Origin of the sequence: Micromonospora sp. WMMD730, from assembly GCF_049178955.1 — a bacterium.
Classification (GTDB): domain Bacteria; phylum Actinomycetota; class Actinomycetes; order Mycobacteriales; family Micromonosporaceae; genus Micromonospora; species Micromonospora wenchangensis.
The window spans coordinates 857,068-914,738 of record NZ_JBMHML010000002.1; the positions used below are offsets into that span (position 1 = coordinate 857,068).

The following is a 57,671-nucleotide window of genomic DNA, read 5'->3' on the forward strand; positions in this document are numbered from 1 at the left end:
GCGTCAGGGGTGCCCGCCCGGCGCGGGGGACCGGGTCGGGCACGGCGGCGCAGACCTGCATGAGGATCCGGGCGCAGCGGTCCGGGTCGAGTCGGTTCGCCAGCTCGGGGGCGGTGACCCAGGGCACCCCGGCCCAGTCGACGCCGGGGGCGTGGCCGGTGGCGGCGACCAGCAGGTCGAGCCCTTCGGCCGGGCGGCCGGCGGCGGCGAGCAGGTGGGCGCGGGCGACCACGGCCCCGACGTGTGCCCGCTGGCCGAGCGGGAAGAGGTCGAGGTCACCGCCCGAGGCGGCGGCGATCCGGGTGAGCGTCTCGTGCGTGTCGGGCAGGGTCGGTGCCAGCACCAGGGCGGCGGCGAGGTGGTCGGCGGCGTGGGCCAGGTCGCCCTCGTCGAGCGCGAGCCGGGCGAGGGCGAGTTCCTCGGCCGCGGTCAGCGCGGGTGGCTCCTCCGACACGTCGGCCTCTCACTAGCAGGGGGTTGCCAGGGCTGGGCAAGCGTAGGGGATGCCGGCAACCGATGCCGATCTTCTGCTCATTAGTGCGCGCTGGATTGTCCCCAGCGACAGAATCGTGCAAGACTGAACATGAAACGCGCGGCGATCGCGCAGCGAGGGGAGTTTCCGTGACGCAGCCAGGGGCCGGGATGGCCGCCGACATCGCCGAGCAGCCGGCCGGTTACGCGCGGCTGCTCTCCACCGAGCACGCCGCGGCGATCGCCCGGGTCGCGGCGGCCGTCGCCCAACGCCGCCCCCGGCACGTGGTCTTCACCGCCCGGGGCACCTCCGACCACGCCGCCCTCTACGGGGCGTACCTGACCGAGATCCGGCTCGGACTGCCCGCCGGGCTCGCCTCGCCGAGCGCGGTCACCGTCTACGGGGCCCGCCCCGACCTCTCCGACGCGCTCGTCGTCGGGGTCAGCCAGAGCGGCGGCTCACCCGACCTGACCGAGGTGCTGCGCACCGCCCGCGAGGCCGGCGCGCTCACCCTGGCGGTCACCAACGATCCCGGCTCACCGCTGGCCCGGACCGCCGAGCTGGGCGTCGACATCGCCGCCGGGCACGAGCGGGCCGTCGCCGCCACCAAGACGTACACCGCCGAACTGCTCGCCCTGCTGCTGCTGGTGGAGGGCGTCCGGGCCGGGGACGGCGTGCTGCCGGCCGACCAGCGGGCCGCCCTGGAACGCCTCCCCGAACTGGCCGAGCGCACCCTCGCCGACCCCACCCCCACCCAGCTCGCCCCGCGCTACCGGTTCGCCGGCCAGCTCGTCACCACCGGCCGGGGGTACGCGTACCCGACCGCCCGGGAGGCGGCGCTGAAGCTGATGGAGACGTCCTACCTGCCGGCGCTGGCATTCTCCGGCGCCGACCTGCTGCACGGCCCGCTGGCGATGACCGACCCGGACGTCCCGGTGCTGGCCGTGGTCGGCTCCGGCCCCGGTGGCCGGTCCATGGGCGAGGTGCTGCCCCGCCTCGGCGAGCGGCGGGCCGACGTCGTGGTGGTCGGCTCGGCCGAGGTCGAGGGGGCCACCCGGATGGCGGTGCCCGAGGTCGACGAGCGGTACGCCCCGCTGCTGGACATCCTGCCGTTGCAGCGCCTGGCCCTCGCCCTGGCGCTGGCCCGGGGTGAGGACCCGGACGCCCCGCGCGGGCTGAAGAAGGTCACCGCGACGATGTGACCCGGGCCGGCCAGCGGGACGGCGTCCGGGTGGGCGTGGCACGCTGTGTCTCGTGTCCACGCTGCGCGACCTCGCCGAGGAGCACACCCAGCTCCGCCCGGCCGACATCGACCACCTGCACCGGATCGCCGGCGACTGGCAGCTGCTGTCCGACCTGTCCTTCGCCGACCTGCTGCTCTGGGTGCCGGTGGACGCCGACGGCACTTTCCTCTGCGTCGCCCAGGTCCGCCCGACGACCGCCCCGACCGCCTACCTGGACGACCAGGTGGGACGGATCGTGGGCGGGCCGGAGGTGGCGCACCTGGAGGTCGCCTACCGGCAGGGTCGGATCTGGCGGGAGGGCGACCCGGTCTGGTACGGCGACGTGCCGGCCCGGCACGAGGCGATCCCGGTGCGGCTGCGGACCGCCGACGGGGAGGCCGGGGAGGTGATCGCGGTGGTCGGCCGGGACACCAACCTGTCCACCGCCCGCACCCCCAGCCAGCTGGAGCTGAACTACCTCACCACCGCCGACGACCTGGCCCAGATGATCGCCGACGGCACCTTCCCGCCGCCCCGGCACCCGGGCGAGACCACCTCCGCGCCCCGGGTCGGCGACGGGCTGGTCCGGCTCGACGCGGGCGGCAAGGTCACCTACGCCAGCCCGAACGCGCAGTCGGCGTACCGCCGGTTGGGGTACGCCTCCCATCTGGTGGGCGAGGACCTGGCGAAGCTGCACCGCCGGCTGGCCAGCGACCCGCTCGACGGCACCGAGGCGGCCAACGGCATCCTCGCCGCGCTGCGCGGCGAGGGCCCGCCGCGCCGGGAGATCGACGCCCGGGGGGCGACGATGCTCACCCGGGCCCTGCCGCTGATGCCCGCCGGGGTGCCGATCGGCGCGCTGGTCCTGGTCCGTGACATCACCGAGGTACGCCGCCGCGACCGGGCCCTGATCACCAAGGACGCCACCATCCGGGAGATCCACCACCGGGTGAAGAACAACCTGCAGACCGTCGCCGCGCTGCTGCGCCTGCAGGCCCGCCGGGTGTCGATGCCGGAGGCCCGGGTCGCCCTGGAGGAGTCGGTACGCCGGGTCGCCTCCATCGCCCTGGTGCACGAGACGCTCTCCATGTCCAGCGACGAGGCGGTCGAGTTCGACGGGATCGTCGACCGGGTGGCGAGCGCGGCGACGGAGGTGGCCGCGACCGAGGTGAGCGTCGGGATGCGCCGTACCGGCAGCTTCGGGGTGCTGCCCGCCGAGATCGCCACCTCGCTGGTGATGGTGCTCAACGAGTTGCTGCTCAACGCCGTCGAGCACGGCTTTCCGCCGGCCGAGGAGGGCGACGAGGTGGTGGAGCCGGCGACCCGGCCCGAGGTGGTCGTCGCGGCGCACCGGCAGCGCAAGCAGTTGCACGTCTCGGTGACCGACAACGGGCGCGGGCTGCCGGCCGAGTTCGACGCCGACCGGGGCGGGCGGCTGGGGTTGCAGATCGTCCGGGCCCTGGTGACCGGGGAGTTGCGGGGCAGCATCGAGCTGCGTCCCGGCCCGACCGGTGGCACCGAGGCGGTGCTGGTGCTCCCGTTGGCCAAGGGCTGACGACGGTCGGGGCCGGGACGGGTGTCGGGCCGGTGACGCCCGGATGAATGTGAGTAGGGTGACGCGCGATCTGCGGGCTGGTGGGGCTTTCGATCGATTCGCGGGCATTGACACCTTGCGGCCGACTGAATAGTTTTCTAGCTTCACCACCAAGCAGCCACGGCCAGTTCACCGTGCCCGGCTTTCCTGGACGCGTCCGGCGACATCCCGCTCGCACTGTCGGGGAGGGCGTGCGGACCGGCGAGCGGGGGAGACGAAAGCGATGACCTCACCGCCTGCGGTCGACCCGGCCGCGGTGCTGTCGCCGACCGCCGAGTTCCGGGTGCCGCGGCAGGTGTCGAAGTGGACCCCGCGCCGGACCGACGACGCGGCGCACCGGCCCGCGTACGCCCCGGTGCCGTTGCCGCCGACGGACGCCGAGATGGTCTCCTACCGCAAGCGGCGACTGGCCGCCCTGATGGTGCCGTCGCTGGTCAGCTTCGGTTGCCTGATCACCAGCCAACTGCTCTTCGTCCGGCTCGCCCCGTGGCTGTGGCTGCTCGCCCCGCTGCTGTTCTTCACCGTCGTCTACTACCTGATCTCGCTCGCGGTCAACCTGTTCACCCCGGGCTTCGACCTGGCCCGGCACCAGGAACTGGTGCGCACCTGGCGGCCGGCCCGGTACCCGAGCGTCGACGTCTTCCTGCCGGTCTGCGGCGAGCCCGCGCACGTGCTGCGCAACACCTGGGAGCACGTGCGGGCGATGGGCCGCCACTACCGGGGCGAGGTCACCGTCTACGTGCTCGACGACTCGCCCAACGAGGCGATGGAACGGATGGCACTCGCCTTCGGCTTCGTCTACCAGCGGCGACCCAACCGGGGCTGGTTCAAGAAGGCCGGCAACATGCGGTACGCCTTCGAACGCACCATGAGCGACTTCATCCTGGTCCTGGACGCCGACTTCGTCCCGCGTAAGGACATGCTCGACCAGATGCTGCCCTGGTTCGACGCCGAGCCGAAGGCGGGCATCGTGCAGTCGCCGCAGTACTTCCGGGTGCACCTGGGGCAGACCTGGGTGGAGCGCGGGGCCGGGGCGGTGCAGGAGCTGTTCTACCGGTCGGTGCAGGTGTCCCGGCAGGCCCACGACTCGGCGATCTGCGTGGGCAGTTGCGCCGTCTACCGGCGTGACGCGCTGTTCTCCATCGGCGGGTCCACCCTGATCGAGCACTCCGAGGACGTGCACACCGGCTTCGACCTGCGGATGAAGGGGTGGAGCCTGCGCTACATCCCGGTCGTGCTGGCGGCGGGGCTCTGCCCGTCGGACGTGGACTCGTTCTTCACCCAGCAGTACCGCTGGTGCGCCGGCTCGATGAGCCTGCTCGGGTCGAGGAAGTTCTGGTCGACGAAACTGCGGCTGCGGGCCCGGCTCAGCTACATCTCCGGCTTCTGTTACTACCTGCACACCGGGCTGTTCACCTTCGTCGCGCCGGTCATCCCGGTGCTGATGCTGACCGTGTTCGCGCACCAGATCGCGATCGCGAACTACCTGCTGATCCTGCCCAGCGTGGTCTACAACCTGATCATCTTCCCGTTCTGGCACCGCAACCGGTACGGCCTGGAGAGCTGGACGGTCAAGATGATCTACGGCTGGGCGCACGCCTTCGCCATCATCGACATCGTCCGGGGCCGGCGGATGGGCTGGCAGCCCACCGGCGGCACCGCCAAGAAGAGCAAGACCCGGCGGCTGTGGACCGGCATGAGGGTCTGGACCGCCGGTACCGGCCTGGTCTGGGTCGGCGTCGCCGGCTGGCGGATGCTCGTCGAACCCGAACCGTGGATCTTCGTGCCGGCCCTGCTCAGTGCGGTCTTCTACCTGGCCGTCGTCGGGCAGGCGCTGCTTGTCGATCCGGAGCGCGACGTCGAGGTCGTCCGGTGAGGACGAAATACCTGATCACCTTCCTGCTGGTGGTCGCGCTGGCGTTCACCGAGTTCGCCGTGCTGCGCCGGGTCGACATCAAGGTCGCCGGGTCCGCCGGCGGGCCGGGCGGGGTCGCCGCTGCCGAGGAACAGGTTCCGGCGTACGACGTCACCGCGCTGAAGTCACCCAAGGGCAGGTACCTCGGCGTCACCGTTACCGGCGGCGCCGAGATGGAGCGGGTCCGCAAGTTCGCCGGGGAGACCGGCAAGACGCCCAACCTGGTGGCGATCTTCGAGAGCTTCGACGACAAATTCGCCGCCAGCGAGGTCCGCGAGCTGCACAACTACGGTGCGCTCGCGGTGATCCGCTGGGAGCCGTACGACGTGCCGCTGCGGGACATCGCCGCCGGCAGGCACGACGCGTACGTCAAGGAGTTCGCCGCGGCCGTGCGCACCCTGAACCTGCCGATCGCCCTCACCTTCGCCCACGAGATGAACGGGCACTGGTACTCCTGGGGGACGAAGCAGACCAGGGCCACCGAGTACGTCGCCGCCTGGCGGCACCTGCACGACATCTTCACCCAGCAGGGCGCCACCAACGTGATCTGGACGTGGACCCCGAACGTCGTCAACTACCTGCGCAAGGTCAGCATCAGGGCGCTGTACCCCGGGGACGCCTACGTCGACTGGGTCGGCATGGACGGCTACTACACCAACCGGGGGCCCAAGACGTTCCAGGACCTCTTCGTCCCCACCATCACCGAGATCCGCACCTTCACCAGGCGTCCGCTGCTGATCGTGGAGACCGGGGCGGAACCGAGCAGCCGGCGACCGGCCCAGATCACCGACCTGCTCACCAACGTGGCCAAGCGCAGGGACCTCCTCGGGGTGGCGTACTTCAACATCAACGGCTCCGGGAAGTGGAACATCGACCGGGACGACGCCGCGCTGCGCGCGTTCCGCCGGGCCGCCGCGAAGGACACCTTCGGCTTCGACATCAGGACCGTGAAGTGACCGCGCCGACGGTGCAGTGGACCGGGCAGGCCGACCCGGCGGAGGTCACCGGTCACGCCGTACCCCGGCGGGCGGCGGGCCGGGGCGGCGGCTGGTGGGCGCTGCTGCCGACCGTCGTCGCGCTCGGCCTCGGCTGGTGGCGGCTGGACGCCCGCGACCTGTGGAACGACGAGCTGGTCACCTGGCACGTCACGTCGCTGTCGGTCGAGCAGTTCCGGATGCTGGTCGGCAACATCGACCTGGTGCACGCCGGCTACTACGTGATCATGTCGGTGCTGACCACGCTGACCGGGGACTCGACGACCGCCCTGCGGCTGCCGTCGGTGCTCGCGATCGGGCTCACCGCCGGGCTGGTCGCCCTGATCGGGCGGCGACTCTTCGACACCCCGGTCGGGGTGCTGGCCGGCCTGGTCTTCGCCCTGCTGCCCACCGTCTCCCGGTACGCCCAGGAGGCCCGGTCGTACGCCCTGGTCACCCTGGCGGCGGTGGCGGCCACCTGGCTCTTCCTGCGTGCGGTGGACCGGCCGACCCGGGGCCGCTGGTGGGCGTACGGCGTGCTGCTGGTGCTGGTCGGCTGGCTGCACTTCGTCGCGCTGCTGGTGGTGCCCGCGCACCTGTTCCACCTGTGGCGGTCGGTACCCGGCGAGGAACCGAGATGGCGGTGGGCGGCGACCACCGGCATCGCCGGGCTGTTCGTCCTCCCGGTGCTGATCCTCGGCAGCCGGCAGTCCGGGCAGATCTCCTGGGTCGAGAACGACGGCGACGCCGTGCTCCGTTTCGTCGCGAACCTGACCGGCACGACGGCCGCGTTGGCGCTGGTCGCGGCGCTCTCCGTCCTCGCGGTGGCGGTGGCCGGCCCACGCTGGTGGGCCACGGTGCTGATGCTGCTGATCTGGGCCGTGCTGCCCCCGGTCGCCGGTTACCTGACGTTCAGCGTGGTGCACCTGTTCCTGGCCCGGTACTTCCTGTTCACCGTCCCGGCGTGGGCGCTGCTCGCCGCGTTCGCGGTCTGCCGCACCGCGCGGCTGGCCACCCGGGAGCGGTTGCCGGCGGCCTGGCTGGCCGGGGCGCTGGTGCTCCTGCCGGTGCTGGCCTGGCAGACCCTGCCGGCGCAGGAGCGGGTGCGCTCCAACGAGGCCGACGGGCAGCCCCGCTACCTCGACGCGGTCCGTTACCTGGGCAAGCAGGTCAAGCCGGGCGACGGGGTCGCGTACAACGACGGGTTCGGTGGCTCCAGCGACGTGGCCCGCAAGGCCACCGACTACGGCCTGCGCGACCAGCTGCACCCCCGGGACGTCTTCGTGGCCGTCCCGGCCCGGCAGACCGGCTGGCTGACCGCCCGCGAGTGCCGGGAGCCGCTGCCCTGCCTCGGGGACACCAGGCGGATCTGGCTGGTGGAGACCGGCCACCTCAACGACCCGCTGGCCGGGTTGCCGCCGGCCCGGGAGGCGCTGCTGCGGCAGCGCTTCCTGATCCGGCACGTCGAACGGTTCGACCGGGTCCGGGTGGTCCTGCTGGAACGCAAGCCGGCCTGACCGGGCGACGGCACCGGCCCGGCGGCGGACCGTCGGCGGCACCGGCCCGGCCGGGCACCGGTGGGGGAAGGTCGCGGGTCAGCGCCGGCGCGCGAGCAGCGCCACCGTCACCCCTGGCCGGGGGTGGACCTGCTCGACGGTGAACCCGGCCCGCAGCGCGTCGCCCTTGCCGCCCGGGACCGTGGCGAGCGGGTCGTCGTGCCGCCCGGCGACCACCAGCCAGACCCGGTCCACGCCGGCCAGGCAGCCGGCGGGCCGGTCGCACTCGCGGACCCACAGGTCGGCCCGGTCCCGCCGCCCCTGGGCGACCAGCACGTCGCGGGGCCGGGGCCCGTCGGCAGCCCGGTCACCGGCGATCCGGGGCAGGTGGTAGTCGATGCCGAGGTCGAGGAAGAGCCATCCGTCACGGGGCGCGTAGAGCACCGCGTCGCCGGGCCGCTGGCCGGCGGCGATCACCGCCGCCGCCCCCCGGTAGTCGACGGTCGCGCTGCGCGGCCAGCCGTGGCTGTGCCGTACCGCCGCCTGGTCGGGCAGCCCGAGCAGCGCGGCGAGCGCCACCACCGCCAACCCCGCCCCCACCGGGCGGATAAACGTGCGCGCCGGTCGGGGCCACGCCCGTCGGGTCAGCTCCCGGGCCGCCGGCGGTGCGGGGCCGGCCAGGGCGGCACCGGCGAGCAGGCAGGCGAAGGGGACCGTGAAGAACAGGTAGCGCGGCACCCAGAGGGGCACGGCCAGCGCGGCGACGAAGACCAGGAGCACCGGCAGCAGCGCGCAGAGACCGGGCAGCAGGGCCCGCCGCCCCGAGCGGGCCGCCCCGAGCGCGGCGAGCCCGACGAGCACGCCACCCACCACGCCACTGTGCGCCAGCGCGCCCGGCAGGGCCGCCAGATCCGCCAGCCGGGCCGGAGCCACCCAGTCGAGCTGGTGGGACCGCTGCCGCTGTGCCGTCACCAGCAGCGGCACCAGCACCACCACGGCCACCGACACGGCCGGCACCCACCCCCGCAGCCGGCGTCCCCACCATCTCCCGTCGCCCGGTTCGCCGGCCCCCGGTGGGCGGTCGGCCGCTGCCGGGCGGGTGACGCCGGTGGTGGGTGGGCAGGTGACGCCGGTGGTGGACGGGCCCCAGGCGGCGAACGTCAGCACCGCCACGGCATGCCCGGCGAGCAGGCTCAGGGCGAGCAGGTGGGCCAGGCCGAGCCCGGCGACGGCCGCGGCGTAGCCGGCCCAGCGCAGCCGGCCGGGACGGTCCAGGGCCCCGACCAGCAGCACGGTGGCCAGCACGGCGAGCAGGGTCACCAGCGCGTACGGCCGGGCCTCCTGCGCGTACCGGGAGGTGCCGGGCAGGACCGCGAAGAGCAGGCCGGCGAGCAGGCCGGCAGGTGCCCCGAACAATCGCCGCCCGAGGACGGCCGTGAGGCCGGCCGCCCCCGCCATCGCCAGCACCGAGGGCAACCGCAGCGCCGCCACCGAGTCGCCGAACACGCCGGTCCAGCCGTGCACCACCAGGTAGTACGCCCCGGTCGTCGCGTCGACGGTGCCGGTGAGCCGGAACAGGTCCCCGACCGGTCGGGTGGCCGCGCTCCAGGTGGCCAGCTCGTCCCGCCAGGGTTGGGCCCGGCTGATCCCCCAGCCACCGGCGACCAGGGTGACCAGCAGCGGAACCGCCCAGACCAGCGACCCCGCCGGTGATGGTGCCCGGGAACGCGGGTGCGCATCCGAACGCCCACCCGAATGCCCTTTTCCGGACATCGCACCCACGAGTCGAGGGTCCCACACCGGCGTCGTCGATACGGCCGGAGCCGGAGGTGACCATGATCGACGCATGTGGGCCGATGGCGCGGTGTCCGTCCGGCCGGATGCCCCTCTTCGCACCCATTGGCGGCCGGCTATCCCTCGGTCGCCCCGCCGCACCACCCCGGTGACGGTGGAGATGCGGCCCGTGATGTGGGATGCCGCACGCGGTTCTTGGCCGGTTTCCGCAGGGTGTGGGAGCATGGCTGCATGACCGCCGCTGTCGTCCGCCGCTTCGTGGCACGCCGCCACGTCGACTACGGCCGCGTGCGCAGCGCGATCTGTCCGGCCCACTGACGACGCCCGACCCATCCGTCTCGGGCGCGTATTCTGCGCCGGCCGTTCCGACACCGTTGTCCTCGGCCCTTCCAGGGCCGGCCGCCGCCGCGTCCGCGCTCCCCCCGAGGCACCGCAGAGACAACGGAGGACGCCGCGATGGCGGTCAGCAGCACCCCGGCCCGTCCCGGGACCCCGACGGCCACCGCCGTTCCCGCCACCCGCGCCCCCCGCCGTCCCCGTGGCGAGGGACAGTGGGCCCTCGGCCACCGCGAGCCGCTCAACCCCAACGAGCGGATCAAGAAGGACGACGACCCGCTGAACGTCCGGGCCCGGATCGAGAACATCTACGCCCACGGCGGGTTCGCCTCGATCGACCCGCAGGACCTGCGCGGACGGTTCCGCTGGTGGGGCCTCTACACCCAGCGTAAGGCCGGCATCGACGGCGGGCGCACCGCCGTGCTGGAGCCGCACGAGCTGGAGGACGAGTTCTTCATGCTCCGGGTCCGTGTCGACGGCGGCCAGCTCTCCCTGGCCCAGCTCCGGGTGATCGCCGACATCTCCCGGGAGTTCGCCCGGGACACCGCCGACATCACCGACCGGCAGAACATCCAGTACCACTGGATCCGGGTCGAGGACATGCCGGAGATCTGGCGTCGGCTGGAGTCGGTCGGCCTGCAGACCACCGAGGCGTGCGGCGACTGCCCCCGGATCGTGCTGGGCAGCCCGGTCGCCGGGGTGGCCGAGGACGAGGTGCTCGACCCGACCCCCGCGCTCGACGAGATCGTCAGCCGCTACGTCGGCGACAAGGCGTACTCGAACCTGCCCCGCAAGTTCAAGACCACCATCTCGTGGCTGGTCGACACCCCGTACGAGGCGAACGACATCGCGTTCCTCGGGGTCGAGCACCCGGAGCACGGGCCCGGCTTCGACGTCTGGGTCGGCGGTGGCCTGTCCACCAACCCGATGCTGGCCAAGCGGCTCGGCGTCTGGGTGCCGCTGGCGGAGGTGCCGGACGTCTGGGCGGGCGTGGTCGGCATCTTCCGCGACTACGGCTACCGCCGGCTGCGTAACCGGGCCCGGCTGAAGTTCCTGGTGGCCGACTGGGGCGTGGAGAAGTTCCGCGAGGTGCTGGAGAAGGAGTACCTGGGCCGCACCCTGCTCGACGGCCCGGCCCCGCAGCTGCCCGACAAGCCCGTCGACCACATCGGCGTGCACCGGCAGCGCGACGGGCGCAACTACGTCGGGGCCGCCCCGGTGGTCGGGCGGGTCTCCGGCGGGCAGTTGGCCAAGCTCGCCGACGTGGTCGAGGCGCACGGCAGCGACCGGGTGCGGCTCACGCCGTACCAGAAGCTGCTGGTGCTGGACGTGCCGCCGGCGCGGACCGAGTCCCTGGTCGACGAGCTGCGCGGGATCGGGCTGGAGGCCCGGCCGTCGGCCTGGCGGCGCGGCACGATGGCCTGCACCGGCATCGAGTTCTGCAAGCTGGCCATCGTCGAGACCAAGGCGCGCGGCGAGGAACTGGTGGCCCGGCTGGAGGAGCGGCTGCGCGACTTCGACGCGGACATCTCCATCCACCTCAACGGCTGCCCGAACGCCTGCGCCCGCACCCAGGTCGCCGACATCGGCCTCAAGGGGCAGCTGGTGGTCGGCCCCGACGGCCGGCAGGTGGAGGGCTTCCAGGTGCACCTCGGCGGCGGGCTGGGCATGGCCCAGGGTCAGACCGCCGGGTTCGGCCGCAAGCTGCGCGGCCTGAAGACCACCGCCGACGAGCTTCCCGAGTACGTGGAACGACTGGCCCGCCGCTACCTGGCCGGCCGGACCGAGGGCGAGACGTTCGCCAACTGGGTGATCAGGGTCGACGAGGAGGAACTCCGATGAGCGAAACCCGATCCGCGCCGCTGCACTGCCCGTACTGCGGCGAAGAGGACCTGCGGCCGAACGAGGCCGGACACGGCGCCTGGGAGTGCCACGCCTGCGCCCGGGTCTTCACCGTCAAGTTCAACGGCCTGCTGAGCCGGGCGGTGACCCGGTGACCGGGCTGCTCTCCGCCACCGGCCTGGGCCTGGTCGGCCCCGGTGGCCCGAGGACGGCCGACCCGGCCCGTCGTGACCCGGCCGAGCTGCGGGCGCTGGCCGAGCGGGCCGGCCGCGAGCTGGAGGGCGCCCCGGCGCTGGAGATCGCCCGGTGGGCGGCCGACACCTTCGGCGACCGGTTCTGCGTGACCAGCTCGATGGCCGACGCCGTGCTGGCCCACCTGGTGTCCCGGGTCGCCCCCGGGGTGGACGTGATCTTCCTGGACACCGGGCTGCACTTCCCGGAGACGCTGCGGGTCCGTGACGAGGTGGCCCGCCGCCTGCCGGTGAACGTGCGCTCGATCCGGCCCCGGCAGACCGTCGGCCAGCAGGACGGCGAGTACGGCCCCCGGCTGTTCAACCGCTCCCCGGACGACTGCTGCCAGCTACGCAAGGTCGAGCCGTTGGAGCGGGCCCTGTCCGGGTACGACGCCTGGGCCGCCGGGCTGCGCCGGGACGAGTCGCCGACCCGGGCGAACACGCCTGTGGTGACGTTCGACCCCCGACGCGGCAAGGTGAAGGTGAACCCGATCGCCGCCTGGTCCCAGGCCGACGTGGACTCCTACATCTCCCGCTACGACATCCCGGTCAACGAGCTGCTCAACCGGGGCTACGGCTCGGTCGGCTGCTGGCCGTGCACCCGCCGGACCAGGGCGGGGGAGGACCCCCGGGCCGGCCGCTGGGCCATGTTCGAGAAGACCGAGTGCGGTCTGCACGTCTGACCGGGCCGGCGCACGCCCCGACTCCGGGCACGGCGCGGCCGGGACGGGCCGGCGCGGGTGTGCCGGTGGTGCTGGTGGCGCACGGCAGCCGGGACCCCCGGGCGGCGGCGGCGACCCGGGCGCTTGCCCGTGCCGTCGAGACCGCCCGTCCCGGTACGCCGGTGCTGCCCAGTTGGCTCGACCACACCGAGCCGGGGCCGACGGAGGTGCTGCGTGCCCTGGCGGCCGACGGGCACCGGACGGCGGTCGTGGTGCCCCTGCTGCTGACCGCCGCGTACCACCGGCGGGTGGACGTCCCGGCGGCGGTGGCGGCGGCCCGGGAGGCCGCTCCCGGTCTGACGGTACGGGTCACCGACGTGCTCGGGCCGGCCGACGGGACGGTGGACGCGGGCTTGCTGGCCGGGTTGGGCCACCGGCTGGCGCAGGCGTGGCCGGGGCCGGTGGACGCGTTGGTGCTGGCGGCGGCGGGCACCCGGGACGCGCGGGCCCGGGGGTCGGTGGGGCGGGTCGCCGCCGCCCTCGCCACCGGGTACGGGGTGCCCTGCACGGTGGCGTACGCCTCGGCGGCCCCGCCGACCGCCGATGTGACGGTGGCCCGGCTACGGGCGACCGGTGCGCGCCGGGTGGCGGTGGTGGCGTACTTCCTCGCGCCGGGGCTGTTCCACGATGCGGTGGTGGCGGCGGCGGAGCGGGCCGGGGCGGTGGCCGTCAGCGCCCCGCTGAACGACTCCCCGGAACTGGTGGATCTGGTGCTGCGTCGGGTCGACACGGCGGGTGACGGGTGACCGGAGTCACTCACGCGCTCATTACCGTCGGTAATTGTCTCGCGACAATGCATTGACGAATTTTGATCACGGGGAGTGCGGGCAGCAGAACGCCCCGGCGGGCGGACCCGGCCGGGGCGGACAGCGTGTGTGATCGGTTTTTTTCAGGCGGAGTGAGCGCGCAGCACCCGGAGACCGCCACGGCGCTTGACCGCGCGGCGCTCCTCTTCGCTCATCCCGCCCCAGACGCCGGCGTCCTGACCGGACTCCAGTGCCCACTGGAGGCACTGATCGGTCACGGAGCAGCGCCGGCAGACGGCCTTGGCCTGCTCGACCTGCAGGACAGCAGGGCCGGACGTCCCGATCGGGAAGAACAGCTCCGGGTCCTCGTCGCGGCAGACGGCATTGTGACGCCAGTCCATGGCGGCAACACTCCTCATTCTGGATGGATGGCAGTAACGCTGGTGCTTTTCTTATATCCGTCCGCAGTGCCGGTCGTCACGGTTCGCATACGACTATTCGGCAATGCGTGAGCAGACTCGTTTTCAGCGCCTGGGCCTGCTGGAACTGCTCAACCGGCCGAGCATATCCAGGCAATGTCCCGGTAACTCAAGTTCGCTTGTGAATACTTTCACGAACGAACGCGATGTCAAGGGGTGACACTCGGAAAAACTCCGCTCGGTGAGCAAGCTCACGACCCTTTTGTCCGGTTTCCGGGCTTCCCCGTCACCCGGCGTACCACAGTCGAGGATCAATATAGTACAGTCCGCGTGACATTGCTGACATTTCCGACACTCCTCCTCGGTGTGGCGGCCACCGCGCCGCGCGGCGTTCCAACCGCTCGACCTAGGGCGTTACCCGAGACCTAGCAGATTACTCTCAGTGCGCCGGAAACGGAGGTGAATCTGACTTTGTGTCGCTCGCCGAGGTAGTCCCCGTCCAGCTGGAAGGCCTGCGGGCGGGCCGAGACCAGCGTGAACTCCTCCAGATCGTGCAATCGGAGCACCTGCTTGCCGCGCGGATCGGGGTGTCGGGAGAGGAACTGCGTCACCGTACGTGTCGTGCTGGCGACGCGGAGCTGACGCAGCGCCATCACGTCCAGCCCGAGATCGAACGACGCCGCCGGGTTCGGGTTGACCTCCCGGTCGCCGAGGTACGTCCACGGCGCGGTGTTCTGGATGATCACGGTCGCCAGCTCGGCCTCGGCCGGCTCGCCCGGCCGCTCCAGGCTGATCGCCGGATGCCGCCGGTCCGAGCCGAGGAAGTAGTGACTCAGGGTGGAACGGAAGTAGAGCGCGGGGGAGGAGACCCGCCCCCGCCGCCGGGCCTGCTCCACCCGGTGGATCACGGCCGCGTCCAGGCCGAAGCCGGCGCAGAAGGTGAAGTAGCGGTCGTCCGCCCGGCCCAGCCCGATCGTGCGGGACCGGCCCAGCCGCAACCCCTCCAGGATCATGCTGGTGCCGTCCGCCCACTCCCGGGGCAGCCCGAGGGCGCGGGCGAAGACGTTGGTCGAGCCGCCCGGCACGGTGGCCAGCGCCGGCAGCCGCTCCGCCGGGGAGCCGCCGGTGCGGATCGTCGGGGGATCGGCGGTCATCAGGCCGTTGACCACCTCGTTGACCGTGCCGTCCCCACCCAGGGTGACCACCAGGTCGACCCCCTCCTGGGCGGCCTCCCGGGCCAGGTCGGTGGCGTGGCCCCGGCGTCGGGTGTACCGCACCGACAGGTCTACTTGGCTGCGCAGCGCCCGGACCAGCACGTCCCGGCTGCGTTCGCTGGTGGTGGTGGCCTTCGGATTGACCACCAGGACGGCCCGCATGGCCGGCACTTTACGTGATGGGGCAGGGGTATCGTGGCCCGCGTGACGATCGACTCCGCGCCGGTTCCCGACACCCTGCGCTGGGCGGTACGCCTGCTGCGGGCCGAGGCCGTCGCCCTGGCGCTGCTCGCCGGCTGGCTCGTCTGGGCCGACCTCACCGCCACCAAGACCGATCTGGTCTCGGCACTCTTCGTGACCGGGTTCGCCATCGCCGGTGCGGTCGCGCTCTGGGCGTTGGCCGGGGCGCTGGCCCGCCGCCGGGCCGGTGCCCGCGCCCCGGCGATGGTGCTGGAGCTGATGCTGGTGCCGGTCGGCTGGTTCATGATCTCCGGCGGGCTGGGCTGGCTCGGCGCACCGCTGATCGTGCTCGGGGTGGGCGTCTGCGCGCTGCTGGTCAGCCCACCGACCACCCGGGCCCTGGGCTTCGGCTGACCCGCGCCGCCGGACGCGGCGCGACGTCGCCGGCCGGCCCGGTCAGTAGCCGGCGGAGCGGCGGGTCAGCAGCGAGATGGTGGCCCGGCCCTGGGTGGACTCCGCCGCCGCCGCAGTGGTCAGCGCGGTGAGCACCTTCCAGGCGAACGAGGACTCCCCCGGCAGGGTTGCCCCGCGCACGGTCGGCACCGTCACCTCGACGGTCAGCGCGTCCTCGGTGACCGAGAACCGGCACTCCAACTCGGCGTCGCGGGTGGCGATCGCGAGCAGCATCGCGCACGCCTCGTCGACCGCGATCCGCAGATCCTCGATCTCGTCGAGCGCGAACTGGAGGCGGGCCGCGAGCCCCGCCGTGGCGGTGCGCAGCACGCCCAGGTAGCCGCCGTCGGCGGGCACGGTGAGGTGCACGACGTCGTCGTCGGTCGCTGGCTGGCCGGTCAGTTGAGTCACGCCTCATCCCCCCGGTCCGGGACTCTACCCGGCCGGGCGGACAGCCGCGTGGCCGACGTCACCCCTTCGGCGGCGAGGCCGTGCAGGGCCCGCCCGTCGAGCCGGTAGGGCACCCACTCGGTCATCGGCTCGGCCCCGATCGAGGCGTAGAACCGGGCGGCCGGGTTCCAGTCGAGCATCCACCACTCCAGCCGCCGGTAGCCGCGCTCCACGCAGATCCCGGCGAGGGTGGCCAGCAGCGCCCGGCCGGCCCCGGTGCCCCGCCACGCCGGGCGGACGTACAGGTCCTCCAGGTAGATGCCGTGCACGCCGGCCCAGGTGGAGAAGTTGAGGAACCACAGCGCGAAGCCGACCGGCTGGTCGGCGTCGTCCACCGCGACGTGCCCGAACAGCGCCGGGGCCGGCCCGAACAGGGCGGTGTCGAGCTGTGCCGGGGTCAGCCCGCAGCGGTCGGCGGCCTGCTCGTAGTCGGCCAACTCGTGCACCATCGCGACGATGGCCGGCACGTCCCCAGGACGCGCCGGCCGGATCGTCGGTGCCGTGGTGGGCAGGCTCACGCCTGCTTGGTCTCCCAGAAGATCTTGGAGATTTCGTCGATCTTCTGGAGCAGCTCGTCGGCCTTGGCCGGGTCGGTCGCACCCTTGGCGCCGGCCGCGCCCGCCGCCTTGGTGGCCTCGTTGAACAGCTGGTGCAGGTGCGGGTACTTCTCGAAGTGCGGCGGCTTGAAGTAGTCGGTCCAGAGCACCCACAGGTGGTGCTTGACCAGGTCGGCGCGCTGCTCCTTGATCAGGATCGCCCGGGTGCGGAACTCGGGGTCCGTGTTCGCCTGGTACTTCTCGCAGATCATTTTGACCGACTCGGCCTCGATCCGGGCCTGCGCCGGGTCGTAGACGCCGCAGGGCAGGTCACAGTGTGCGCTGGCGGTCACACGGGGCGAAAGGATGCGGGGAAGTCGCATCAGGTTCCTCCATGGGATGTTTGCGATGATCCGAGCCGACATTACTCCTGACGACGTCCCCGGCAGGGGCGGAGGGGAAACCTCGTGACGGTCGGCGGCTCCGGTCCCACCCTTCGGTCGCGCGCCCCGTTCACCGCCGTCGGCGTGACCGGGCCGTCCATGTCACCCACCCTGCGCCACGGCGACGCGCTGCTGGTCCGCCGGGGTGGCCGGCCCGTCCGCCCCGGCGACGTGGTGGTGGCCGTGTTCCGCAGCCGCCCGGACCTGCTGGTGGTCAAGCGCGCCGTACGCCCGCAGGACGGCGGATGGTGGCTGCACGGTGACAACGCGCTGGTCACCGACGACTCCCGGGCGTACGGGGTGGCCGACGTGCTGGGTCGGGTGGTGTTCCGCTACTGGCCCCACCCCGGTCGGCCGGCCACCGCACCGATATGACCCTCCTCACAACCCGGTGCCGGTGGCCTGACTATGCTCGGGAGGTGCCCGGGTGACCCCCGTACCGCGTGTCGCCGCTCCGCCTCACCTCGCGCCCTCGCGCCGGCCGCTCCGTCTGCTCGACAGATCCTGGAGTCACCATGTCTGCGTCCACCGTGGATCCCGCTGATCCCGTCTTCCGACTGCACCTCGGCGGCAAGCTCGCCGTCGCCTCGACCGTCCCGCTGACCAGCCGCGAGGACCTCTCGCTTGCGTACACCCCGGGGGTGGCCCGGGTGTGCGAGGCGATCGCCGCCGACCCCGCGCTGGTCGACGACTACACCTGGGTGTCGCACACCGTCGCCGTCGTCACCGACGGCTCCGCCGTGCTCGGCCTCGGCAACATCGGCCCCCGCGCGGCGCTGCCGGTGATGGAGGGCAAGGCGGTGCTGTTCAAGCAGTTCGCCGGCGTCGACGCGGTGCCGGTCTGTCTGGACACCCAGGACGTCGACGAGATCGTGGCGACGGTCCGTGCCCTCGCCCCCTCGTTCGGCGGGATCAACCTGGAGGACATCAGCGCCCCGCGCTGCTTCGAGGTGGAACGGCGACTCGACGAGGCGCTGCCCATCCCGGTCTTCCACGACGACCAGCACGGCACCGCGATCGTGGTGCTGGCCGCGCTGCGCAACGCGGCGTCCCTGCTGAACCGCAAGCTCGGCGACCTGCGGGTGACGGTCAGCGGGGCCGGCGCGGCCGGCGTCGCGGTCACCCACATGCTCGTCGCCGGGGGAGTGGACCCCGAACAGGTGGTGGTCTGCGACTCCCGGGGGGTGATCGGCCGGCACCGCGACGACCTGACCGAGACCAAGGCGTACCTCGCCGAGACCACCAACGCGCAGGGGCGGCGCGGTGACGTCACCGAGGCGCTGCGCGGCGCGGACGTGCTGATCGGTGTCTCCGGCGGGCGGATCCCCGAGGCGGCGGTCGCCGGGATGGCCCCGGGCGGCATCGTCTTCGCGCTGGCCAACCCCACCCCCGAAGTGGACCCGGAGGTCGCCGCCCGGCACGTGGCGGTGGTCGCCACCGGACGCAGCGACTACCCCAACCAGATCAACAACGTGCTCGCCTTCCCCGGGGTGTTCCGGGGCGCGCTGGACGCCCGGGCCACCCGGATCACCGACGGGATGAAGGTGGCCGCCGCCGACGCGATCGCCGCGGTGGTCGACGGGTCGCTCAGCGCGGACGCCATCGTGCCGTCCCCGCTCGACCCCCGGGTCGCCCCGGCGGTGGCGGCGGCGGTGGCCCAGGCGGCCCGCCACGACGGCGTCGCCCGCGCCTGAGCGACAGGCGCCGGGCGCACGACGCGCCCGGCGAGCAGGTGCGAAGGGTCCGGGTCGGCCGGCCCGGACCCTTCGTGAACGATCGTCGCGCTGTTACGGTGCGGATCATGCGTGCCGCCTATGCCTCCCGGTTCGACGCCGACAACCCGCTCGCCGCCCTCACCGTCGGCGACCGTCCCGAGCCCGCCCGCCTCGACGACGACTGGGTGACGGTGCAGGTGCGGGCCAGCTCGCTCAACCACCACGACCTGTGGTCGCTGCGCGGGGTCGGGCTCGCCGACGGTCAACTGCCGATGATCCTGGGCTGTGACGCGGTCGGCACCGACCCGGACGGCAACGAGGTGGTGATCTACCCGGTGCTGCCCACCCCCGGCGACCCACGGGGTGTCTCCATCCTCTCCGAGCACTACCAGGGCACCCTGGCCGAGCGGGTGGCCGTACCCCGGATGAACCTGCTGCCGCTGCCGACCGGCCTGTCGGCGACCGACGCAGCCTGCCTGCCGACGGCCTGGCTCACCGCGTGGCGGATGCTCACCACCCGGGGCCGGATCGCCGACGGCGAGGCGGTGCTGGTGCAGGGGGCCGGCGGCGGGGTCGCCACCGCCGCCGTCGCGCTCGGCCTGGCGCTGGGCAAGCGGGTGTACGCCACCAGCGGCGACGCCGCCAAGCGGGACCGCGTCGCCGCGCTGGGGGCGACCGCGCTGGAACCCGGCGCCCGGCTGCCGGAGCGGGTCGACGTGGTGATCGAGACGGTCGGCGCGGCCACCTTCGACCACTCGTTGAAGTCGGCCGCCCCGATGGCCCGGATCGTGGTCGCCGGGGCGACCTCGGGTCACCTGCCGCCGGTGAACCTGCGCCGGGTCTTCGCCATGCAGCTGGAGATCCTCGGCACCTCGATGGGCACCCCCGACGAGCTGACCGAACTGCTCGCCTTCTGCGCCGAGCACGAGGTACGCCCGGTGGTCGACAGCGTGGTCCCGTTCAGCCGGGTGGCCGACGCCTTCGCCCGGCTGCACTCCGGTGAGGTCTTCGGCAAGGTCGTGGTCGACCACACCGCCTGACCCGTGGCTCAGAGGCGGTCGTCGAGGGTGGCGATGTCGCCCCGGGTGGCCGAGGCGGGCAGCCGGTCCCGGGCGGCCGCGTCGCCGTAGAGCGTCCAGCGGAGGAACTCGACGATGGTGTCGGAGACCACCCGCAGGGCCGTGTCGTCACCGAGCAGGACCCGGCCGTGGTCGCCCCGGGTCAGGCTGAGCATCGCCTTGGGCCACGGCACCGCGTCGTAGACGGCCTTGCCGGCGGCGTAGTCGACCACCTCGTCGGCCCGGCCGTGCACGAAGAGCTGCGGGGCGGCGGCCCCGGCGAAGGCGGTGCCCACGCCCAGCCCGGTCCCGGCGAGGACCACCCCGGCGCGCAGCCGCTCGTCCCGGCCGGTGGTGAACAGGCCGATGGTGGTCACCCCGCCGGCCGAGTGCCCGGCGGCGGCCACCCGGTCGGTGGCCAGCCGGCCGCGCAGCGGGTCACCGGCCTTCGCGTCCAGCGCCAGCACCTTGTCCAGCACGTACGACACGTCGGCGGGCTGGTTGAGCACGTCCAGGACGCTGCCGTCGGTGCCCTTGCCGGTGTGCGGGAACATCGGCGCGGCCACCACGAAACCGGCCGCCGTCCAGCGGGTCGTCAACGCCCGGTAGTCGGTCGGCCGCCCGTCGAGGCCGTGACTGAACGCCACCACCGGGAACCGTCCGGCCGCCACCGGGGCGTCGCGCTGTGCCGCCCCACCGGCGGTGCCCCGGGCCGGATACCAGAGGGTCACCGGCAGCGGGCGGTCGCCGCCCCGGTTCAGCCTCAGCTCCCGTACGCCGACCGCGAACGCCCGCGTCGGCGCGGTCCCGGCGGGAACACCCGACGCCTGCGGGGTGGCCTGCGGCGCGGTCGCCTCCGGCGTCGGCGACGGGGCGGCGGGGGGCGCGGACGGCGACGCCGAGCAGCCGACGAGGCCGGCGGCGAGCAGCGCGGCGGTCAGCAGGACCGGGATACGACGACGGGACATGAGAACGATTGTGCCTGCCCGTCGCGGCTGCCCGGCGGGCTACGGTCCGGCGTCGGCCAACCGGTCGTCGAGGGTGGTGACGCCGGGGCGGGTGGCGTCGGTGCGCAGCCGCCGGCCGGCGTCCCGGTCGTCGTAGAGGGTCCAGCGCAGGAAGTCGGTGACGGTGGCGAGCACCTGCTCGAAGCCCGGACGCCCCGGGGTGAGGTATTCGCCGTGACCCTGCCCGAGCACGCTGAGGAACGCCTTCGGGCCGCCCGCCCGCCGGTAGCCGGCCCGGCCGACGGCCAGCGGCACCACCGGGTCGGCGGTGCCGTGCACGAACAACAGCGGTGCGCTCGGCCCGGCGAAGGCGCCGGCCAGTCCACCCCCGGCGATGATCACGCCGGAGCGCAGCCGGGCCGGATGGCCGGAGGTGAACATGCCGGCCGTGGTGAAGCCGCCCGCCGAGTGCCCGGTCGCCGCGAACCGGCCCACGTCCAGGTGCCCGGCGAGCGGGTCACCGGCGCGGGCGTCCAACCGGACCAGGTGCCGGATCACCCGCCAGCCGTCGGCGGGCTGGTTACGGACGTCGGCGCGGCTGAACCGGGCCGCCCGCCGGTTGGTGTACGGGTAGGTCGGCGCGGCCACCACGAAACCGGCGGCGGCCCACCTGACGGCCAACGCGGCGTGCAGCTCGGGGAGGCTGTGCAGGCCGTGGCTGTGCAGCACCACCGGGAACCGGCCCGGGGCGACCCGGCCACCCACGCTCGGGTACCAGAGCGTCACCGGCAGCGGGCGCGGCCCGGCCGGGTCGACGGTGAACGTGCGCACCGCGACCGGCAGGGCGTGGTCCGGGGCGTGCCGGGCCGGCGGCGGTGGCGGCGGGTCGGTGGCGGCGGCGGCCGGGCCGCAGCCGGCGAGCAGCGCGGCCAGCACCACGGCGCACAGCCGCCTCACCCCCATGCCTGCACGGTAGGCGGTCGACGGACCGGTCCGGCCCGGCCGTCCGGACGACGGTGGTCACCGCCCCGGTCGGTCCGGCTCCACCGCTCGGTCCGCCCCGGCCAGCACCGCGCGGGTCTGCCGGGCGATCTCCCGCTCCTCGTCGGTGCCGACCACGCAGACGCTGACCGGCGCGCCGGCTGGGGAGATCACCCGGTCGCCGGTGCCGGCGTTGCGGTCGGGGTCGACGGCGATGCCGAGCCGGTCCAGTCCGGCCAGGGCGGCGGCCCGTACCTCGGGGGAGTGCTCGCCAACCCCGGCGGTGAAGGTGATCGCGTCCGCCCCGCCCAGCAGCGCGTGGTAGGCCCCGACGTAGCCGGTGATCCGCCGGCAGTAGACGTCGAAGGCGAGGACCGCGGCGGGATCTCCGGCGGCCCGACGGGACTGCACCTCCCGCATGTCGTTGGCCCCGGTCAGCCCGAGCAGCCCGCTGCGGTGGTTGAGCAGGTCGTCGATCTCGTCGACCCCCATCCCGCCCTCGCGGCGCAGGTGGAAGATCACCGTCGGGTCGAGGTCTCCGCTGCGGGTGCCCATCACCAGCCCCTCCAGCGGTGACATCCCCATCGAGGTGGCCACGCTGCGTCCGCCGTCCACCGCGCAGGCGCTCGCCCCGTTGCCCAGGTGCAGGCTGATCGTGCGCAGCCGGTCGTACGGCCGGTCGAGCAGCTCGGCGGTGCGCCGTGACACGTACGCGTGGGAGGTGCCGTGGAAGCCGTACCGGCGGATGTCGTGGCGGCGGGCGGTGTCCAGGTCGATGGCGTACGTGGCGGCGGACTCGGGCAGGGTGTGGTGGAACGCGGTGTCGAAGACCGCCGCCTGGGCGACGTCCGGCAGGAGTTCCCGGGTGACCTCGATGCCGGCCAGGTTGGCCGGGTTGTGCAGGGGTGCCAGCGGCACCAGCTCCCCGATCGCGGCGACGACCGCGTCGTCGATCCGCACCGGCGCGCTGAACCGTCGGCCGCCGTGCACCACCCGGTGCCCGACGGCGGTCAGCCCGGTCAGGTCGAGCCGGCCGAGGACGTCCCGGACGGCGGTGGCGTGGTCGGGCGGGCCGCCGCCCGGCTCGCCGATCCGCTCCACGGTGCCGGAGTCGACGGTCGACTCCCCGGCGTAGAGCCGGTACTTCACCGACGACGACCCGCAGTTGAGCACCAGCACCCGGTCGGTCACGACCCCTCCTCCGACGATCCGGCCGCCTGGATGGCGGTGATCGCCACGGTGTTGACGATGTCGGCGACCTTCGCGCCCCGGGACAGGTCGTTGACGGGTCGGCGCAGGCCCTGCATCACCGGGCCGACGGCCACCGCCCCCGCCGACCGCTGCACCGCCTTGTACGTGTTGTTGCCGGTGTTGAGGTCCGGGAAGATGAACACGGTGGCCCGCCCGGCGACGGTGCTGCTCGGCAGCTTCGTCGCCGCGACCTGCGGGTCGATCGCCGCGTCGTACTGGATCGGCCCCTCGACCAGCAGGTCGGGCCGGCGCTCGCGGACCAGCCTGGTGGCGGCGGCGACCTTCTCCACGTCGGCTCCCGCGCCGGAGTCCCCGGTCGAGTACGACAGCATCGCCACCCGGGGTTCGATGCCGAACCGGGCCGCCGTGTCGGCCGAGGAGATGGCGATGTCGGCGAGCTGGGCGGCGTCCGGATCGGGGTTGACCGCACAGTCGCCGTAGACCAGCACCCGGTCGGCGAGCAGCATGAAGAACACGCTCGACGCCACCGAGACGCCCGGCACGGTACGGACGATCTCGAAGGCGGGACGGATGGTGGCGGCGGTGGTGTGGGTGGCCCCGGAGACCATCCCGTCGGCGTGCCCGGTGGCCACCATCATGGTGCCGAAGTAGTTGGGTTGGGCCACGATGTCGTGCGCGATCTCGGCGGTGACGCCCCGGTGGGCGCGCAGCGCCGCGTACCGGGTGGCGAACTCGTCCCGCCAGGCGCTGCCGGCCGGGTCGACCACCTGCGCGCCGGTCAGGTCGATGCCCAGCTCGCGGGTGCGGCGGGCCACCTCGTCGGGGCGGCCGAGCAGGGTCAGGTCGGCGACCCCCCGGCGGAGCAGGATCTCGGTGGCCCGCAGGATGCGCTCGTCGGTGCCCTCGGGCAGCACCAGCCGGCGGCGGTCGGCGCGGGCCCGGTCGATCAGGTCGTACTCGAACATCAGCGGGGTGACCCGCTCGGAGCGGCTGACCCGCAGCCGGCGGGCCAGGTCGACGGTGTCGACGTGACCCTCGAACGCGCCGAGCGCGGCCTCCACCTTGCGCGGGTTGGCCGGGCCGGGCCGGCCCTCGATGTGACTGGACGCCTCGACCGTGTCGTAGCTGTCGCTGGTCACCGAGAGCACAGCGAAGCCGGTGTTGAGCCGTTCGACCAGGCGCATCGCCCGGGGGTCGGGCTGTTCGCCGAGGGTGAGCACCACGCCGGCCAGCGAGACCTGCCCGGCGACGTGCGCGGTGGCCGCCGCGACCAGCAGGTCGGCCCGGTCGCCCGGGGTGATCACCAGGGCCCCCTCGGTGAGGTGGTCGAGCAGGGTCGGCACGTGCGCCGCGCCGACCACGTAGTCGAGCACGTCCCGGCCGAGGGCGGCGTCGTCGCCGGCCAGCAGGGTCGCGTCGAGCGCCGCCGCCACCTCGGCCACCGTCGGCGCCGACACGCTCGGCACCTCCGGGATGGCGTACGCGGGGACGGGCAGCTCCGGCAGGGTCAGCGCCCCGGTCACCCGGTTGGCGATCACCGCCAGCACCGTCGCGCCCAGGTCGGCCAGATCGTGGTACGCCCCGCGTGCCGCCGCCGTGACCGCCTCCGGCTGCTGCCCGAAGCCGTCGACCACGGGCACCACCACGCTGCCGAACTCGGTGGCCAGCCGGGCGTTGAAGGCCAGTTCCCGGGGGCCGGCGGTGTCCCCGCCGTCGGTGAAGTCGCTGCCCACCACGATCACCGCCGGGCAGCGCCGTTCCACCGCCCGGTACCGCTCGACGATCCGGGAGATCAGCTCCTCCCGCCGGCCGTCGGCGACCAGGGCCGCCGCCTCGGTGTACGTGGTGCCGGTCAGGTCGGCCTGGGGCAGGTCGATCCGGTAGCGGTCGTGCAGCAGGGCGAGGATCGGGTCGTCGCCGGTGTCGGAGACCAGCGGCCGGAACACGCCGATCCGTTCGACCTGCCGGGAGAGGAGTTCCGCGAGGCCGAGGGCGATGGTCGACTTACCCCCGCCGGACCCCACGCTGGTCAGGTAGACGCTGCGGGCCACGGCACCACCCTAGGAGATCACGTCGTGTCCCGCCCGGGACCTTCGCCCTGAACCGTCGCCGGCAGGTGCCCGCAGGTGCGACCCGAGTCTCATTAGTGGGACGGGCTGGAAGCTGAGTGATCCTCGTGCCTAAACTCGCATCCCATGACTGCCGACCGCCTGAGCAGGAAGAATGCGCCATCCAAAGGATCGAAGCCCATGGGCGCGCTCGGTGGTTGGTCGGCTGTCGATCCACATCGTACCGATGACGTGACGGTAGTCGATGGGCCGACCGTGGTGCTCGACCGCACCGCCGGCCCGACCGACGGCCCCACCGCGTTGATCGCCGCCGTACCCCCGCCCGTCCCCGTCTTCGTCGACCCCAGCGGCCGACGCCACTCCCGGCTGCGCTGGCTCGCGTACGCCCTGGGGCTGGTGGTCCTGATCTACTCCGGGCTGGTCGGGATCAGCTTCGCCGGGGGCATCGCCCCGCACGCGGTGCTCCCCTTCGTCGACGAGGTCGCGCAGCCCGAGCGGTCGTCGCCGCCGGCCCCGACGGCCACCACCACCCCGGCCACCCCCGCCACGACCACCGGCGCCGTGGCACCGAGCGTCGCCCCCCGGGCGCCCCGGGGGAGCGGGCCGGCCGTCGCCCCGGTCACCCCGTCCGCCACCGGCGGCACCGTCAGCCCCTCGCCGTCGCCGAGCGCCAGCCGGTCGCCGAGCCGCAGCCCGGCCACCTCCACGGCGTCGCCCCGACCGACCCGGTCGACGCCGCAGGCCACGACGCCGAACCCGCCGACGCCCACCGACGAGCCGCCCGCCCTGCCCGATCCGCTCCCCGGCGGTGCCGAGGGCGTCCGCGTCGATGGCTGAGCCCGCTGCGCCGACCACCCGCCGGCGCTCACCCGGGCCGACCCGTCGCCGCGCACCCGGCCCGGCCCGACGACGCCGGCCGGTGCCGCAGCCGAGCGGAATCCTGCTGGGCACGGTGCTCGCGCTGCTGGCCGGTGTGCTGCTGGTCGGCGCGTACGCCAACGCCTCCTTCGCCCCCGACCGCCGGGACAGCGTCGCCGGGCAGCGGGAGGTGCCCACCTCGGTGGTGACCGGCGGGCCGATCATCAGCGCCAGCAGCGAGCTGGTCCGCTCCTACCGGCTGCCGCCGCGCACCATCGCGTTGACCTTCGACGACGGCCCCCACCCGGTCTGGACCCGCGAGGTGCTCAAGGTCCTGGCCGCCCACCAGGTCAAGGGCACGTTCTTCGTACTGGGCTCGCAGGTCGCCCGGCACCCCGAGGTGGCCCGCGAGCTGACCGACGGCGGGCACCAGCTCGGCGTGCACACCTTCACCCACCCTGACCTCGCCGAACTGCCGGCGTGGCGGCAACGCCTGGAGTACGCCCAGACCCAGCTCGCCGTGGCCGGGGCCACCGGCATGCGGACCTCGCTGGTGCGCTTCCCGTACTCCTCGCATCCGGGGGCGATCGACAACCGGGACTGGCCGGTGGTCACCGCCGCCGGTGACCTGGGCTACCTCACCTTCCTCAACGACACCGACAGCCAGGACTGGTCGCTGCCCGGAGTGGACCGGATCGTCGAGAACGCCGCCCCCGACGGGGACTCCGGTGCGGTCACCCTCTGGCACGACGCCGGCGGTGACCGGTCGCAGACCGTCGCCGCCCTCGACCGGTTCATTCCGATGATGAAGGAACGGGGGTACCGGTTCGTCACCGCGACCGAGGGGCTGAACCTCGCCTTCGCCGCCGCCGGGGTCGACCACCGGATGGACGCCGCCACCCCCGCCGGCACCGGGGAACGGTGGCGTGGCCGGACGCTGATCTGGGCGGTGCAGGGCGCCGACCGCATGCTGACCGTGTTCGGTGTGCTCTTCGTCGTCGTCGGCGTGCTCACCGTGGGCCGTACCCTCGTGTTGTTCGTGCTGGCCGGACGGCACGCCCGACGGCGGCGGGCCAGGGACTGGAGCTGGGGGCCGCCGGTCACCGCGCCGGTCTCGGTGATCGTCCCGGCGTACAACGAGAAGGAGGGGATCGCGGCGGCGGTCCGCTCCCTGGCCGGCGGCGACCATCCGGGCGGGATCGAGGTGATCGTCGTCGACGACGGCTCCACCGACGGCACCGCCGACATCGTCGACGCGCTCGGCCTGCCCAACGTCCGGGTGGTCCGCAAGCCCAACGGCGGCAAGCCCAGCGCCCTGAACACCGGCCTGGCGCTGGCCCGGCACGACCTGATCGTGATGGTCGACGGGGACACCGTCTTCGAGCCCGACGCGGTCCGCCGGCTGGTGCAGCCCTTCGCCGACCCACAGGTCGGCGCGGTGGCCGGCAACGTCAAGGTCGGCAACCGGCGCAGCCTGATCGCCAAGTGGCAGCACATCGAGTACGTCATCGGGTTCAACCTCGACCGGCGGCTCTACGAGACGCTGCGCTGCATGTCCACCGTGCCGGGCGCGATCGGCGGGTTCCGGCGGGAGGCGCTGCGCTACGCCGGGGGGATGACCGACGACACCCTCGCCGAGGACACCGACATCACCATCGCCCTGGGCCGGGCCGGCTGGAAGGTGGTCTACGAGGAGACCGCCCGCGCCTGGACGGAGGCCCCGGCGACCATGGGACAGCTCTGGAAACAGCGCTACCGGTGGAGCTACGGCACCATGCAGGCGATGTGGAAGCACCGGCGCTCGGTGCTCGACCGGGGCGCGTCCGGCCGGTTCACCAGGCGCTGCCTGTTCTTCCTCAGCCTCTTCGGGGTGCTGCTGCCGCTGCTCGCGCCGGTGATCGACCTGCTGGCCCTGTACGGCCTGTTCTTCCTCGACCGCCGGGCCACGGCGGTGGCCTGGCTGGTCATGCTCGGCGTGCAGACCCTCACCGCCGTGGTGGCGTTCCGGCTGGACCGGGAGAAGCTCGGGGTGCTGTGGGTGCTGCCCCTGCAACAGTTCGTCTACCGGCAGCTGATGTACCTGGTGATGGTGCAGGCGGTGGTCACCGCGCTGACCGGCGGGCGGCTGGGCTGGCAGAAGCTGCGGCGTACCGGCCTGGAGCCGGCGGTGCGCAACGGCTGACCGCCCCCGGGTCCGGTGCGGGGCCCGGGGTGCGCGCCCGCGTTCCGCCCGTCCCGGGGGGCCGCCGCCGGGATCAGTCCTCGTCGAGGTCGTCGAGGCGGGCCAGCCAGGTGGCGAAGCGCTCGATCGGCGTCTCGAACTCGGGGTTGAGGTCGACGAAGTCGCGCAGCCGCTCGCCCAGCCACTCCAGGGTGACCTGCTCGTCGCCCCGGCGCTGCACCAGCTCCTCGATCCCACGATCGGTGAAGTACACCGTGTTCCTCGTTCCTCGCTGACGGGCCCGGCCCGCCCCCTGACAGGGGGGCGGGCCGGGTGGGTCGGAATGGATCAGGGGCGGGGCAGCGCGGCGTCGATCAGCGCGGTCTGCTCCACCTCGTGCATCTTGGCCGAGCCGACCGCCGGGGCGGCGGCGGCGGGCCGGGAGATGCGACGCAGCCGGACGTCGGCCAGGTGCTCCAGCAGGTTGAGCGCGACGAAGCTCCACGCCCCCTGGTTGGCCGGCTCCTCCTGCACCCAGGCGAAGTCCTCCGCGTTCGGGTACGCCGCCAGCGCGTCCCGGATCGCCTGCACCGGCAGCGGGTAGAGCTGCTCGATCCGGATGATCGCGGTGTCGGTGACACCCCGTTCCTGCCGTGCCTGGAACAGGTCGTAGTAGACCTTGCCCGAGCAGAGCAGCACCCGCTTGACCTGCTCGGCCGCGGGCGCGGCGGTGTCGGCCAGCACCGGGGCGAAGGTGCCGGTGGTGAAGTCCTCCACCGGGCTGACGCAGAGCTTGTGCCGCAGCAGCGACTTCGGCGTGAACACCACCAGCGGCTTGCGCTTGGGCGACAGGGCCTGCCGTCGCAGCAGGTGGAAGTAGTTCGCCGGGGTGGTCGGGATGGCCACCCGCATGTTGTCCTCGGCGCACATCTGCAGGAACCGCTCGGGACGGCCGGAGGTGTGGTCCGGGCCCTGCCCCTCGTGGCCGTGCGGCAGCAGCAGGGTGACCGCGGAACGCTGGCCCCACTTCACCTCGCCGGAGGAGATGAACTCGTCGATCACCGACTGGGCGCCGTTGACGAAGTCACCGAACTGCGCCTCCCAGCAGACCAGCGCGTTGACGTTCTCCACCGAGTAGCCGTACTCGAAGCCCATCGCCGCGTACTCGCTCAGCAGCGAGTCGTGCACGAAGAACCGGGACCGCTCGCCGTCGGCGGTGAGCGACTTCAGCGGCAGGTGGTCCTCGCCGGTCTTGGCGTCGACGATCGAGGCGTGCCGCTGGACGAAGGTGCCCCGGCGGGAGTCCTGCCCGGCGAGCCGGACGGTGACCCCGTCGTGCAGCAGCGCGCCGAACGCGATGATCTCGCCGTACCCCCAGTCGATGTTGCCCTCGGCGGACATCCTGGCCCGCCGGTCGAGCAACTGCTGGATGCGCTTGTGCGGGGTGAAGCCCTCGGGCAGGTTGACGTGCGCCTCGCCGACGGCCTTGACCACGGCGGCGTCGGTGGCGGTCTGCACCTGCGGCTCCGGCTCCTCGGCGCGGCTGGGCCGGCTGACCTGGCGCGGGGTGGTGGCGGCGTCCCGGGTCGCCTTGAAGACCCGCTCCAGCTGCGCCTGGTAGTCGCGCAGCAGCTCCTCGGCGTCCTCGACGGTGATGTCGCCCCGGCCGATCAGCTCCTCGGTGTAGAGCTTGCGGACCGACCGCTTCGAGTCGATGATCTTGTACATCTGGGGGTTGGACATCGACGGGTCGTCGCCCTCGTTGTGCCCGCGCCGCCGGTAGCAGACCATGTCGATCACGACGTCCTTGTTGAACGCCTGCCGGTACTCGAACGCCAGCCGGGCCACCCGGACCACGGTCTCCGGGTCGTCGCCGTTGACGTGGAAGATCGGCGCCTGGATCATCCGGGCCACGTCGGTGCTGTAGAGGCTGGACCGGCTGTACTCCGGGGCGGTGGTGAAGCCGACCTGGTTGTTGACCACCACGTGCACGGTGCCGCCGGTGCGGTAACCACGCAGCTGGGACAGGTTGAGCGTCTCGGCGACGACCCCCTGGCCGGCGAACGCGGCGTCACCGTGCACCGCCAGCGGCAGCACGGTGTAACCCTCCAGCTTGAGGTCGATGCGGTCCTGCTTGGCCCGGACGATGCCCTCCAGCACCGGGTCCACCGCCTCCAGGTGCGACGGGTTCGCCACCACCGACACCTTGACCGAGTGGTCGCCGTCCGGCGTGGTGAACTTGCCGTTCTGACCCAGGTGGTACTTCACGTCGCCGGAGCCCTGGGTGGAGCGCGGGTCGAGGTGCCCCTCGAACTCCGAGAAGATCTTCTCGTACGGCTTGCCGACGATGTTGGCCAGCACGTTGAGCCGGCCCCGGTGCGCCATGCCGATGACGACCTCGTCCAAGCCGTCCTCGGCGGACGCCTCCAGCACCTCGCCGAGCAGCGGGATCAGCGACTCGCCACCCTCCAGCGAGAACCGCTTCTGGCCCACGTACTTGGTCTGTAGGAAGGTCTCGAACGCCTCGGCGGCGTTGAGCCGGTTGAGCACGTGCTTCTGCTCGTCGGCGGCCGGCTTCTCGTAGCGGCGCTCGATCCGCTCCTGGATCCAGCGGCGCTCCTCCGGGTCCTGGATGTGCATGTACTCGATGCCGAGCCGACGGCAGTACGAGTCGCGCAGCACGCCGAGGATCTCGCGCAGCTTCATCCGCTGCTTGCCGGCGAAGCCGTTGACCGGGAACGTGCGGTCGAGGTCCCACAGGGTCAGCCCGTGCTGGAGGACGTCCAGGTCGGGGTGCTTGCGGATGGTGAACTCCAGCGGGTCGGTGTCGGCCATCAGGTGGCCCCGGACCCGGTAGGCGTGGATCAGCTCGTGCACCCGCGCGGTCTTGTTGATCTGGCCCTCGGAGTCGACGGCCACGTCCCGCATCCAGCGCACCGGCTCGTACGGGATGCGCAGCGAGGTGAAGACCTCGTCGTAGAACCCGTGCTCACCGAGCAGCAGCTCGTGCATGACCTTGAGGAACTCGCCGGACTGCGCGCCCTGGATGATCCGGTGGTCGTACGTGCTGGTCAGCGTGATGATCTTGCTGACCGCCAGTTCGGCCAGGGTCGCCTCGCTCATCCCCTGGTACGGCGCGGGGTACTCCATCGCGCCGACCCCGATGATCGCGCTCTGCCCCTGCATCAGCCGGGGGATCGAGTGCACCGTGCCGATGCCGCCCGGGTTGGTCAGCGAGATCGTGGTGCCGCCGTGGTCCTCCATGGTCAGCTCGTTGCGGCGGGCGCGCCGGACCACGTCCTCGTACGCCTGCCAGAACTGCCGGAAGTCCATCTGCTCGCAGCCCTTGATGGACGGCACCACCAGGTTGCGGGAGCCGTCGGGCTTGGTCAGGTCGATGGCGATGCCCAGGTTGACGTGCTCCGGGCGGACCATCGCCGGCTTGCCGTCCACCTCGGCGAAGGAGTTGTTCAGCTCCGGGTGCGCGACCACGGCCCGGACCAGCGCGTATCCGATCAGGTGGGTGAAGCTGACCTTGCCGCCGCGCCCCCGGGCGAGGTGGTTGTTGATCACGATGCGGTTGTCGACCAGCAGCTTGGCCGGGACCGCGCGCACGCTGGTGGCGGTCGGCACGGACAGTGAGGCGTCCATGTTCTGCACGATCCGCGCGGCCACCCCGCGCAGCGGCGTGGTGCCGGGGGCGCTGGCCGTCGACGCCTTCGCCGCCGGCTTGGCCGGGGCGGCCTTCCCGGTGGTCGCCGGCTTCGCGGCGGACCCGGGGGCGGTCTTCGCGGTGGCCGGCTTCGGGGCGGTGGCCGGCTCGGCGGTGGCGGTCGGCTTGGTGGCGGCCGGCCTGGTGGCTGGCGGCTTGGTGGCGGGGGCCGGCCTGGTGCTGGCGGCCGGCTTGGCGTCGGCCGTCGCCGCCTTCGCGGCGGGCCCGGTCGCGACGGTGGCGACCGGCTCCTGCTGCTCGGCCGGCTCCGGCGTCGCCGCAGCGCCGTCAGCCGGGCGCGGGGTCGCCGCGCCCGGGGCGGGTCGGTAGTCGGCGAAGAAGTCGTGCCAGGCCGAGTCGACGCTCGACGGGTCGGCGAGGTAGCGCTGGTACATCTCCTCGACGATCCACTCGTTCGGACCGAAACCCGCCAGTGGGTTCTCCTGCGAAGTCTGCTGGGTCGACACGGCCGGTAATCGCCTCTTTCACGCGGGTCTGTGTGTCACGCGGTGTCCGCCGTCGTCCGTACGTGCATGTGGACGGGCGACGGCTCCCAGGCTACGCCGCAGAAATACCATAGGCATTTCCGCCTCCAAGGGGTGTGCGGTTTCACAGAAGAAACCGAAAGTCAATCAGCTCTTCGTGTTCCGATGACTCCTTACCGCAGTGGCGCCGGGTGGTGCGTCACCCGGCCGCACCAACGGGGCCGCCCGAAAAGACGCCGGCCCGGCGCGACGGGTCGTCGCGCCGGGCCGGCCGGGAACGGGTCGGGTCAGGAGATGTCCCGCCGCCGCATGGTGAGCGTGCCGATCGCGCCGGCCACCACCGCGTACCCGATGAGGACCACCGCACCCGCCCAACGCGGCGGGTTGCCCGGGATCTCGGTCCCGCTGACCATCAGCGACGACGCCAGCGACGGCACCAGCACCTGGAGGTCGTTGATCCAGTCGCCCCAGCGGGCGGCCAGGATGCTGATCGCGATGGCCGCGCCGACCGCGCCACCCAGGTAGAGCAGGATGCCGGTGACCGTGGCACCGATCTGGCTGCGGATCAGCACCCCGATCCCGACGCCGAGCACCGACCAGAGCAGGTACGCCAGGCCGTTGAGCGCGGTGGCCCGCCAGACCGCGCCGCTGCCGAGCTGCGAGCCCAGGTCGACGCTGTTCATCACCAGTGCCCCGAAGGCCAGGTTGAACACGGTGGTGACCAGCCAGAACAGCACGGCCAGAATGGCCGCGGCGGCCAGCTTGGCCAGCATCACCGCCGTGCGGTGCGGCACGGTGAGGAAGGTGGTGGTGACCGTCTGGTGGAAGAACTCGCTGGTCACCACGATGATGCCGAGCAGCATCACGATCATCAGGCCGAAGAACTGCCCGTTGGTGTAGACGTTGGCGGCCAGGCTGTCCACCGACTGCGCCGCCTGGATCTGGTCGGCCTGGTCGGCCGGCACGTCGCCGAAGTTGTTGTTGGCCAGCGCGTCGGTCTGCAACCAGTTGATCAGGGCGGTGAGCGCCCACAGCGGCACCGTGATCAGCCCGAAGATCCACCAGGTGCTGGTGGTACGGATCTTCAACAGCTCGGATCGGACGAGGTTCATCGGATGCCCGCCTTCCCGGCCGTCAGCTCCAGGAACACCCGCTCCAGGTCGGGTCGTTCCGGGGTCAGTTCGTGCAGCTCGACCTTGGCGGCCAGCGCGGCCCGGCCGATCGCCGGGGCGTCCACGCCGCTGACCAGCAGCACGCCGTGCTCGTCGGTCTCCACCGTGGCGGACTGCTCACGCAGCGCCACGGTCAGCTCCTCGGCCTGCGGGGTGCGCACCCGCACCCGGCCGCCCTGCGACATCGAGCCGAGCACCTGCTCGACCGGACCCTGCCGGATCAGCTTGCCGGCCGCGATGATCACCACGTCGTCGGCGAGGAGCTGCATCTCGGACAGCAGGTGGCTGGAGACCAGCACGGTCCGCCCCTCGTGGGCCAGCCCCTTGAGGAAGCCACGCATCCAACGGATGCCCTCCGGGTCGAGACCGTTGGCCGGCTCGTCGAGGATCAGCACCTGGGGGTTGCCGAGCATCGCGGCGGCGATGCCGAGCCGCTGCTTCATGCCCAACGAGTAGCCCTTGAACTTGCGCTTCGCCGCCGGGGTGAGCCCGACCAGGGCCAGCGCCTCGTCGGCCCGGCTCTTCGGCAGGCCGGCCGCCGCGCAGATCACCCGCAGGTGGTTGATGCCGGTACGGCCCTTGTGCGCGCTGGAGGCCTCCAGCACCGCGCCCACGTGCCGCAGCGGATCGGTCAGGTCGGCGTACCGCCGGCCCCCGATCGTCGCCGTGCCACCGGTCGGGGTGACCAGGTTCAGCAGCATCCGCAGGGTGGTCGTCTTACCCGCCCCGTTCGGGCCGAGGAAGCCGGTCACCCGACCGGGCTCGACCGTGAAGGACAAGTTGTCGACCGCCCGGACGTTCTTGTACTGCTTGGTCAAACCGGACACGACGATCTGGCCGGTGCTGGGGCTCCACTGCCCGTCGGACATCGTTCTCCTCCCGTGCGGCGGCGCGCGGGGCACCGCGTTCTGCGACGCCGTTGCGGAATGCGCCGCTGCCAGCCTTGCTGGTCAGGTCAAGTTACGCCATCAGCCCCGGTCGGTAGGCCCTGCTCCGACTCAGGCAGGAGCGGAGTCGTCCTCAGGGACGAGGCTCGGCGGGCAGCGCGACCCAGGTGGCGCGGGCCCGGCCCAGCAGCCCACCGGCACCGTCGTAGAGGCTGGTACGCACCACCGCCAGGCGTCCCTCGACGGTGTCCACCGCCCCGGTGACCACGTACTCCCCGCCCGGCGCGGGCAGCGCGTCCACCGTCACGGCGAGCCGGCCCAGCACGTACGGCCGGCCCGGGGCGATCACCGCCCAGCCCCCGGGGCAGTCCAGCGCCGCCCACACCGTCGGCGCGCTCACCCGGGCAGGCGTCCGCCACGGCGCGGCGGTCCGGCCGTCGGGCAGCCGCCCGGGGTATATCCGCAGGCCGTCCGGGTGCTCCGGGCCGCAGACGTAGCAGCCGGGGAAGGGGTGGTCCACCAGCCCCGGGTACGTCGCCGAGGCGGCCCGCGCGGTCGCCGGGTCCACCGGGGGAACCGGGGCGGGCGGATCACCGGCCGGGCGTACCTCGGCGACCAGGTGCCCCCCGGGGTCGCGCACGTCGCCGTCGGCGAGGGTGAGCGGGGCGTCCAGCGGCGGCGGGCGACGCAACGTCACCTCGACCGGCCCGTCCGCGCCGTACGCCCCGGCGAAGATCCCCGCGCTCCAGCCGCCGTTGCCCGTGCCGGGAGGCCCCTGGTACCGCGCCTCGATGATCATCGACCCTCCTCCACCGTGTCGTCGGCCCGGCCGGCCGGGCCCCCGCAGCAGCCTCGCACGCGCCGGCCACGCCTCCCGCCCGCCCCACCGACCCCGTGCGCCACCCTGGTCACGCCGGGGACCGGTCCCGCCGACAGGCGTTCACCGGATCGACACCCGTCCCCGGCCGACCGGCAACCCGGGGCACCTACACAGGTCCCATGGCTGTTCTGCATGCCGCTGGCGCACCCCTGACGACCAGTGGATACACCCTGCTGATCGCCGACGACCCGACCCAGGTCGCGGCCGCGCAACGCCTGCGCCACGAGGTGTTCGCCACCGAACTCGGCGCCACCCTGCGTCCGGGTGCCGCCGGGCTGGACACCGACGACCTCGACGTCCACTGCGACCACCTGATCGTCCGCGAGGAGCGCACCGGGGCGGTGGTCGGCACCTACCGGCTGCTGCCCCCCGGCCGCACCGACCGCCGGTACGCCGCCGGCGAGTTCGACCTGACCCCGCTCGAACCGCTGCGCGACCTGCTGGTCGAGACCGGCCGCTCCTGCGTCCACCCGGACCACCGCTCCGGCGCGGTGCTCAACCTGATGTGGGCGGGACTGACCCGCTACCTGCACCTGCGCGGGATGAACTGGCTGGGCGGCTGCGCCTCGGTGCCGGTCGACGACGACGGCTGGGCCGTCGCCGAGACGTGGGCGCTGGGCCGGACGGGGCACCTCGCGCCCCCGCTGATGCGGGTCCGTCCGCTGCGGCCGTGGTTCGCCGAGCCGGGTTCGGCGACACCGGCCTCGGCCACCGGGGACCCCGCCGGGCGGGCGTTGATCCCTCCGCTGGTCCGTGGCTACCTGCGGCTCGGCGCGTGGATCGCCGGGGAACCGGCGTACGACCCGGACTTCCGCTGTGCCGACTTCTACCTGCTGTTCTCGTTGGACCGGATGAACCCGCGCTACCGCCGGCACTTCCTCGGCGGGGTGACCCGGTGAGCGCCGAGTTGTGGCGCCCGACCGCCGGCTGCGGGCCGGACTGCCTGCCGGGGGAGGGCCGGGCCGGGGTGTCGCCCGGCCGGCAGGTGGCACGGCTGGTGGGCGTACTCGGGATGCTGCTGGCCGGGGCCGGCCTGACCGTACTGCTGCCGGTGCTGCCGGCGGCGCGGCGGGCGGCGGTGCTGCGGGCCTGGGCCCGGCGGACCGCCGGGGTGCTCGGGGTGCGGCTGGTGGTGCGCGGGCGGCTGCCCCGACGACGGGCACTGCTGGTCGCCAACCACGTCTCCTGGCTGGACGTGTTCGCGGTGCTGGCGGTCGCGCCGGCCCGGCTGCTGGCCAAGCGGGAGGTGCGGAGCTGGCCGGTGCTGGGACTGCTGGCCCGCGCCGGTGGCACGGTCTTCGTCGACCGGTCCCGGCCCCGGGACCTGCCGCGCACGGTGGCCCGGCTCGCGGCGATCCTGCGCGCCGGTCACCCGGTCACGGTCTTTCCCGAGGGTACGACCTGGTGCGGCATCGTCCCCCCGGCCGCCTGCCGGCCGCGCCGGGGCTTCCGGCCGGCGGTCTTCCAGGCGGCGGTCGACGCCGGCGCCCCCGTGGTGCCGCTACGGATCAGCTACCGCTGCGCTGCCACCGGGGCGACGACCACCACCGCGGCCTTCCTCGGCGACGACACGCTCTGGCGCTCGGTACGCCGGGTGCTGGCCGCCCGGGACCTGGTGGTCGACGTCGCGGTGACCGCCGCCCTGCACCCGGTCCCCGGGGCGGACCGTCGGGTGCTGGCCCGGGCCGCCGAGTCGGCCGTGCACCTGCTGCCGCCCCGACCGGCCGCCGGCCGCCCCACCCTGGCCGTCCTCGACCCGGTGGCCCCGCCCGGTTCGGTGGCCGCGTCGGGTTCGATGTCCGCGCCCGGTTCGGTGGCCGCGCCGGCTGTCGGGGCGGGCCTCGGCCTGGCCGCCTGACCCGAGGGCCGCGATCAGCCTGCGTGATCGACTCGTGGGGGCCGATGTTGCGGTGATCCAACCGCGGGATACCGCTGGATCGGCCCAGATGAGTTGATCATCCCGACCGGACGTGGGCCGGATGGGACGGTAACTCGCGACAGTCTTGTTCTATCGCGATGTATCGCGTTATGCTTCCTCCGTGCAGTGGCGCGGCCGTCGGCCGTGACCCCGGAGGGAGACGCCATGACCAACTGGAAGGTCGACAGACCACAACGGATCACCATCGACGAGCCGGTCACCCGGCTCGACGTCCGCCTGGTCACCGGGCGGCTCAACGTGGTCGGCACCGACGGGCCGGCGCGGGTCGACGTCACCCGGGTCAGCAGCCGGCCGGTCCTCGTCGAGCACCACGACGGCGTCCTGCGGATCGAACACGAACGTCCACCCCGCTGGCCCGGGTTCCTCTGGTGGCTCGGTCAGCTCGGTCGCCGGTTCCGGGCCGAGGTGTCCGTCGCCGTCCCGGCCGGCACCCTGGCCGACCTGCACCTGGTCGACGGCACGCTGGTCGCCTCCGGGCTGTCCCACGACACCACCGTGGACGTCACCTCCGGGCAGATCACCCTGATGGGGCTGGCCGGGCGCACCAACGCGCGGATCGTCTCCGGCCCGGTCGAGGCGCTCGGCGTCACCGGCGACCTCGTCCTGAACACGGTCTCCGGTGAGGTGACCCTCGCCGACAGCGCCGCCGGCCGGGTGCACGCCAACACCGTCTCCGGGGCGATCACCTGTGACCTGGACAATCCCCGGCGCAGCGACATCCGGCTCACCACCATCTCCGGGCCGATCACCGTCCGGGTCCGCGAGGACAGCGACCTCGCCGTCCACCTGCACACCACCTCGGGCCGGATCACCAGCGGTTTCCCCCAGGTCGGCGGCGGGTCCGGCGTCGGCTCGGTCAAGGACAGCCACGGGGTGCTCGGCGCGGGCGCGGGTAAGCTCTGGGCGTCCGCGACGTCCGGCAGCATCGCGCTGCTCGCCCGGCCGGTGGACGCCGACCAGGAGGAGCTGCCGTGACCGCCGTGTTCAGCCACGGCCGGCTGCGGCTCTACCTGCTGCGGCTGCTCGACGACGGCCCCAAGCACGGCTACGAGCTGATCCGGCTGCTGGAGGAGCGTTTCCTCGGCCTGTACGCCCCGAGTGCCGGCACCATCTATCCCCGGCTGCAACGGCTGGAGGCCGACGGCCTGGTCACCCACACCGCCGCCGGTGGCCGCAAGGTCTACGAGATCACCGAGGACGGCCGGGCCGAGCTGCGCCAGCGCGCCGACGAGCTGACCACCCTGGAGTCCGACATCTCCGCCTCGGTGGAGGATCTGTCCGCACTGGCCGGCGAGATCCAGACCGAGGTACGCGGCTCGGTGCGCGACCTCAAGCGGGAGCTGCGCGAGGCCACCCGGCAGACCCGGCAGACCCGCTGGGACCGGCCGGCTCCCGGCCCCACCCCCCGCCCGGCGACCCCCACCACCGACGGCTCCCCCCTGCTGGTCGAGTTCGACAGGCGGCTGGCCGAGTTCACCGTCGAGGTGGGTGCGCTGGTGCGCGCCGGGCGGCTCAGCGACACCCAGTTGCGGACCGCGATCCGGGTCCTCGACGGCGCGTTGGACGGGCTGCGCCGGCTGCTGCGGTGACCGCCGGCTCGCAGGGTGCGGGCCGGCAGAGGGCGGGGAGCCGGCGTCGGCGCGGCTTCACAGGGTTTTTGCAGGAAGCGTCCAGCACCGACGCAGCGACGTCACGGATGATGGCCAGCATGGCCGCTACCCAGACCGAGGCGCGACTGCTCGTCGTCGAGGACGATCCCAACATCCTCGAACTGCTCTCCGCCAGCCTCCGCTTCGCGGGGTTCGACGTGGCGACCGCCACCAACGGCAGCGCGGCCCTGCACGCGGCCAAGGACCACCGCCCCGACCTGGTGGTGCTCGACGTGATGCTGCCCGACCTGGACGGCTTCGAGGTCATCCGGATGCTCCGCGAGGGCGGCACGCGTACCCCGGTGGTGTTCCTGACCGCCCGGGACGCCACCGACGACAAGATCCGTGGGCTCACCCTGGGCGGCGACGACTACGTCACCAAGCCGTTCAGCCTGGAGGAGCTGACCGCCCGGATCCGGGCGGTGCTGCGGCGTACGGCCACCGGCGAGCACGCCCCCTCCCGGCTCACCTTCGCCGACCTGGAGCTGGACGAGGAGACCCACGAGGTGCACCGGGCCGGTCAGCGGGTGCAGCTCTCGCCGACCGAGTTCAAGCTGCTGCGGTACCTGATGCTCAACGCCAACCGGGTGCTGTCCAAGGCGCAGATCCTCGACCACGTGTGGAACTACGACTTCCGGGGTGACGACAACATCGTCGAGTCGTACATCTCGTACCTGCGCCGCAAGGTCGACAACACCCAGCCCCGCCTGATCCACACCCTGCGCGGCGTGGGCTACGTCCTGCGCAAGCCGGCGGCGTGAACCCGCTCGACGAGGCGAAGGGGCGGCTCCGGAGCATCCCGCTGCGGGTCAAGCTGGTCGCGGCGGTCCTCACCCTCGTCGCCATCGCCCTCGTGGTGATCAGCTCGCTGACCACGTACTTCCTGCGGGAGTACCTGATCGGCCAGGTCGACGACCAGTTGCGCGGTGACACCAACGGGGTGGCGCGGGCGCTCGGCCAGGGACGGGGCCCGCTCCTGGTGGGCATCCCCACCGACTACGTGGCCGCGCAGGCCAGCCGGACCGAGGTGGAGGGGCCGTCGCGCTACTCCGGCCTGCGTCCCGAGGAACTACCGGAGTTCCCGACCGACTTCGCCGGTTTCTCGGCCCTGGTCGGCGACCCGTTCACCGTGCAGTCCATGGACGGCCGCACCCGGTGGCGGATGCTCTACACCGACCTCGGCGACGGCCGGGTCCTCGCCTTCGGCCAGCACATGACCGACGTCGACCTGGCGGTCAAGCGGCTGATCTGGATAGACATGCTGGTCGGCGGGGCGGTGCTGATCCTGCTCGCCTCGATCGGCGCGGCCATCGTGCGGACCAGCCTGAAACCGCTGGTGGAGATCGAACGGACGGCTGCGGCGATCGCCGGTGGTGACCTGAGCCGTCGGGTGCCCGACCCGGAGGAGGGTCAGGAGTGCGCCACCTCCGAGCTGGGCCGGCTCTCCCGGGCGTTGAACGCGATGCTGGCGCAGATCGAGGCCGCCTTCACCGCCCGCGCCGCCTCGGAGATGGCGGCCCGTACGGCGGAGGCCGGTGCCCGGGACGCGGCGCACGCCGCGCTGGCGTCGGAGGCCCGCGCCCGGCGTTCGGAGGAGCGGATGCGGCAGTTCGTCGCGGACGCCTCGCACGAGCTGCGGACCCCGTTGACCACCATCCGGGGCTTCGCCGAGCTGTACCGGCAGGGGGCGGCCCGCGCCCCCGAGCAGACCGCCGACCTGCTGCGCCGCATCGAGGACGAGGCGGCCCGGATGGGGCTGCTGGTGGAGGACCTGCTGCTGCTCGCCCGGCTGGACCGGGAACGCCCGCTGTCGCTCGCCCCGGTGGAGTTGCCGGTGCTCGCCTCCGAGGCGGTCGAGGCGGCCCGGGTGGTCGCCCCCGAACGGCACATCGAGCTGGAGATCGCCCCGGACTCGGGCCCGCTGGTGGTGCACGCCGACGACGCCCGGCTGCGGCAGGTGATCGGCAACCTGATGACCAACGCGTTGACGCACACCCCGCCGGAGGCGTCGGTGACCCTGCGGTTGTGTTCCGAGGACGGGAACATGGCCGTGGTGGAGGTGATGGACACCGGGCCGGGGCTCGCCCCGGAGCAGGCCGAGCGGGTCTTCGAGCGGTTCTACCGCGCCGACGCGGCCCGGACCCGCCGGGCCAGCGGGATCACCAGCACCGGACTGGGGCTGGCCATCGTCGCGGCGCTGGTCAGCGCCCACCAGGGCACCGTCGAGGTGGACGAGACGCCGGGCGGCGGGGCGACGTTCCGGGTCCGGCTGCCCCTGCTGCCCGACGCGGACGGCGACGCGGAGTGACGCCCCGCCGGCCCCGCTGTGACTTTCAGAAAACTTCCAGGCGGGTTCCAGGTGGGTGACAGTGCGACGGGGAAAGCTAGGGGCATGACCGAGTTCGAGACCGACCCGCAGCGTCGGCCGGCTGCCCCCGACGCCGAGCCGTCGCACCCCTCCGCCGAGCCTGCCCGCGCCGTGCGCGGCGAGTCCGACACCCCCAACACCCCCGGTCAGGCCGCCGGCACCGCGGGGGAGCCGGCCGGCACGGCCAACCCCGGACCGGGGTACGCGCCGCCCGCGTCGCCGTACGCGCCGCCCGCCGCCACGCCGTACCCGCAGTCGTCGTACCCGTCCGGTGGCGGCGACCAGCAGTACCGGCCCGGCTATCCCGCGTCCACCGGCTACCCGGCGGGCCACTCCCCGGCGGGGCAGTACCCGTCGGCGGGCTACCAGCCCGGCCAGCAGCAGCCCGGGTGGGCCGGTGGCTACCCCGGTCAGCACCGTCCCGGTCAGCCGGGCGCGGGCACCGGGTCGGCCGGCTACCCCGGTCAGTCCGGTGTCGGCTACGGCCAGCCCGGTGTGGGCCAGCCGTCCGCCGGCTACCCGGGGCAGGGCGGGCCGCAGCACCCCGGCCAGCCGACTCCGCCGTGGGCGCCGGCCCCGGCCCCGCAGGCCGGCAAGGTGGCCAAGTTCGTCGGCGCCGGGGTCGCGGTCTTCGCCCTGATGCTCGGCTCCGGCGTGGCCGGTGGCGCGCTCGCCCTGGCGGTGGACGGCGACCGGGGCGGGATCACCCGCAACTACTCGGCCGCCCCCGTGATCAACAGCGCCGACCTGCCGAAGATCGCCGCCTCGGTGCAGGACAGCGTGGTCTCGATCATGACCGACAGCGGCGAGGGATCGGGCGTGGTCCTCAGCTCCGACGGCTTCGTGCTGACCAACAACCACGTGGTCGCCTCCGCCTCCGGCGACGCCGTCCGGGTGGTCTTCGCCAACGGCAAGACCGCCCCCGCCAAGATCGTCGGCACCGACCCGAAGACCGACCTCGCGGTGGTCCAGACCAGCGGCATCGACAACCTCAAGGCGGCGAAGTTCGGCGACAGCGACGCCATGCAGGTGGGCGACCAGGTGCTCGCCCTGGGTAGTCCGCTCGGCCTGCAGGGTTCGGTGACCGCCGGCATCCTCAGCGCCCGCGACCGCACCATCCAGGCCGGCAGCGGCAACGGCCCGCAGCAGTCCCCGCAGGGCGGTGCCAGCTCGATCTCCGGCCTGCTCCAGACCGACGCCCCGATCAACCCGGGTAACTCCGGTGGCGCGCTGGTCAACACCCGGGGTGAGGTGATCGGCATCAACACCGCCATCGCCACCGCCGGGCAGGGCAGCACCGGCAACATCGGCGTCGGCTTCGCCATCCCGAGCAACAAGGCCAAGGACGTCGCCGAGAAGCTCCAGCGGGGCGAGAAGGTCAGCCACCCGTCCCTGGGGGTCAGCGTCAACGCGGCCGAGGACGGCGGGGCGCTGGTCGCCTCCGTCGCCGGCGGCAGCGCCGCCGAGAAGGCCGGCATCCAGCGCGGCGACGTGATCACCAAGTTCGGGGACAAGGTGATCAACGACTCCAATGATCTGGTCGGCGCGGTGCAGGCCGGCAAGGTCGGCGACCGGGTCCAGGTGACCTACAAGCGAAATGGTGCCGAGTCGACCGCAACCGTGACGCTCGCCGAGACGTCGTAACCACAGACCTGCCTCCTCCGGGCGGCGGGCGGCGGAGCCAAGGGGGTTGGCTCCACCGCCCGCCGCCGCACGCGCCCCGGACGGGCCCCACCCGCCCGGGGCGCGTTTGCCTGTCCGGCCAGGGGGAAATCGCCGCCGATCCCGCCGGACACACCTGCCGGACCGGGACAACGGGGGAGGATTCGTGGCAGTGACCCACCGTCCGTCGGAACGTCCGCCGTCCGGGCCGCCACTGCGGGTCGCGATGCTCGTGCCACCCTGGCTGTCGGTGCCACCACCGGGGTACGGCGGGCTGGAGCAGGTGGTGCACGGGCTGGTGGACGCGCTGGTCGGGCACGGGCACCGGGTGACCCTCTTCGGGGCCGGACGGCAGCACGGCACCACCGCCGACTTCGTCTCCACGATCGACGAGTTGCAGTACGACCGGCTGGGCGAGTCGCTGCCGGAACTGGCCCACCTGGCCCGGATCAACCGGCTGGTCTCCGCCGTCGACTTCGACGTGATCCACGACCACACCACGATCGGGCCGCTGGTGGCCGCCCGCCGTGCGGTGCCCACCGTGGCCACCGTGCACGGCAACCCGGTCGGCGAGTACGGGGCGGTGCTCGGCGACACCGACCACGGGGTGGGTCTGGTGGCCATCTCGCACGCCCAGCGCCGGTCCAACCCCACCCTGCCCTGGGTGGGTACGGTGCACAACGCGCTCGACGGCCGGGACGTGCCGGTCAAGCGGGAACCCGGCCGGGGCCCGGTGCTCTGGCTGGCCCGGTTCAGCCCGGACAAGGGCCCCGACACGGCGATCCGGGCCTGCCGGGCGGCCGGCCTCCCGCTCACCCTGGCCGGCAAGTGCAACGAGCCCGCCGAGCGCCGGTACTTCGCCGAGGTCGTCCAGCCGATGCTGGGCCACGACGTCGACGTGGTCATGAACGCCGACCGGGAGGCGACCCTGCGGCTGCTGGTCGACGCCCGTTGCCTGATCATGCCGATCCAGTGGGAGGAACCGTTCGGCATGGTGATGGTGGAGGCCATGGCGACCGGCACGCCGGTGGTGGCGCTGCGCCGGGGCGCGGTGCCCGAGGTGGTGGTCGACGGCGTGACCGGGCTGGTCCGCGACGACGCCCGGGAGCTGCCGGCGGCCCTGCGGGAGGTGGTCCGGCTCGACCCGGCGGCCTGCACCGCGCACGTGGCTGAGCACTTCTCCACCGAACGGATGGCCCACGGCTACGAGGCGGTCTACCGGGCCGTCGCGTTCGGCACGGCCCCACCGCTGCGCCGGCCCGTCGGGCTGCGCACCCGGTGACAGGTACGCGGCGGGTCGGCGCGGGCGCTCAGACGGTGGTCGCGGCCAGGTCCCGGACGGCGGCGTCGAGCTGCCGGCCGTACGCCGGGGTGATGCCCCCCTCGTCGATGCGGCGGGTGACCTTCTCGCGCAGCGCGGTCACCTGAGCGGGCACGTCGGAGCGGCCCTCGGCGGCGGACCGGGTCAGGTTGGCCAGCACGTTGCGCAGGTCCAGGCCGACGTCCTCGCGGACCTCGCCGGTGCGGACCCCGTCGTCGATCAGCCGGCGCATCCGGTCGGCGGCCTCGGTCAGCCCGCCGCCGCCCTGCCCCCCGCTCGGCGTGGTGGCCGGCGGGCGCGACGGCGCGGGTGCGCTGGTGGCCCGCCGGGGGGCCGGCGGCGCGGTGGGGTCCGTCGCCGGCTGGGTACGTGACGGGGACGGTTCGGTCACCGGGGTCTCGCTGCGCCCGGCGACCGGCGGGGTGTGGGTGCCGGGTTCCAGCAGCGGGGCGAGCAGGAGGACCGCCGCCGCGGTCAGCACCACCAGCACCCCCACCGCCACCAGCGGGCGGCGCGACGGCGGCAGCAGCTCCGGCTCGGCGGTCGCGTCCCCCGGGCCGGCCCGCCGGGCGTCCGGGGTGCCGGTGTCCGTCGTCGCCACGGCCCCGGCCCGGCCACCGACCGCGGCCCCGCCGGCCGGCGCGGTGCCGTCACCGGGGCCCGCCGTGACACCGCCCGCCGATCCGGCACCGCCCGCCGCTGCCGCACCGATGCCCGCTGCCGCGCCGACGGCGACCGGCCTACCGGGCCGGTCGCCCGGGGCGTCGCTCCCGGGGACGGCGGGCAGGGTGACCGTCGGGGAGAGCATCGTGGCCGCCTGCGGATCACCCGGCAGCAACTGGTCGCGCAGCGCGGTGGCGACCTGGTGCGCGGTCGGCCGTTCGTGCGGGTCCCGGGCCAGGCAGCGCAGGCAGACGTCGACCACCACCGGGGGCAGCCCCGGTACGCCGTCAAGCGACGGCGGTCGCTCGTCGGCGATCGCGGCGGCGAGCTGCTCCCAGGTCTCGGCCGGGTACGGCGGCTGGCCGGTCAGCGTCTCGTAGAGCAGCACGCCGAGGGAGTAGACGTCGGTCGACGGCTGGGCCGGTGCACCGTCCAACCGCTCCGGCGCGACGTACGCCGGGGTGCCGAAGGTGCCGCCGTCCTCGTCGTCGTCGGGGGTGCCGGCCTGGGTGGCGATGCCGAAGTCGAGCACCTTCGCGCCGACCCGGGTCATCATCACGTTCGCCGGGGTGATGTCCCGGTGCACGATGCCGAGCCGGTGTGCCGCCGCCAGCGCCTCGGCCACCTGGGCACCGATCTCGACCGCCTCCGGCCAGGGCAGCGGACCCTCGCTGAGCCGGTGCTCCAGCTCCTCTCCGGTGAGCAGCTCCATCACCACGAACGAGGTGATCTCGCCGTCCGGGGCGAGCGCCTCGCCGTAGTCGTGCACCGCGGTCACGTGCGGATGGACCAGCTGGGCGGCCGAGCGTGCCTCCTCGCGCACCATGTCGCGGAACCGGGCGTCGGCGGCCAGCGACGGCGCGAGCACCTTGACCGCGACGACCCGGTCGAGCACCTCGTCGCGGGCCCGCCAGATCACCGACATCCCGCCGGCCCCGATCCTGTCGAGAAGCCGGTACCTGCGGGCCAGCAACCTACCGGCGTTCAGGGCTGCCATCAGTGTTCGCACCTGCCTGGGGTTCGGGGTGGTGTCAGGTTGCGCGAATGTGTCCCCCCTGTCAACGGTTGTCCACTTGCCCGATGACCCTCCGCAGTGGCGGTTTCGCCCACCGCCACCGGTTGCCGGGCGCGTGCGGCGGTGACCAGCGGCTGCACCACGGTCACGGGCGGTGGCGTGCCAGGATGAACGGCATGAGTGGCGGTCCGGTGGCGTTCGTGCTCGGCGGCGGGGGAGTGCTCGGCGCGGTCGAGGTGGGAATGCTGCGCGCCCTGTTCCGGGCCCGGATCCGCCCCGACGTCGTGCTCGGCACCTCGATCGGCGCGGTCAACGGCGCGCTGGTCGCTGCCGACCCGTCCGAGGCGGTCACCGACCGGCTGGTCCGGCTGTGGGCGTCCCCGGAGGCGAGCGAGGTGTACGGCGACTCGGTCGCCCGGCAACTGCGCCGCTTCGCCGCCCGTACCCACCTGCACTCGCCCCGGCCGCTGCGCAAGCTGCTGGAGGGGGAACTGGGCGCGGACACCACCTTCGCCGACCTGAAGGTGCCGTTCCGCTGCTGCGCGGCCAACATCGAGCGGGCCGCCGAACACTGGTTCCACACCGGACCACTGGTGTCGGCGGTGCTCGCCTCCGCCTCCGTGCCGGGGCTGCTGCCGCCGGCACAGATCGACGGCCAGCACTACATAGACGGCGGGATCGTCAACTCGATCCCGATCGGCGAGGCGGTCGCCGTCGGCGCGACGCAGATCTTCGTCCTCCAGGTGGGGCGGATCGAACGGGAGCTGACGCCGCCCCGCCGGCCGTGGGAGATCGCCCAGGTCGCGTTCGAGATCGCCCGCCGGCACCGGTTCGCCCGGGAGATGGCCGCCCTGCCCGACGGGGTACGGGTGCACGTCCTGCCGACCGGCGGGCTGGAGCCGCGCGACGACAGCCCGTGGGCGTACCGGGACATGGCGGCGGTGGGGCGGCGGATCAGCCGCGCGTACACCGCGTCCCGGCACTACCTGGCGACCCTGGACCGCTGATGCCGCTGCCCCCTCGGTGGGTACGCCGGCTGCTGTTCGCGCCCGGGGTGATCCTGCTCGCGGTCACGGTGCTGACCACGGTGCCGGTCTGGGCGCTGCTCGCGCTGGCCGCGTCGCCGTTCGTGCCGGGCCGGTTGCGCCCGCTGCGGCTGCTCTGGATCGGCTGCGTCTACCTGGTCTGGGACGCCGCCGCGCTGGTCGCCCTCTTCGTGCTCTGGCTGGCCTCCGGGCTCGGCAGGTGGAAGCGCACGCCGGCCTTCCAGCGGGCGCACTACGTGCTCGCCGGCTGGTTCCTGCGGGTGCTGTTCTGGCAGGCCCGGTGGACGCTGCGGCTGAGCATCGACGTGGTCGGCACCGACCCGGACACCGCCCTGCCCGGCCGGCCGGAACTGGTGCTGTGCCGGCACGCCGGCCCGGGTGACTCGTTCATCCTGATCCACTCCCTGGTCAACTGGTTCCAGCGGGAGCCCCGGATCGTGCTCAAGGAGACGCTCCAGTGGGACCCGGCGATCGACGTGCTGCTCAACCGTCTGCCCAACCGGTTCATCGCCGCCGGTGACGGCCGAAACGAGGCGGTCCGGCAGATCGGCCACCTGGCCACCGGGCTGGACGACGACGACGCCTTCGTGATCTTCCCGGAGGGTGGCAACTTCACCCCCGGCCGACGCGTACGGGCCATCTCCAAGCTGCGTGCGCTCGGGCTGGAGCGGATGGCGGTGCGCGCCGAACGGATGCAGCACGTGCTCGCCCCGCAGCCCGGCGGGGTGCTCGCCGCCCTGGACGCCGCCCCGGAGGCCGGCGTGATCTTCGTGGCGCACACCGGCCTGGACCGGATGCTCACCGTCGCCGACGTGTGGCGCGAACTGCCGATGGACAAACGGATCGTGATGCGGTTCTGGTCCGTACCGCCCGAGGACGTCCCGACCGGCCGGCAGGAGCGGATCGACTGGCTCTTCGACTGGTGGGACCGGATCGACAGGTGGATCGCCGACAACCGGGACAGCGTGACGGCACGGTGAACGCACCGTCACGGTCGACCGGTTCGCCGCCGTTCCCGCGTAAGGTGCGCAGGTGGACCAGATCTGCGTGGTGACGACGGTGGTGGACTCGCGCTCCGTCGCGGACCTGATGGCGGCCGCCGCGGTGGCCGGGCGACTGGCGGCCTGCGCCCAGGTCGGCGGCCAGGTCGACAGCACGTACTGGTGGCGGGCCGGGGTGGAGACCAGCACCGAGTGGTCGGTGCAGTTCAAGACCGCCCCCGACCGGGCCACGGCGCTGGTCGCCCAGATCCGGTCCAACCATCCGTACGAGGTGCCCGAGATCCTGGTCACCTACGCCGAGAGCGGCGACCGGGCATACGCCACCTGGGTGCACGAGAACACCCGTACCTAGGTACGGGCACTCTGGCCTCCGGTTGCGGCCCACCGGCAGGATGGCCGGGTGCAGAACACCGGTTACCCCTGCCCCCGCTGCGGAGCACCCGCCGAGCTGACCCGTGGGTGCGCCGGCTGCGGGCTCGGGCCGTACCCGCCCGCCGCCGAGGTGGTCCGGTTGGACCGGGAGATCGTCGCCCTCGGCCGGGAGGTCGAGCGGGCCCGGCAGGCGTACCAGGGGCTCGGTGGCCGACTGCTCGCGGCGCAGCGCCGGCGGGCGGAGCTGGCGGCCCGCATCCGCCGGGAGATCCCCGCCCCGGTCCCGGTCGGCGCGGCGGTCCGTCCGCCCGCGCCGGCGGCCCGCCCCGCCGCGCCGGCCGGCACCCCGGTCGCCGCGCCGGCCGGACCCCCGACCGCTCCGGTCGCGCCGCCGGTGCGCCCGGGGACGCCGGTACCGCCGGAGGTGCCCGCCCGTGCCGTGCCACCGACCGGGCCGGTGCCCCCGCCGGCCGCGCTGGACACTCCGGGTCGCCCGGAGACGTCCACCCGGACGATCCAGTGGCTGCTGTTCGTCCTCGGCGGCCTGCTGCTGGGCACGGCGGCGGTGGTCTTCACCGCCGTCGCCTGGGCCACCGTGGGGGTGGCCGGACGCGCGCTGATCCTGGCCGCGTTCACCGCGCTCGCCCTGACGGTGCCGCTGGTGGCCAAGTGGCGTGGCCTACGCGGCACCGCCGAGACGTTCGCCGCCGTCGGCCTGCTGCTGGTGGTCCTCGACGGGTACGCCGCCTGGTCGGTGAACCTGCTCGGCACCGCCGACTGGCCGGGCACCCGCTACGCCGCCGTGGTCGCCGGGGCCAGCGCGGCCGTCGCCGCCGGGTACGCCCTGCTCAGCCGGCTCACCGTGCCGTGGTTCGCGGCACTGTTCGTGGTCCAGCCGGTGCTGCCGCTCGCGGTGGCGCAGTCCCGTCCGGGAGCCACCGGCTGGACGCTGACCTTCCTCGGGGTGGCGCTGCTCGATCTCGCGGTGGTGGTCGCGCTGCGCCACCGCTCCCCGGCTCCGGCCGGGTCTGATCCCGCCGCCGCGGTGCCGGCCGCGACGGTGCCACCCGCGGCGGCCACGGCCGTCGCGGGTCCGGGGGGAGGGGTGGTGGTGCCCGCCGGGGGGTCGGGCACCACCACCGCCCCGGCGGACGGGGGTCCGGCGGCCGGCGGGGGGCCGGTCGCCGGGCCGTCCGGTTCCGTGCTCGCCGGCCGGGTGCTCGGTTGGCTCGGCTTCGGTGCCGCGCTGACCGTCGCCGCGAGTTGCGCCCTGGTGCCGCTGGCGCTGGGTCGGGCCGGCGGTCAGCCGCTGCTCGCCGGTCTGCCGTTGCTCCTCGTCGGCCTGGTGCTGGCCGGTGCGGCCCGGGTCGCCGCAGCGACGGTGTTCCGGCAGATCACCGCCGGGCTGCTGGTGCCGCTGCTGGCCGTGGCGGTGCTGCGGCCGGTGGCGGAACTGCGGGCCGGGTTCCTGCTGCTCGCCGTCGGCCTGGTGGCCGCCGCCCTGGCCGGTGCCGTCCGGCTGCTGCCGCAGCGGCACCGCACCGGTCCCCGGGTCGGCGCACTGCTGGTCGCGGGCGGTGCCGCCCAGGTCGTCGTGCTCGCCACCGGGGCGGTGGCGGTGCTCGCGGTGGACCGGTCGCTGCCCGCCTGGCAGGGTGCCGCCGCCGGGCCCGATCTCGCCTGGGGCTGGCAGCTGCCGCTCGTCGTCCTACTCACCGCCGGTGCCGGTCTCCTGCTGCTGCCGAGGGCGGCCCGCCCGGTGACCGTACTGCTGGCGGTGGTGCTCACGGCGGCGGCGCTGCCGGCGGTCACGGTCACCCCGTGGCCGGCCACCCTCGCGGTCGACCTGGTCGTCGGCGCGGCGCTGCTGCCGGTCGCGGTGCTGCGCGGCCGGCGCGCCCCGACCGTGCTGGTCGGCGCAGCGGGGGCCGCGGTGCTGCTCGGGCACGGCCTGCTGGTGGCCTCGGCCGCCCCGGTCGGGATGCTGGTGGCGCTCGGGGTGGTGCTGGTTGTCGGACTGTCGGTGGCGCTGCCCGGCCGGCCGGCGAGCGCCGTCGCGGGCCGGGTCGCCGGGGTCGCGCTGGCGGTCGCGCTGCTCACCGTGCCGGCCGGCGCGTCGGTCGCGTCGCGGGCCGTCGGGGCGCCGCCCTGGTGGCAGTTGCGGGCCGGGTTCGTCGCCGCCGTGCTGCTGCTGGTCCCGCTGCTCGCGCTGCGTCGCCGCCGCCCCGACCTCGACGGGTACGCCGGCACCGCGCTCGCCCTGGCGCTCGCCGCCGTGGTCGTGCCGACCGTCGTACCCGGTGGGGAGCCGTTCGCGCTCTATGCGGCGCTGGCGGTAGTCGCGCTGGTACCGGCCGACCGGCGGACCGCACCGGTGACCCCGGGCCGGGTGGTCGGCGCGGTGCTGGCCGGTCTCGCGCTGGTCGCCGCCGCGCCGGTGGCCCTGGCCGCGCTCGTCGCCCCCTACGGCGGGCCGGTGCGGCCCTGGTCGGGCGTGCCGGTGGGGGACGGGCCGCCCGGTGCCCTCGTGGTCGGGGCGGCGCTGCTGGTCCTCGCCGGTACGGCCGCGCTGGTCGTCCACCGGCACACCGGTGACCGGTCCGGGGCGGCCGTCGCCGCGCTGCCGTTCGGGGCGGCGGCGCTGCCCGTGCTCCTGCTCGGCGCGGACGCCCCCTGGCCGGTGGTGCCGGCGGCGGTGCTGCTCGTCGGGATCGCCGCCCTGCTCACCGCCACGCTCACCGGCCCGGCCCGGCCCGCCGCCCCGGGCGCGGCCGTTCCCCCCGGGACCGCGCCGGTTGCTACCGGGACCCCCTCGGGCGTTCCCGGCATCGCGCCGGGCGTTCCCGGAGCCGTCGAGCCGGCCCCGGCCCCCGGCCGTGGCCGGGCGTTGCTGGTGCCGGTGACCACCCCGATCGGTCTGCTGTGGACGGCCGCCGGCCTGGTCGGGCTGCTCGCCACCCGGGCCGGCACGCTGGCCGGGCTCGCCCTGCTGGTGGTCGCGGCGGCGGTGGTCGGCGCGATCGGCCGGCGGGCCGAGGTACGGCTGCTCGGCTTCCTGACCGCCGTCGCGGCGGCCACCGGGTTCGCGCTCACCGCGCCGCTGGCCGCCGACCTGCCGCTGCGCACCGCCGGTTTCCCGGTGCTCGGGGTGGCGGTGGCGGTGCTCCTCGGCGCACCCGCGCTGGCCCGGCGCGGCTCGTTCACCGTACGGGCGCTGGAGGTTGCCGCGCAGGCGGTGGCCGTGCTCGCCCTGCTGCTCACCGTCGGCGCGATCCGGTACGCGGCGGTGATCTGCGTGCTCTGGGGAGCCGCCGCAGCACTGCGGGTGCTGTACCCGGGCCAGTCGGCCGGCCGGCGGTGGGCCTTCGGGGCGGTGGCCGGCGGCAGTGAGCTGCTCGGCGCGTGGCTGCTGCTGATCAGCGGCGAGGTGGTGCTGCTGGAGGCGTACACCCTGCCGGCGGCCGGGCTGACCCTGGTGGCCGGGCTGCTCGCGCTGCGCGCCCGACCCGGGTTGACCAGCTGGCTCGCCCTCGGCCCCGCACTGGCCACCGGGCTGCTGCCCAGCCTGGTGTCGGTGCTGGTGGCCGCCGACCCGCAGCCGTGGCGGCGGCTGCTGCTGGGCGGTGCCGCGCTGGCCGTGGTGCTGGTCGGCGCGGTGCGGCGCTGGCAGGCGCCGGTGGTGCTCGGCGGGGGTGCCCTCGTCCTGCTCGCGGTGCACGAACTGGTCCGGGGGTGGGACCTGCTGCCGCGCTGGATCTACCTGGCCGTCGGCGGGCTGGCGTTGATCACCCTCGCCGCCACCTACGAGCGGCGTCGGCGTGACGTGGCCCGGTTGCGCGCGGCGGTGGGCCGGATGGGTTGACCCGGGCACCGGTAGGGTCGTGCCAGGGCAGCGCCTGTTCACCCCGGCGGGCAGGTGCCGACCGGGCCCGGCGGTGGCGGCCCGGCCGATCGACGACATCCTCCGGAGCGCGCGATGAGATTCGAGATCAGCAAGGTGCTGGACGCCATCGAGGGACGGGTCTGCACCGATCCGTCCCTGGCCCGAGCGGTACTCGACCTGGCCGAGGTGATCCGCTACCAGGATCTCGACGGCGGTCGCCCGGCGAGCCTGCTGCGGCTCGGCATGGTGATCGACGCGCTCTCCCGCGAGCTGGCCGAGGACAGCGTCCCGGTCTACGCGATCGTGCACCGGGCGCTGCTCTCCGACGCGGACCTCACCTCCAACGAGCGGATGGTGGTCCGCCGCTGGGCCGACGACGGCCTGGTCGAGGTGCTCGACAACCCGGGTGACCGGATGCTGGAGGTGGCCGACCTGCTCGGCCTGCCCGTGGTCAGCCGGGTCCGGTTCGACGGCCTGCGCGGCCGGTTCCCGTGGCTGGTGGAGCAGCCGGGGCGGGTCGTCGCCCCGGTGCCCGGCGCGGGCGGCCCGGCCTTCGTCGCGCACGTCGGGGGCGGGCACACCCCGGTCGAGGGTGACCGGTCCCCGGTCGGCGGGCAGTTGCTGGCCCGCACGTGGCGCTGCCCGGAGCCGGGCTGCGCGCTGTTCGGCGGCGGCGGGGGCGGCGGGGCGTTCGCCGACCTGGCCCGGGTGGACCGGGCCCCGGCGGGTCAGCCGCCGCCCGCCCTGCGCAACGGCGTGCCGACCTGCCCCCGGCACGGTGCCCGGCTCTCCGACGCCGGGCCGCGCCCACGCAGCGAGGTGCTGGCGATCCGGATCGGTGGCCTGATCCGCCGCCGGTTCGTGCTCACCGAGGACGAACCGGTGACTGTCGGTCGGGCCCCCGAGGAGACCGGGGGCGTGATGCTCGGGCAGTGGCTCAACGACGAGGCGCGGCGCTGGATCAGCCGGGCGCACGTCCGCTTCGAGCTGCGCGTCGGCGAGGTCATCGTCACCGACGTCAGCACCAACGGCTCCGGCATCCGGCCCAACGGTTCGATGGCCGAGGCCGACCGCGTCCCGCTGACCCCGAAGCAGTCCCGGGTGCTGGGCGGCGCGGACATGGTGGAGCTGTACCCCGGGGTGCAGGTCGGCCGGGCCCGGGAGCTGCCCACCGGTGCGGCGTTCACCCCGACGTCGGTGATGGCCGAGGCACCCACCATGGCGATGCGGCTGCCACGCAACTGACCCGGCGGCGGGGCGGGCGTCGGGACCGGACGCCCGCCCCGCCGCAGGAGGTCAGCCGGCCAGTACGGCGGCGAGCTGCGCCACCGCGTGGTCGATCTCGTCGGAGGTGATGACCAGCGGCGGGGCCAACCGGATGGTCGAACCGTGGGTGTCCTTGGCCAGCACGCCCCGGTCCATCAGCCGCTCGCACGCCTGCCGGCCGGTCATCAGCGCCGGGTCGATGTCCACCCCGGCCCACAGCCCGCGCACCCGCACCGCCACCAGCCCGCTGCCGAGCAGCCCTTCCAGCCCGGCGCGCAGCCGCTCGCCCAGCTCGGCGGAGCGGCGCTGGAACTCCCCGGTGGCCAGCAGCCGGACCACCTCGGTGGCGACCGCACAGGCCAGCGGGTTGCCACCGAACGTGGAGCCGTGCTGGCCCGGCCGGAGCACGCCGAGCACGTCGGCGTCCGCGGCGACGGCGGAGACCGGCACGATGCCGCCGCCGAGCGCCTTGCCCAGCAGGTACATGTCCGGTACGACGCCCTCGTGGTCGCAGGCGAAGGTGCGCCCGGTCCGCCCCAGCCCGGACTGGATCTCGTCGGCGATGAACAGCACGTTGCGGTCGGTGCAGGCCCGGCGTACGCCCGGCAGGTAACCCTCCGGCGGCAGCACCACGCCCTGCTCGCCCTGGATCGGCTCCAGCAGCACGGCGACGGTGTTCTCGTCGATCGCCGCCTCCAGCGCCGCCAGGTCGCCGTAGGGCACCACGGTGAACCCCGGGGTGTACGGCCCGAAGTCGGCGCGGGCGTCGGCGTCGGTGGAGAAGCTGACGATGGTGGTGGTCCGGCCGTGGAAGTTGCCGTCGGCGACGATGATGTTCGCCTGCCCCGGGGCGACCCTCTTGACCTGGTAGCCCCACTTGCGGGCCACCTTGATGCCGGTCTCGACCGCCTCCGCGCCGGTGTTCATCGGCAGCACCAGGTCCTTGCCGCAGAGCGCGGCCAACTCCCGGCAGAAGTCGGCGAACTGGTCGTGGATGAACGCCCGGCTGGTCAGGGTGAGCCGGTCGAGCTGTTCGTGGGCGGCCTGGATCAGGGCCGGGTGCCGGTGGCCGAAGTTCAACGCCGAGTAGCCGGCCAGGCAGTCCAGGTAGCGCCGACCGTCCACGTCGGTGAGCCAGGCGCCCTCGGCGGAGGAGATCACCACCGGCAGCGGGTGGTAGTTGTGCGCGGTGTACCGTTCCGCGTCCCGGACGGCGGACGGGGTCCGCAGCATGTCCTCGATCACTGGCTCGCCTTTCCCTGACGGAGTCGCAACGTGCAGCACTTCGGTCCGCCGCCGGCCTTGCGCAGCTCGGACAGGTCGACACCGATGGTCTGGTAGCCCCGGTCGCGCAGCTGCGCGGCCAGCCCGGTGGCCTGCGCGGGCAGCACCACGTGCCGGCCGTCGCCGACCGCGTTGAGGCCCAGCACCTCCGCGTCGGCCATGGTGGCGTGGACGGCGTCCGGGAAGAGCCGGCGCAGCACCGCCCGGCTGCCGGGGGAGAACGCCTCCGGCAGGTACGCCACGGTCCGCTCGTCGAGCACGGTCAGCGCGGTGTCCAGGTGGTAGAAGCGCGGGTCGACCAGTTGCAGGGTGACGACCGGGTAGCCGAAGACCTCCTGCAACTGGGCGTGCGAGGGGTGCGCGGTGCGGAACCCGGTGCCGGCGAGCAGGTGGTCGCCGACCAGCAGCACGTCCCCCTCGCCCTCGTTGACGTGCTTCGGGTCGTACACCTCGAAGCCGGCGGCCTCGAACCAGGCCCGGTAGGCGGGGGCCTCGTCGGCGCGCTGCGGGTCGCGGAACTGCACGGCCATCGCCCGGTCGCCGATGACCGTGCCGCCGTTGGCGGCGAAGACCATGTCCGGCAGGCCGGGGACCGGGTCGATCAGCTCGACGGTGTGGCCGAGGTCGAGGTAGGTGCGGCGGAGCTGCTCCCACTGCCGGACCGCCAGCGCGGCGTCGACCGGCGCGGTCGGATCCATCCACGGGTTGATGGCGTAGTCGACGGCGAAGTACGTCGGCCGGCACATCAGGAAGCGCTGGCTGGTGGCGTCCATCGTCATTGTCCTGCTCCCGGGGTCGGGCGCGCCCGGCCTCCGTGGCCCACGGGCTGGCGCCGTGGCTCAACGGTATGCGGCCCGGCCGTACGACAACCACCGCCGAACCGTGCGTCCGGCGGTGGTTCGTTGCGTGTGACCCGAACGCGACGGCGATCCGTTGCGTGAGGGCGAACCGCGAAGGGGCCGCCACCCCGGCGGGAGTGACGGCCCCTGTGCGCATCGGTGGCGGCGAACCGCTGCCCCCGAACGAGTGGGTGCCCGGCTGGTGAACCACCAGACTGGTCGGGCGGTGCCGGCGAGCCGGCTGGTCCAACGTCGCCGGCGAACCGCCGGCGAGATCAAATGTGCCCTCAGAACCGGTCCACAAACTGTGAGTCAAGCCACTCCCGGAACCGGGCCACCCAGTCGCCGTCGGTGGTCGGCCAGTCGAACTGGCCGGTGAAGGCGAGCACGCCCAGCACCACCGCGGCCAGGCCGACCAGGATGCCGGCCAGCGCGTCCGTGGTGCCGGCCACGTGCCGACGGCGGGTCGCGATCAGGCCCAGCACCGAGCAGACCGCGCCGAGCGCGCCGAGGGCGATGCCGTACCCGGCCAGGGTGCCGGTGAGCACGAACGCCGCGCCCACCACCGAGACGATCAGACCGAGGGTGGCGAGCAGGCTGGTCCTCGGCTTCGGCCCGGCCACCACCGGCGGCTGCGGGTCGGCCCCGTCGGTGTCCACCCGGTCCCGGTCGACGGGGCGGGCGTCGACGGGCGGGGGCGGCGCGACGGGCGTCCGGTCCCGGTCGACCGGCCGGTCGGCGTCCACCGGGCGCGGTGCGGTGCGGACCGGACCGGTGTCGGCGACCCGGATCGGGTCGGTCGGCGTGCGCGGCTCGTCGTCGACCGGAGCGGGCCGGGCGGCGGCAGCGGCGCTGCGGGTGCCGTCGACGGCGCTGCGGGCGGTCGCCGCCCGCGCCAGCGCGGCGCGCTCCGCCGCCCGCTGCTCCGCGTCGCCGTCGGTGGCAGCTCGGCCCTCGACGGTGCGCCGCGCCACGTCGGCGTCGCGCTGGCCGTCGGCGGTCGGCGACCCGCTGCGGTACGTCGTCCGGTCGCCGTCCCGGTCCGTCACCACCGGCTGGCCGTCACGCGCGTCGACCACCCCGTCGCCGTTGCTGTCCTGCGCCGTCCGGCGGCGCAGGAGGGAAGGAACGTTCACCATCACACCTCCTCGTCGATGCGTGCAGCCCTCGGAAGGGTCGGTGGCCGCCACGCGGGAACACCCACGATGTACCCCGTCCGTCGATCGACCACACTCCGGGCGACCCGGACGGCACCGTCGCCGGCGGGACCGGGGCGTCGGGCTACCCTTGGCACCCGTGCCAGAGGGACACACCATCCACCGCCTCGCGACCCGCCACGCCGAGCTGTTCGCCGGCGACAAGGTCACCGTCAGCAGCCCACAGGGCCGCTTCACCGAGGGTGCCGCGCTGATCTCCGGCACCGTCCTGCACGGCACCGAGGCGTACGGCAAGCACCTGCTGCACCACTACGCCGACGAGCGCACCCTGCACGTCCACCTGGGCCTGTACGGCAGGTTCACCGACGGGGACGGCGAGCCGCCCGTACCGGTGGGGCAGGTCCGGCTGCGGCTGGCCAGCGACCGGCACTGGCTGGAGCTGCGCGGACCCACCGCCTGCGAACTGCTCACCCCGCCCGAGGTGGCGGCGTTGCGCGACCGGCTCGGCCCGGACCCGCTGCGCGCCGACGCCGACCCCGACCGCGCGTACGCCCGGATCGGGCGTAGCCCCACCCCGCTCGCCGCGCTGCTGCTCGACCAGTCGGTGGTGGCCGGCACCGGGCTGATCTTCGTGACCGAGGTGCTGTTCCGGGCCGGCCTGCGGCCGACGCTGCCCGGCCGGCAGCTCACCCCGGCGGGCTGGACGGCGCTCTGGGCCGACCTGGTGGCGCTGATGACCCTGGCGGTGGTGCGCGGCCGGATCGACACCGTCCGCGACGCCCACCTGCCCGAGGCGATGGGCCGCCCCGCCCGGGTCGACCGGCACGGCGGCGAGGTGTACGTCTACCGCCGTGCCGGCGCGCCCTGCCACGTCTGCGGCAGCCCGGTCAGCCGGGGCGAGCTGGCCGGCCGCAACCTCTACTGGTGCCCCACCTGCCAACGCTGACCCCGTCCGGCGGGCGGCTACGGGCCGTCGACGAGCCAGCGGGCCACCTCGACCTGGTTGGTGAAGACCGTGTCGCCGTCC

The 57,671-nt window shown here is 74.0% G+C and carries 50 protein-coding genes (2 of these 50 only partly in view); 29 read left to right on the top strand and 21 right to left on the bottom strand.

Annotation, left to right across the window (positions count from 1 at the left end):
- Positions 1-454: the 5' portion of a tetratricopeptide repeat protein gene (locus ACN265_RS03980; protein WP_421406067.1), read on the bottom strand. 1,394 nt of this gene lie to the left of the window's left edge; the window shows 454 of its 1,848 coding nt (coding positions 1-454); its start codon is at positions 452-454; its stop codon lies beyond the left edge, outside the window.
- Between the two features lie 188 nt (positions 455-642).
- On the opposite strand from ACN265_RS03980, the gene ACN265_RS03985 reads away from it, so the two are divergent.
- The 5 genes from ACN265_RS03985 to ACN265_RS04005 all read left to right on the top strand — a co-directional run bounded on the left by ACN265_RS03985 (position 643) and on the right by ACN265_RS04005 (position 7,695).
- Positions 643-1,674 carry an SIS domain-containing protein gene (locus ACN265_RS03985; RefSeq protein WP_421411360.1) on the top strand — a complete coding sequence of 344 codons (1,032 nt, stop codon included), beginning with the start codon at positions 643-645 and terminating at the stop codon, positions 1,672-1,674.
- Positions 1,675-1,726: 52 nt separating this feature from the next.
- On the top strand, positions 1,727-3,250 hold the full coding sequence (locus ACN265_RS03990; RefSeq protein WP_204926834.1) for a sensor histidine kinase: 1,524 nt from the start codon (positions 1,727-1,729) through the stop codon (positions 3,248-3,250).
- A gap of 262 nt (positions 3,251-3,512) precedes the next feature.
- The gene (locus ACN265_RS03995) at positions 3,513-5,165 is read left to right on the top strand and encodes a glycosyltransferase family 2 protein (RefSeq protein WP_420119225.1); all 1,653 of its coding nucleotides are present in this window, start codon (positions 3,513-3,515) and stop codon (positions 5,163-5,165) included.
- A complete protein-coding gene (locus ACN265_RS04000) occupies positions 5,162-6,160 on the top strand; it encodes a glycoside hydrolase family 26 protein (RefSeq protein ID WP_421406068.1) in 999 nt (332 codons plus the stop codon). Before ACN265_RS03995 ends, ACN265_RS04000 begins: the two co-directional genes overlap by 4 nt.
- On the top strand, positions 6,157-7,695 hold the full coding sequence (locus ACN265_RS04005) for a glycosyltransferase family 39 protein (protein WP_421406069.1): 1,539 nt from the start codon (positions 6,157-6,159) through the stop codon (positions 7,693-7,695). The genes ACN265_RS04000 and ACN265_RS04005 overlap by 4 nt, the downstream gene beginning before the upstream one ends.
- A gap of 78 nt (positions 7,696-7,773) precedes the next feature.
- Here the strand turns inward: ACN265_RS04005 and ACN265_RS04010 are convergent, their stop codons facing one another.
- Entirely contained in the window at positions 7,774-9,447 is a 1,674-nt protein-coding gene (locus tag ACN265_RS04010) for a glycosyltransferase family 39 protein (RefSeq protein ID WP_421411362.1), read from the bottom strand.
- Positions 9,448-9,924: 477 nt separating this feature from the next.
- Between ACN265_RS04010 and ACN265_RS04015 the strand changes: the two genes are divergently transcribed.
- Genes ACN265_RS04015 through ACN265_RS04030 form a run of 4 tightly spaced genes read left to right on the top strand, consistent with a single transcriptional unit; the run spans position 9,925 to position 13,347 of the window.
- Complete coding sequence (locus tag ACN265_RS04015; RefSeq protein ID WP_204926839.1) at positions 9,925-11,646, top strand: nitrite/sulfite reductase; 1,722 nt, start codon at positions 9,925-9,927, stop codon at positions 11,644-11,646.
- Complete coding sequence (locus ACN265_RS04020; RefSeq protein WP_141723017.1) at positions 11,643-11,801, top strand: IS1 family transposase; 159 nt, start codon at positions 11,643-11,645, stop codon at positions 11,799-11,801. Before ACN265_RS04015 ends, ACN265_RS04020 begins: the two co-directional genes overlap by 4 nt.
- Complete coding sequence (locus tag ACN265_RS04025; protein WP_357929831.1) at positions 11,798-12,562, top strand: phosphoadenylyl-sulfate reductase; 765 nt, start codon at positions 11,798-11,800, stop codon at positions 12,560-12,562. Before ACN265_RS04020 ends, ACN265_RS04025 begins: the two co-directional genes overlap by 4 nt.
- Positions 12,544-13,347, top strand: a complete 804-nt coding sequence (locus ACN265_RS04030) for a sirohydrochlorin chelatase (RefSeq protein ID WP_420119229.1) — start codon at positions 12,544-12,546, stop codon at positions 13,345-13,347. Before ACN265_RS04025 ends, ACN265_RS04030 begins: the two co-directional genes overlap by 19 nt.
- A 143-nt stretch (positions 13,348-13,490) precedes the next feature.
- On the opposite strand, the gene ACN265_RS04035 is transcribed toward ACN265_RS04030, so the two are convergent.
- Positions 13,491-13,748, bottom strand: coding sequence for a WhiB family transcriptional regulator (locus ACN265_RS04035; protein ID WP_067311984.1), 258 nt, complete (start codon positions 13,746-13,748; stop codon positions 13,491-13,493).
- Positions 13,749-14,191: 443 nt separating this feature from the next.
- Positions 14,192-15,142 (bottom strand): diacylglycerol/lipid kinase family protein, encoded by a 951-nt coding sequence (locus ACN265_RS04040; protein WP_204926841.1) that lies wholly within the window; start codon positions 15,140-15,142, stop codon positions 14,192-14,194.
- A 42-nt stretch (positions 15,143-15,184) separates the two neighbouring features.
- Between ACN265_RS04040 and ACN265_RS04045 the strand changes: the two genes are divergently transcribed.
- Positions 15,185-15,574 (top strand): hypothetical protein, encoded by a 390-nt coding sequence (locus tag ACN265_RS04045; protein WP_204926842.1) that lies wholly within the window; start codon positions 15,185-15,187, stop codon positions 15,572-15,574.
- Between the two features lie 42 nt (positions 15,575-15,616).
- Here ACN265_RS04045 and ACN265_RS04050 read toward each other — a convergent pair whose 3' ends face one another.
- From ACN265_RS04050 to sodN, 3 genes are read right to left on the bottom strand one after another with little or no spacing between them, the layout of a single operon-like run.
- Positions 15,617-16,024, bottom strand: coding sequence for an ATP-binding protein (locus tag ACN265_RS04050; protein ID WP_204926843.1), 408 nt, complete (start codon positions 16,022-16,024; stop codon positions 15,617-15,619).
- Positions 16,021-16,581: a GNAT family N-acetyltransferase gene (locus ACN265_RS04055; RefSeq protein ID WP_377684269.1), complete on the bottom strand. Its 561-nt coding sequence runs from the start codon at positions 16,579-16,581 to the stop codon at positions 16,021-16,023. The genes ACN265_RS04050 and ACN265_RS04055 overlap by 4 nt, the downstream gene beginning before the upstream one ends.
- Positions 16,578-16,982 carry a superoxide dismutase, Ni gene (sodN, locus tag ACN265_RS04060; protein ID WP_088645999.1) on the bottom strand — a complete coding sequence of 135 codons (405 nt, stop codon included), beginning with the start codon at positions 16,980-16,982 and terminating at the stop codon, positions 16,578-16,580. Before sodN ends, ACN265_RS04055 begins: the two co-directional genes overlap by 4 nt.
- An 84-nt stretch (positions 16,983-17,066) precedes the next feature.
- Between sodN and ACN265_RS04065 the strand changes: the two genes are divergently transcribed.
- The 3 genes from ACN265_RS04065 to ACN265_RS04075 all read left to right on the top strand — a co-directional run bounded on the left by ACN265_RS04065 (position 17,067) and on the right by ACN265_RS04075 (position 19,797).
- Entirely contained in the window at positions 17,067-17,417 is a 351-nt protein-coding gene (locus ACN265_RS04065; RefSeq protein WP_204926844.1) for a S24/S26 family peptidase, read from the top strand.
- 140 nt (positions 17,418-17,557) lie between these two features.
- Positions 17,558-18,736 (top strand): NAD(P)-dependent malic enzyme, encoded by a 1,179-nt coding sequence (locus tag ACN265_RS04070; RefSeq protein ID WP_204926845.1) that lies wholly within the window; start codon positions 17,558-17,560, stop codon positions 18,734-18,736.
- Positions 18,737-18,834: 98 nt separating this feature from the next.
- Entirely contained in the window at positions 18,835-19,797 is a 963-nt protein-coding gene (locus ACN265_RS04075; RefSeq protein WP_420119231.1) for a zinc-binding dehydrogenase, read from the top strand.
- A gap of 8 nt (positions 19,798-19,805) precedes the next feature.
- On the opposite strand, the gene ACN265_RS04080 is transcribed toward ACN265_RS04075, so the two are convergent.
- The 4 genes from ACN265_RS04080 to pta are packed head-to-tail and all read right to left on the bottom strand — an operon-like array spanning position 19,806 to position 25,006.
- Positions 19,806-20,783 carry an alpha/beta hydrolase family protein gene (locus ACN265_RS04080; protein WP_421406071.1) on the bottom strand — a complete coding sequence of 326 codons (978 nt, stop codon included), beginning with the start codon at positions 20,781-20,783 and terminating at the stop codon, positions 19,806-19,808.
- A 39-nt stretch (positions 20,784-20,822) separates the two neighbouring features.
- On the bottom strand, positions 20,823-21,725 hold the full coding sequence (locus ACN265_RS04085; protein ID WP_421406072.1) for an alpha/beta hydrolase family protein: 903 nt from the start codon (positions 21,723-21,725) through the stop codon (positions 20,823-20,825).
- Between the two features lie 57 nt (positions 21,726-21,782).
- Entirely contained in the window at positions 21,783-22,934 is a 1,152-nt protein-coding gene (locus tag ACN265_RS04090; RefSeq protein WP_421406073.1) for an acetate/propionate family kinase, read from the bottom strand.
- A complete protein-coding gene (gene pta, locus ACN265_RS04095) occupies positions 22,931-25,006 on the bottom strand; it encodes a phosphate acetyltransferase (protein WP_421406074.1) in 2,076 nt (691 codons plus the stop codon). The genes ACN265_RS04090 and pta overlap by 4 nt, the downstream gene beginning before the upstream one ends.
- Before the next feature lie 249 nt (positions 25,007-25,255).
- Between pta and ACN265_RS04100 the strand changes: the two genes are divergently transcribed.
- On the top strand, positions 25,256-25,861 hold the full coding sequence (locus tag ACN265_RS04100; RefSeq protein ID WP_420119236.1) for a hypothetical protein: 606 nt from the start codon (positions 25,256-25,258) through the stop codon (positions 25,859-25,861).
- Entirely contained in the window at positions 25,854-28,064 is a 2,211-nt protein-coding gene (locus ACN265_RS04105; protein ID WP_421406075.1) for a bifunctional polysaccharide deacetylase/glycosyltransferase family 2 protein, read from the top strand. The genes ACN265_RS04100 and ACN265_RS04105 overlap by 8 nt, the downstream gene beginning before the upstream one ends.
- 73 nt (positions 28,065-28,137) lie before the next feature.
- Here ACN265_RS04105 and ACN265_RS04110 read toward each other — a convergent pair whose 3' ends face one another.
- The 5 genes from ACN265_RS04110 to ACN265_RS04130 all read right to left on the bottom strand — a co-directional run bounded on the left by ACN265_RS04110 (position 28,138) and on the right by ACN265_RS04130 (position 35,098).
- The gene (locus ACN265_RS04110; RefSeq protein ID WP_091241170.1) at positions 28,138-28,317 is read right to left on the bottom strand and encodes a DUF6104 family protein; all 180 of its coding nucleotides are present in this window, start codon (positions 28,315-28,317) and stop codon (positions 28,138-28,140) included.
- Positions 28,318-28,391: 74 nt separating this feature from the next.
- The gene (locus ACN265_RS04115; protein ID WP_421406076.1) at positions 28,392-32,222 is read right to left on the bottom strand and encodes a multifunctional oxoglutarate decarboxylase/oxoglutarate dehydrogenase thiamine pyrophosphate-binding subunit/dihydrolipoyllysine-residue succinyltransferase subunit; all 3,831 of its coding nucleotides are present in this window, start codon (positions 32,220-32,222) and stop codon (positions 28,392-28,394) included.
- A gap of 305 nt (positions 32,223-32,527) precedes the next feature.
- Positions 32,528-33,352: an ABC transporter permease gene (locus ACN265_RS04120; protein WP_204926853.1), complete on the bottom strand. Its 825-nt coding sequence runs from the start codon at positions 33,350-33,352 to the stop codon at positions 32,528-32,530.
- A complete protein-coding gene (locus ACN265_RS04125) occupies positions 33,349-34,281 on the bottom strand; it encodes an ABC transporter ATP-binding protein (RefSeq protein ID WP_204926854.1) in 933 nt (310 codons plus the stop codon). The genes ACN265_RS04120 and ACN265_RS04125 overlap by 4 nt, the downstream gene beginning before the upstream one ends.
- 151 nt (positions 34,282-34,432) lie before the next feature.
- Positions 34,433-35,098 (bottom strand): hypothetical protein, encoded by a 666-nt coding sequence (locus ACN265_RS04130; protein ID WP_421406077.1) that lies wholly within the window; start codon positions 35,096-35,098, stop codon positions 34,433-34,435.
- A gap of 200 nt (positions 35,099-35,298) precedes the next feature.
- Here ACN265_RS04130 and ACN265_RS04135 point away from each other — a divergent pair, with 200 nt between their 5' ends.
- The 8 genes from ACN265_RS04135 to ACN265_RS04170 all read left to right on the top strand — a co-directional run bounded on the left by ACN265_RS04135 (position 35,299) and on the right by ACN265_RS04170 (position 44,079).
- Positions 35,299-36,078, top strand: coding sequence for a GNAT family N-acetyltransferase (locus ACN265_RS04135; RefSeq protein ID WP_421406079.1), 780 nt, complete (start codon positions 35,299-35,301; stop codon positions 36,076-36,078).
- Positions 36,075-37,037 (top strand): lysophospholipid acyltransferase family protein, encoded by a 963-nt coding sequence (locus tag ACN265_RS04140; protein ID WP_421406081.1) that lies wholly within the window; start codon positions 36,075-36,077, stop codon positions 37,035-37,037. The genes ACN265_RS04135 and ACN265_RS04140 overlap by 4 nt, the downstream gene beginning before the upstream one ends.
- A 225-nt stretch (positions 37,038-37,262) precedes the next feature.
- Positions 37,263-38,093 (top strand): DUF4097 family beta strand repeat-containing protein, encoded by an 831-nt coding sequence (locus tag ACN265_RS04145; protein WP_204926858.1) that lies wholly within the window; start codon positions 37,263-37,265, stop codon positions 38,091-38,093.
- The gene (locus tag ACN265_RS04150; protein WP_363656194.1) at positions 38,090-38,707 is read left to right on the top strand and encodes a PadR family transcriptional regulator; all 618 of its coding nucleotides are present in this window, start codon (positions 38,090-38,092) and stop codon (positions 38,705-38,707) included. Before ACN265_RS04145 ends, ACN265_RS04150 begins: the two co-directional genes overlap by 4 nt.
- A gap of 119 nt (positions 38,708-38,826) precedes the next feature.
- Positions 38,827-39,528, top strand: coding sequence for a response regulator transcription factor (locus ACN265_RS04155; protein WP_067312683.1), 702 nt, complete (start codon positions 38,827-38,829; stop codon positions 39,526-39,528).
- Positions 39,525-41,075: a sensor histidine kinase gene (locus ACN265_RS04160; protein WP_204926860.1), complete on the top strand. Its 1,551-nt coding sequence runs from the start codon at positions 39,525-39,527 to the stop codon at positions 41,073-41,075. Before ACN265_RS04155 ends, ACN265_RS04160 begins: the two co-directional genes overlap by 4 nt.
- A gap of 84 nt (positions 41,076-41,159) precedes the next feature.
- Complete coding sequence (locus ACN265_RS04165; RefSeq protein ID WP_357927850.1) at positions 41,160-42,779, top strand: S1C family serine protease; 1,620 nt, start codon at positions 41,160-41,162, stop codon at positions 42,777-42,779.
- A gap of 190 nt (positions 42,780-42,969) precedes the next feature.
- Entirely contained in the window at positions 42,970-44,079 is a 1,110-nt protein-coding gene (locus tag ACN265_RS04170) for a glycosyltransferase family 4 protein (RefSeq protein WP_420117939.1), read from the top strand.
- Positions 44,080-44,107: 28 nt separating this feature from the next.
- Here the strand turns inward: ACN265_RS04170 and ACN265_RS04175 are convergent, their stop codons facing one another.
- Positions 44,108-45,778 (bottom strand): protein kinase domain-containing protein, encoded by a 1,671-nt coding sequence (locus tag ACN265_RS04175; protein WP_421406082.1) that lies wholly within the window; start codon positions 45,776-45,778, stop codon positions 44,108-44,110.
- A gap of 194 nt (positions 45,779-45,972) precedes the next feature.
- On the opposite strand from ACN265_RS04175, the gene ACN265_RS04180 reads away from it, so the two are divergent.
- The 5 genes from ACN265_RS04180 to ACN265_RS04200 all read left to right on the top strand — a co-directional run bounded on the left by ACN265_RS04180 (position 45,973) and on the right by ACN265_RS04200 (position 53,343).
- Positions 45,973-46,803 (top strand): patatin-like phospholipase family protein, encoded by an 831-nt coding sequence (locus ACN265_RS04180; RefSeq protein WP_204926863.1) that lies wholly within the window; start codon positions 45,973-45,975, stop codon positions 46,801-46,803.
- Complete coding sequence (locus ACN265_RS04185) at positions 46,803-47,822, top strand: 1-acyl-sn-glycerol-3-phosphate acyltransferase (protein ID WP_420117937.1); 1,020 nt, start codon at positions 46,803-46,805, stop codon at positions 47,820-47,822. The genes ACN265_RS04180 and ACN265_RS04185 overlap by 1 nt, the downstream gene beginning before the upstream one ends.
- A gap of 52 nt (positions 47,823-47,874) precedes the next feature.
- Positions 47,875-48,195: a divalent-cation tolerance protein CutA gene (gene cutA / locus ACN265_RS04190; protein ID WP_363656206.1), complete on the top strand. Its 321-nt coding sequence runs from the start codon at positions 47,875-47,877 to the stop codon at positions 48,193-48,195.
- Between the two features lie 48 nt (positions 48,196-48,243).
- Positions 48,244-52,077 carry an SCO7613 C-terminal domain-containing membrane protein gene (locus tag ACN265_RS04195; protein ID WP_421406083.1) on the top strand — a complete coding sequence of 1,278 codons (3,834 nt, stop codon included), beginning with the start codon at positions 48,244-48,246 and terminating at the stop codon, positions 52,075-52,077.
- 114 nt (positions 52,078-52,191) lie between these two features.
- Positions 52,192-53,343, top strand: a complete 1,152-nt coding sequence (locus ACN265_RS04200; protein WP_420118815.1) for an FHA domain-containing protein — start codon at positions 52,192-52,194, stop codon at positions 53,341-53,343.
- A gap of 51 nt (positions 53,344-53,394) precedes the next feature.
- Here the strand turns inward: ACN265_RS04200 and rocD are convergent, their stop codons facing one another.
- The 3 genes from rocD to ACN265_RS04215 form a co-directional block, all read right to left on the bottom strand.
- A complete protein-coding gene (gene rocD, locus ACN265_RS04205) occupies positions 53,395-54,609 on the bottom strand; it encodes an ornithine--oxo-acid transaminase (protein ID WP_204926869.1) in 1,215 nt (404 codons plus the stop codon).
- Positions 54,606-55,421 (bottom strand): dimethylargininase, encoded by an 816-nt coding sequence (gene ddaH, locus ACN265_RS04210; protein WP_420116913.1) that lies wholly within the window; start codon positions 55,419-55,421, stop codon positions 54,606-54,608. The genes rocD and ddaH overlap by 4 nt, the downstream gene beginning before the upstream one ends.
- Before the next feature lie 353 nt (positions 55,422-55,774).
- Entirely contained in the window at positions 55,775-56,626 is an 852-nt protein-coding gene (locus ACN265_RS04215) for a thrombospondin (protein WP_421406085.1), read from the bottom strand.
- 157 nt (positions 56,627-56,783) lie between these two features.
- On the opposite strand from ACN265_RS04215, the gene ACN265_RS04220 reads away from it, so the two are divergent.
- Positions 56,784-57,590, top strand: coding sequence for an Fpg/Nei family DNA glycosylase (locus ACN265_RS04220; RefSeq protein ID WP_204926873.1), 807 nt, complete (start codon positions 56,784-56,786; stop codon positions 57,588-57,590).
- Positions 57,591-57,607: 17 nt separating this feature from the next.
- Here the strand turns inward: ACN265_RS04220 and ACN265_RS04225 are convergent, their stop codons facing one another.
- Positions 57,608-57,671, bottom strand: the end of a protein-coding gene (locus ACN265_RS04225) for an aminoglycoside phosphotransferase family protein (protein WP_421406087.1). It continues 803 nt past the right edge of the window; the window shows 64 of its 867 coding nt (coding positions 804-867); its start codon lies off the right edge, out of view; the stop codon is at positions 57,608-57,610.

Coding starts and splice junctions, on each gene's coding strand:
- ACN265_RS03985 (WP_421411360.1), top strand. CDS start 643: ATGGCCGCCGACATCGCCGAGCAGCCGGCCGGTTACGCGCGGCTGCTC.
- ACN265_RS03995 (WP_420119225.1), top strand. CDS start 3,513: ATGACCTCACCGCCTGCGGTCGACCCGGCCGCGGTGCTGTCGCCGACC.
- ACN265_RS04010 (WP_421411362.1), bottom strand. CDS start 9,447: ATGTCCGGAAAAGGGCATTCGGGTGGGCGTTCGGATGCGCACCCGCGT.
- ACN265_RS04015 (WP_204926839.1), top strand. CDS start 9,925: ATGGCGGTCAGCAGCACCCCGGCCCGTCCCGGGACCCCGACGGCCACC.
- ACN265_RS04020 (WP_141723017.1), top strand. CDS start 11,643: ATGAGCGAAACCCGATCCGCGCCGCTGCACTGCCCGTACTGCGGCGAA.
- ACN265_RS04035 (WP_067311984.1), bottom strand. CDS start 13,748: ATGGACTGGCGTCACAATGCCGTCTGCCGCGACGAGGACCCGGAGCTG.
- ACN265_RS04040 (WP_204926841.1), bottom strand. CDS start 15,142: ATGCGGGCCGTCCTGGTGGTCAATCCGAAGGCCACCACCACCAGCGAA.
- sodN (WP_088645999.1), bottom strand. CDS start 16,982: ATGCGACTTCCCCGCATCCTTTCGCCCCGTGTGACCGCCAGCGCACAC.
- ACN265_RS04070 (WP_204926845.1), top strand. CDS start 17,558: ATGTCTGCGTCCACCGTGGATCCCGCTGATCCCGTCTTCCGACTGCAC.
- ACN265_RS04080 (WP_421406071.1), bottom strand. CDS start 20,783: ATGTCCCGTCGTCGTATCCCGGTCCTGCTGACCGCCGCGCTGCTCGCC.
- ACN265_RS04085 (WP_421406072.1), bottom strand. CDS start 21,725: ATGGGGGTGAGGCGGCTGTGCGCCGTGGTGCTGGCCGCGCTGCTCGCC.
- ACN265_RS04105 (WP_421406075.1), top strand. CDS start 25,854: ATGGCTGAGCCCGCTGCGCCGACCACCCGCCGGCGCTCACCCGGGCCG.
- ACN265_RS04120 (WP_204926853.1), bottom strand. CDS start 33,352: ATGAACCTCGTCCGATCCGAGCTGTTGAAGATCCGTACCACCAGCACC.
- ACN265_RS04125 (WP_204926854.1), bottom strand. CDS start 34,281: ATGTCCGACGGGCAGTGGAGCCCCAGCACCGGCCAGATCGTCGTGTCC.
- ACN265_RS04130 (WP_421406077.1), bottom strand. CDS start 35,098: ATGATCATCGAGGCGCGGTACCAGGGGCCTCCCGGCACGGGCAACGGC.
- ACN265_RS04135 (WP_421406079.1), top strand. CDS start 35,299: ATGGCTGTTCTGCATGCCGCTGGCGCACCCCTGACGACCAGTGGATAC.
- ACN265_RS04145 (WP_204926858.1), top strand. CDS start 37,263: ATGACCAACTGGAAGGTCGACAGACCACAACGGATCACCATCGACGAG.
- ACN265_RS04155 (WP_067312683.1), top strand. CDS start 38,827: ATGGCCGCTACCCAGACCGAGGCGCGACTGCTCGTCGTCGAGGACGAT.
- ACN265_RS04165 (WP_357927850.1), top strand. CDS start 41,160: ATGACCGAGTTCGAGACCGACCCGCAGCGTCGGCCGGCTGCCCCCGAC.
- ACN265_RS04175 (WP_421406082.1), bottom strand. CDS start 45,778: ATGGCAGCCCTGAACGCCGGTAGGTTGCTGGCCCGCAGGTACCGGCTT.
- ACN265_RS04180 (WP_204926863.1), top strand. CDS start 45,973: ATGAGTGGCGGTCCGGTGGCGTTCGTGCTCGGCGGCGGGGGAGTGCTC.
- ACN265_RS04185 (WP_420117937.1), top strand. CDS start 46,803: ATGCCGCTGCCCCCTCGGTGGGTACGCCGGCTGCTGTTCGCGCCCGGG.
- ACN265_RS04200 (WP_420118815.1), top strand. CDS start 52,192: ATGAGATTCGAGATCAGCAAGGTGCTGGACGCCATCGAGGGACGGGTC.
- ddaH (WP_420116913.1), bottom strand. CDS start 55,421: ATGGACGCCACCAGCCAGCGCTTCCTGATGTGCCGGCCGACGTACTTC.
- ACN265_RS04215 (WP_421406085.1), bottom strand. CDS start 56,626: ATGGTGAACGTTCCTTCCCTCCTGCGCCGCCGGACGGCGCAGGACAGC.